At 73.6% G+C, this 54714-nt stretch carries 56 protein-coding genes (2 of these 56 running past the window's edge); 32 read left to right on the top strand and 24 right to left on the bottom strand.

The genetic code is table 11. The features are described from left to right. Nucleotides 1-133, bottom strand: partial view of a class I SAM-dependent methyltransferase gene (locus ACETWP_RS10620; protein ID WP_373972211.1) — the 5' portion only. 533 nt of this gene lie to the left of the window's left edge; only the first 133 of its 666 coding nucleotides appear in the window; its start codon is at nt 131-133; its stop codon lies off the left edge, out of view. Between the two features lie 76 nt (nt 134-209). On the opposite strand from ACETWP_RS10620, the gene ACETWP_RS10615 reads away from it, so the two are divergent. Continuing rightward, on the top strand, nt 210-1700 hold the full coding sequence (locus tag ACETWP_RS10615) for a dihydrolipoyl dehydrogenase family protein (protein WP_373972210.1): 1491 nt from the start codon (nt 210-212) through the stop codon (nt 1698-1700). A gap of 13 nt (nt 1701-1713) precedes the next feature. Here ACETWP_RS10615 and ACETWP_RS10610 read toward each other — a convergent pair whose 3' ends face one another. Next, entirely contained in the window at nt 1714-2358 is a 645-nt protein-coding gene (locus tag ACETWP_RS10610) for a LysE/ArgO family amino acid transporter (RefSeq protein ID WP_373972209.1), read from the bottom strand. Nucleotides 2359-2430: 72 nt separating this feature from the next. On the opposite strand from ACETWP_RS10610, the gene ACETWP_RS10605 reads away from it, so the two are divergent. The 10 genes from ACETWP_RS10605 (at nt 2431) to ACETWP_RS10560 (ending at nt 11455) form a co-directional block, all read left to right on the top strand. Next, nucleotides 2431-3330 (top strand): ArgP/LysG family DNA-binding transcriptional regulator, encoded by a 900-nt coding sequence (locus ACETWP_RS10605; RefSeq protein ID WP_373972208.1) that lies wholly within the window; start codon nt 2431-2433, stop codon nt 3328-3330. A gap of 106 nt (nt 3331-3436) precedes the next feature. Continuing rightward, the gene (locus tag ACETWP_RS10600; RefSeq protein WP_373972207.1) at nt 3437-3766 is read left to right on the top strand and encodes a biopolymer transporter Tol; all 330 of its coding nucleotides are present in this window, start codon (nt 3437-3439) and stop codon (nt 3764-3766) included. Nucleotides 3767-3838: 72 nt separating this feature from the next. Beyond that, nucleotides 3839-4231 (top strand): YidH family protein, encoded by a 393-nt coding sequence (locus tag ACETWP_RS10595; RefSeq protein ID WP_373972206.1) that lies wholly within the window; start codon nt 3839-3841, stop codon nt 4229-4231. Then, nucleotides 4231-4584, top strand: a complete 354-nt coding sequence (locus ACETWP_RS10590) for a DUF202 domain-containing protein (RefSeq protein WP_373972205.1) — start codon at nt 4231-4233, stop codon at nt 4582-4584. Before ACETWP_RS10595 ends, ACETWP_RS10590 begins: the two co-directional genes overlap by 1 nt. A 117-nt stretch (nt 4585-4701) precedes the next feature. Then, the gene (locus tag ACETWP_RS10585; RefSeq protein WP_373972204.1) at nt 4702-5826 is read left to right on the top strand and encodes a SpoIIE family protein phosphatase; all 1125 of its coding nucleotides are present in this window, start codon (nt 4702-4704) and stop codon (nt 5824-5826) included. Further along, complete coding sequence (locus tag ACETWP_RS10580; RefSeq protein ID WP_373972203.1) at nt 5823-7148, top strand: GAF domain-containing sensor histidine kinase; 1326 nt, start codon at nt 5823-5825, stop codon at nt 7146-7148. Before ACETWP_RS10585 ends, ACETWP_RS10580 begins: the two co-directional genes overlap by 4 nt. Further along, on the top strand, nt 7133-9121 hold the full coding sequence (locus tag ACETWP_RS10575) for a glycosyltransferase family 2 protein (protein WP_373972202.1): 1989 nt from the start codon (nt 7133-7135) through the stop codon (nt 9119-9121). The genes ACETWP_RS10580 and ACETWP_RS10575 overlap by 16 nt, the downstream gene beginning before the upstream one ends. After that, nucleotides 9105-9437: an STAS domain-containing protein gene (locus ACETWP_RS10570; protein WP_373972201.1), complete on the top strand. Its 333-nt coding sequence runs from the start codon at nt 9105-9107 to the stop codon at nt 9435-9437. Before ACETWP_RS10575 ends, ACETWP_RS10570 begins: the two co-directional genes overlap by 17 nt. Then, complete coding sequence (locus tag ACETWP_RS10565) at nt 9430-9909, top strand: ATP-binding protein (protein WP_373972200.1); 480 nt, start codon at nt 9430-9432, stop codon at nt 9907-9909. The genes ACETWP_RS10570 and ACETWP_RS10565 overlap by 8 nt, the downstream gene beginning before the upstream one ends. Nucleotides 9910-9934: 25 nt before the next feature. Beyond that, a complete protein-coding gene (locus tag ACETWP_RS10560; protein WP_373972199.1) occupies nt 9935-11455 on the top strand; it encodes a carboxylesterase/lipase family protein in 1521 nt (506 codons plus the stop codon). A gap of 15 nt (nt 11456-11470) precedes the next feature. Here ACETWP_RS10560 and ACETWP_RS10555 read toward each other — a convergent pair whose 3' ends face one another. The 3 genes from ACETWP_RS10555 to ACETWP_RS10545 all read right to left on the bottom strand — a co-directional run bounded on the left by ACETWP_RS10555 (nt 11471) and on the right by ACETWP_RS10545 (nt 13273). Next, on the bottom strand, nt 11471-11818 hold the full coding sequence (locus ACETWP_RS10555; protein WP_373972198.1) for a PRC-barrel domain-containing protein: 348 nt from the start codon (nt 11816-11818) through the stop codon (nt 11471-11473). 106 nt (nt 11819-11924) lie between these two features. Next, nucleotides 11925-13091, bottom strand: a complete 1167-nt coding sequence (locus ACETWP_RS10550; protein ID WP_373972197.1) for an EAL domain-containing protein — start codon at nt 13089-13091, stop codon at nt 11925-11927. A 5-nt stretch (nt 13092-13096) separates the two neighbouring features. Next, nucleotides 13097-13273 (bottom strand): DUF1059 domain-containing protein, encoded by a 177-nt coding sequence (locus ACETWP_RS10545; protein WP_373972196.1) that lies wholly within the window; start codon nt 13271-13273, stop codon nt 13097-13099. A gap of 218 nt (nt 13274-13491) precedes the next feature. Here ACETWP_RS10545 and ACETWP_RS10540 point away from each other — a divergent pair, with 218 nt between their 5' ends. Next, a complete protein-coding gene (locus ACETWP_RS10540) occupies nt 13492-16143 on the top strand; it encodes a S8 family serine peptidase (protein WP_373972195.1) in 2652 nt (883 codons plus the stop codon). Here ACETWP_RS10540 and ACETWP_RS10535 read toward each other — a convergent pair. The 4 genes from ACETWP_RS10535 to ACETWP_RS10520 form a co-directional block, all read right to left on the bottom strand. Continuing rightward, nucleotides 16140-17276, bottom strand: a complete 1137-nt coding sequence (locus tag ACETWP_RS10535; RefSeq protein WP_373972194.1) for an alcohol dehydrogenase catalytic domain-containing protein — start codon at nt 17274-17276, stop codon at nt 16140-16142. The genes ACETWP_RS10540 and ACETWP_RS10535 overlap by 4 nt on opposite strands. A gap of 139 nt (nt 17277-17415) precedes the next feature. Continuing rightward, complete coding sequence (locus tag ACETWP_RS10530) at nt 17416-17676, bottom strand: GlsB/YeaQ/YmgE family stress response membrane protein (RefSeq protein WP_373972193.1); 261 nt, start codon at nt 17674-17676, stop codon at nt 17416-17418. Between the two features lie 168 nt (nt 17677-17844). Continuing rightward, nucleotides 17845-18354: a metallophosphoesterase family protein gene (locus ACETWP_RS10525; protein ID WP_373972192.1), complete on the bottom strand. Its 510-nt coding sequence runs from the start codon at nt 18352-18354 to the stop codon at nt 17845-17847. After that, the gene (locus ACETWP_RS10520) at nt 18351-19130 is read right to left on the bottom strand and encodes a FadR/GntR family transcriptional regulator (protein ID WP_373972191.1); all 780 of its coding nucleotides are present in this window, start codon (nt 19128-19130) and stop codon (nt 18351-18353) included. Before ACETWP_RS10520 ends, ACETWP_RS10525 begins: the two co-directional genes overlap by 4 nt. 313 nt (nt 19131-19443) lie before the next feature. Between ACETWP_RS10520 and eat the strand changes: the two genes are divergently transcribed. The 5 genes from eat (at nt 19444) to ACETWP_RS10495 (ending at nt 25363) form a co-directional block, all read left to right on the top strand. After that, nucleotides 19444-20880: an ethanolamine permease gene (gene eat / locus ACETWP_RS10515; RefSeq protein WP_373972190.1), complete on the top strand. Its 1437-nt coding sequence runs from the start codon at nt 19444-19446 to the stop codon at nt 20878-20880. Nucleotides 20881-20932: 52 nt separating this feature from the next. Then, nucleotides 20933-22306 carry a glutamine synthetase family protein gene (locus ACETWP_RS10510; RefSeq protein ID WP_373972189.1) on the top strand — a complete coding sequence of 458 codons (1374 nt, stop codon included), beginning with the start codon at nt 20933-20935 and terminating at the stop codon, nt 22304-22306. Continuing rightward, complete coding sequence (locus tag ACETWP_RS10505) at nt 22306-23052, top strand: gamma-glutamyl-gamma-aminobutyrate hydrolase family protein (RefSeq protein WP_373972188.1); 747 nt, start codon at nt 22306-22308, stop codon at nt 23050-23052. Before ACETWP_RS10510 ends, ACETWP_RS10505 begins: the two co-directional genes overlap by 1 nt. After that, nucleotides 23049-24425 (top strand): aldehyde dehydrogenase family protein, encoded by a 1377-nt coding sequence (locus ACETWP_RS10500; protein ID WP_373972187.1) that lies wholly within the window; start codon nt 23049-23051, stop codon nt 24423-24425. The genes ACETWP_RS10505 and ACETWP_RS10500 overlap by 4 nt, the downstream gene beginning before the upstream one ends. 95 nt (nt 24426-24520) lie before the next feature. Beyond that, nucleotides 24521-25363, top strand: a complete 843-nt coding sequence (locus tag ACETWP_RS10495; protein WP_373972186.1) for a 3-oxoacyl-ACP reductase — start codon at nt 24521-24523, stop codon at nt 25361-25363. Between the two features lie 8 nt (nt 25364-25371). Here the strand turns inward: ACETWP_RS10495 and ACETWP_RS10490 are convergent, their stop codons facing one another. Further along, complete coding sequence (locus ACETWP_RS10490) at nt 25372-25995, bottom strand: DUF305 domain-containing protein (RefSeq protein WP_373972185.1); 624 nt, start codon at nt 25993-25995, stop codon at nt 25372-25374. Between the two features lie 155 nt (nt 25996-26150). Next, entirely contained in the window at nt 26151-26540 is a 390-nt protein-coding gene (locus tag ACETWP_RS10485) for a hypothetical protein (protein WP_373972184.1), read from the bottom strand. A 99-nt stretch (nt 26541-26639) separates the two neighbouring features. On the opposite strand from ACETWP_RS10485, the gene ACETWP_RS10480 reads away from it, so the two are divergent. Then, on the top strand, nt 26640-27512 hold the full coding sequence (locus tag ACETWP_RS10480) for an SDR family NAD(P)-dependent oxidoreductase (RefSeq protein WP_373972183.1): 873 nt from the start codon (nt 26640-26642) through the stop codon (nt 27510-27512). Between the two features lie 137 nt (nt 27513-27649). Then, a complete protein-coding gene (locus ACETWP_RS10475; RefSeq protein WP_373972182.1) occupies nt 27650-28648 on the top strand; it encodes a zinc-dependent alcohol dehydrogenase family protein in 999 nt (332 codons plus the stop codon). Here ACETWP_RS10475 and ACETWP_RS10470 read toward each other — a convergent pair. Continuing rightward, complete coding sequence (locus ACETWP_RS10470; RefSeq protein ID WP_373972181.1) at nt 28620-29564, bottom strand: LysR family transcriptional regulator; 945 nt, start codon at nt 29562-29564, stop codon at nt 28620-28622. The genes ACETWP_RS10475 and ACETWP_RS10470 overlap by 29 nt on opposite strands. Before the next feature lie 148 nt (nt 29565-29712). On the opposite strand from ACETWP_RS10470, the gene ACETWP_RS10465 reads away from it, so the two are divergent. From ACETWP_RS10465 to ACETWP_RS10430, 8 genes are all read left to right on the top strand, one after another. Then, nucleotides 29713-30930 carry a cytochrome P450 gene (locus tag ACETWP_RS10465; protein WP_373972180.1) on the top strand — a complete coding sequence of 406 codons (1218 nt, stop codon included), beginning with the start codon at nt 29713-29715 and terminating at the stop codon, nt 30928-30930. 70 nt (nt 30931-31000) lie between these two features. Then, complete coding sequence (locus tag ACETWP_RS10460) at nt 31001-31324, top strand: 2Fe-2S iron-sulfur cluster-binding protein (RefSeq protein ID WP_373972179.1); 324 nt, start codon at nt 31001-31003, stop codon at nt 31322-31324. 2 nt (nt 31325-31326) lie between these two features. Beyond that, nucleotides 31327-32589, top strand: a complete 1263-nt coding sequence (locus ACETWP_RS10455) for an NAD(P)/FAD-dependent oxidoreductase (RefSeq protein ID WP_373972178.1) — start codon at nt 31327-31329, stop codon at nt 32587-32589. Nucleotides 32590-32772: 183 nt separating this feature from the next. After that, on the top strand, nt 32773-33180 hold the full coding sequence (locus tag ACETWP_RS10450) for a LexA family protein (RefSeq protein WP_373972250.1): 408 nt from the start codon (nt 32773-32775) through the stop codon (nt 33178-33180). Beyond that, the gene (locus ACETWP_RS10445; RefSeq protein ID WP_373972177.1) at nt 33173-34513 is read left to right on the top strand and encodes a Y-family DNA polymerase; all 1341 of its coding nucleotides are present in this window, start codon (nt 33173-33175) and stop codon (nt 34511-34513) included. Before ACETWP_RS10450 ends, ACETWP_RS10445 begins: the two co-directional genes overlap by 8 nt. 150 nt (nt 34514-34663) lie before the next feature. Beyond that, complete coding sequence (locus ACETWP_RS10440) at nt 34664-34957, top strand: J domain-containing protein (RefSeq protein WP_373972176.1); 294 nt, start codon at nt 34664-34666, stop codon at nt 34955-34957. A 127-nt stretch (nt 34958-35084) separates the two neighbouring features. After that, a complete protein-coding gene (locus ACETWP_RS10435) occupies nt 35085-35987 on the top strand; it encodes an SDR family oxidoreductase (RefSeq protein WP_373972175.1) in 903 nt (300 codons plus the stop codon). Nucleotides 35988-36057: 70 nt separating this feature from the next. Next, nucleotides 36058-36693, top strand: coding sequence for an HNH endonuclease family protein (locus ACETWP_RS10430; RefSeq protein ID WP_373972174.1), 636 nt, complete (start codon nt 36058-36060; stop codon nt 36691-36693). On the opposite strand, the gene ACETWP_RS10425 is transcribed toward ACETWP_RS10430, so the two are convergent. From ACETWP_RS10425 to ACETWP_RS10395, 7 genes are all read right to left on the bottom strand, one after another. After that, nucleotides 36690-37049 carry a hypothetical protein gene (locus ACETWP_RS10425; protein ID WP_373972173.1) on the bottom strand — a complete coding sequence of 120 codons (360 nt, stop codon included), beginning with the start codon at nt 37047-37049 and terminating at the stop codon, nt 36690-36692. The two genes, ACETWP_RS10430 and ACETWP_RS10425, sit on opposite strands and share 4 nt — an antisense overlap. A gap of 177 nt (nt 37050-37226) precedes the next feature. Further along, nucleotides 37227-37967 (bottom strand): esterase/lipase family protein, encoded by a 741-nt coding sequence (locus tag ACETWP_RS10420; RefSeq protein ID WP_373972172.1) that lies wholly within the window; start codon nt 37965-37967, stop codon nt 37227-37229. Next, nucleotides 37964-38713, bottom strand: coding sequence for an alpha/beta fold hydrolase (locus tag ACETWP_RS10415; RefSeq protein ID WP_373972171.1), 750 nt, complete (start codon nt 38711-38713; stop codon nt 37964-37966). Before ACETWP_RS10415 ends, ACETWP_RS10420 begins: the two co-directional genes overlap by 4 nt. Before the next feature lie 116 nt (nt 38714-38829). Then, a complete protein-coding gene (locus ACETWP_RS10410) occupies nt 38830-40290 on the bottom strand; it encodes an aldehyde dehydrogenase family protein (protein ID WP_373972170.1) in 1461 nt (486 codons plus the stop codon). Next, nucleotides 40287-41261: an NADP-dependent oxidoreductase gene (locus ACETWP_RS10405; protein WP_373972249.1), complete on the bottom strand. Its 975-nt coding sequence runs from the start codon at nt 41259-41261 to the stop codon at nt 40287-40289. The genes ACETWP_RS10410 and ACETWP_RS10405 overlap by 4 nt, the downstream gene beginning before the upstream one ends. A gap of 112 nt (nt 41262-41373) precedes the next feature. Next, nucleotides 41374-44703 (bottom strand): S8 family peptidase, encoded by a 3330-nt coding sequence (locus ACETWP_RS10400; RefSeq protein WP_373972169.1) that lies wholly within the window; start codon nt 44701-44703, stop codon nt 41374-41376. A 206-nt stretch (nt 44704-44909) separates the two neighbouring features. After that, complete coding sequence (locus tag ACETWP_RS10395) at nt 44910-45734, bottom strand: PfkB family carbohydrate kinase (RefSeq protein ID WP_373972168.1); 825 nt, start codon at nt 45732-45734, stop codon at nt 44910-44912. Between the two features lie 260 nt (nt 45735-45994). Here ACETWP_RS10395 and ACETWP_RS10390 point away from each other — a divergent pair, with 260 nt between their 5' ends. The 3 genes from ACETWP_RS10390 to ACETWP_RS10380 all read left to right on the top strand — a co-directional run bounded on the left by ACETWP_RS10390 (nt 45995) and on the right by ACETWP_RS10380 (nt 47915). After that, nucleotides 45995-46714 (top strand): queuosine precursor transporter, encoded by a 720-nt coding sequence (locus tag ACETWP_RS10390; RefSeq protein ID WP_373972167.1) that lies wholly within the window; start codon nt 45995-45997, stop codon nt 46712-46714. Between the two features lie 40 nt (nt 46715-46754). Then, nucleotides 46755-47363 carry a DUF4126 domain-containing protein gene (locus tag ACETWP_RS10385; protein ID WP_373972166.1) on the top strand — a complete coding sequence of 203 codons (609 nt, stop codon included), beginning with the start codon at nt 46755-46757 and terminating at the stop codon, nt 47361-47363. A gap of 63 nt (nt 47364-47426) precedes the next feature. Further along, a complete protein-coding gene (locus tag ACETWP_RS10380; protein WP_373972165.1) occupies nt 47427-47915 on the top strand; it encodes a hypothetical protein in 489 nt (162 codons plus the stop codon). Between the two features lie 84 nt (nt 47916-47999). On the opposite strand, the gene tgt is transcribed toward ACETWP_RS10380, so the two are convergent. After that, nucleotides 48000-49319: a tRNA guanosine(34) transglycosylase Tgt gene (gene tgt, locus ACETWP_RS10375; RefSeq protein WP_373972248.1), complete on the bottom strand. Its 1320-nt coding sequence runs from the start codon at nt 49317-49319 to the stop codon at nt 48000-48002. Nucleotides 49320-49469: 150 nt separating this feature from the next. Between tgt and ACETWP_RS10370 the strand changes: the two genes are divergently transcribed. Then, nucleotides 49470-50600: an FUSC family protein gene (locus ACETWP_RS10370; RefSeq protein ID WP_373972164.1), complete on the top strand. Its 1131-nt coding sequence runs from the start codon at nt 49470-49472 to the stop codon at nt 50598-50600. Here ACETWP_RS10370 and ACETWP_RS10365 read toward each other — a convergent pair. After that, on the bottom strand, nt 50597-52105 hold the full coding sequence (locus tag ACETWP_RS10365; protein WP_373972163.1) for a multicopper oxidase family protein: 1509 nt from the start codon (nt 52103-52105) through the stop codon (nt 50597-50599). The two genes, ACETWP_RS10370 and ACETWP_RS10365, sit on opposite strands and share 4 nt — an antisense overlap. Next, on the bottom strand, nt 52102-52386 hold the full coding sequence (locus ACETWP_RS10360; RefSeq protein ID WP_373972247.1) for an SHOCT domain-containing protein: 285 nt from the start codon (nt 52384-52386) through the stop codon (nt 52102-52104). The genes ACETWP_RS10365 and ACETWP_RS10360 overlap by 4 nt, the downstream gene beginning before the upstream one ends. A 252-nt stretch (nt 52387-52638) precedes the next feature. Here ACETWP_RS10360 and ACETWP_RS10355 point away from each other — a divergent pair, with 252 nt between their 5' ends. Beyond that, nucleotides 52639-53646 (top strand): F510_1955 family glycosylhydrolase, encoded by a 1008-nt coding sequence (locus ACETWP_RS10355; protein ID WP_373972162.1) that lies wholly within the window; start codon nt 52639-52641, stop codon nt 53644-53646. An 8-nt stretch (nt 53647-53654) separates the two neighbouring features. On the opposite strand, the gene ACETWP_RS10350 is transcribed toward ACETWP_RS10355, so the two are convergent. Together ACETWP_RS10350 and ACETWP_RS10345 are read right to left on the bottom strand one after the other, a co-directional pair. After that, the gene (locus ACETWP_RS10350) at nt 53655-54506 is read right to left on the bottom strand and encodes a DUF6707 family protein (RefSeq protein WP_373972161.1); all 852 of its coding nucleotides are present in this window, start codon (nt 54504-54506) and stop codon (nt 53655-53657) included. A 3-nt stretch (nt 54507-54509) separates the two neighbouring features. Next, nucleotides 54510-54714: the end of an NUDIX hydrolase family protein gene (locus tag ACETWP_RS10345; protein ID WP_373972160.1), read on the bottom strand. It continues 335 nt past the right edge of the window; the window shows 205 of its 540 coding nt (coding positions 336-540); its start codon lies beyond the right edge, outside the window; it ends in the stop codon at nt 54510-54512.

Genomic DNA, 54714 nt, shown 5'->3' with positions numbered 1-54714 from the left:
CCGCGTCCAGCACGCGGGCGCCGGGTTCCGGCCCCAGGCCCGCGATCCCCGCCAGCCTCCCCGCCCGGTACACCGGGTATTCTCCGGAGAACGCGTCGTAGAACGGCGCCATCGCGTCGTAGGCGTCGCGCACCCCGTGCCTCCCCGCATCACCGGAGGGCAGCGGCGGTCGCCGGTGCCCGACCGCGACTCTAGGGAAGGAGACGGCCATGGGCAAGGACATGATCGACCTGCTGGTGGTCGGCGGGGGGACCGCCGGCATCGTGGGGGCGCAGACGGCGGCCTCCCTGGGGGCGCGCACCCTGCTCGTGGAGCGTGCCCGCACCGGCGGGGACTGCCTGTGGACCGGCTGCGTGCCGTCCAAGACGCTGCTGGCCGCCGCGTCCGACGCCGCGCGCCTCCGGCGCCACACCGGGGCGCCCGTCGACTTCGACCGGGTCCGCGAGCGCGTCCGGTCGGCCATCGCCGCGATCGAACCGGTGGACTCGCCGGCGGCGCTCGAGGCGGCGGGGGTCGGGGTGCTCCTCGGGAACCTGCGCTTCACCGGTCCCGGCCGCGCCGAGGTCGACGGCCGGCCGGTGGCCTTCCGGCAGGCCCTCATCGCCACGGGCGCCGCGCCCGCGGACCCCGGGATCCCCGGCCTGGACCCGGGCCGCACCGTCACGTCCGAGACCGTGTGGGACCTGGCGCGGCTGCCGCGCCGCCTCGCCGTCGTCGGCGGCGGGCCGGTGGCCTGCGAACTCGGCCAGGCCTTTGCCCGGCTGGGGTCCGAGGTCACGCTGATCGTCCGGTCCGGCCTGCTGCCCGCCGAGGACCCCGACGCCGTCGACGTGTTGCGTGAGGCCCTGGTGGCCGACGGTCTCCGGATTCTCGAGCACGCCGTGGTCCGGGCGGCGGAGGTCGAGGGCTCCGGGGACGTCGAGGGCTCCGCGTCGCCCGTGGACGGCGCGGTCCGGCTGCGCCTGGGCGACGGCACGGCTGTCGACGCCGACGTCGTGCTGCTGGCCACCGGGCGCGTGCCGCGCACCGCGGGTCTCGGGCTCGACGCGCTGGGTGTCGGTCTCGACGAGGCGGGACGCGTCGCCACGGACACCCGCCTGCGCACGTCCGTTCCCACGGTGTGGGCCGCCGGAGACGTGACCTCCCGGCCGCGCCACACGCACAGCGCGGGCATCGACGCGAGCCTCGCGGCCTCCAACGCCGTGCTGGGGCTCCGGCGGCGCGTGGACGACGCCATCCCGCGGGTCACGTTCACCTCCCCGGAGATCGCGGCGGTGGGCGCGCGGACGGGTGCCCGCCGCCACGGGTCCCCGGCCGGCCCGGTCAGCGAACGCACGGTGGCCCACACCCACGTGGACCGGGCCATCACCGACGGCGACACGCGGGGCTTCACGCGGCTGGCGCTGGGCCGCGGCGGGCGGATCCTCGGTGGGACGATCGTGGGGGCGAGGGCGGGGGAGTCGCTCGGCGAACTGTGCCTCGCGGTGCGGCACCGCCACACGACCGCCGACGTGTTCCAGGCGATGCATCCGTACCCCACGCATTCGGACGGCGTCTGGAACGCCGCGATCGCCGACGTGCGGGACCGGTTGGCGAAGCCTCCGCTGGCCGCGCTCACCCGCGGTCTCGCCGCGGTGCGGCGGGCCCGGCTGGACCGTACCCGGCGGAAGCCCGTCGGGTTGGATTCCGCCCCGCGCTAGCGCCGCGCCGGACTCAGCCCGGGATCCCGGCGACCAGGCTCGCGGCGAGCGCGAGCATCACCGCGGCGACGACGGCGTCGAGCACGCGCCACGCGACCGGCCGGGCGAAGAGCCCGCGGAGCACGCGGGCGCCGTAGCCGATGGCGACGAACCAGACGACGCTGGCGGCGACCGCGCCGGCGGCGAACCGCCAGCGGCCGCCGTCGCCGTGGGTCGCGGCAACAGAGCCGAGCAGCACCACCGTGTCCAGGTAGACGTGCGGGTTGAGCCACGTCAGCGCCAGACAGGTGAGGACCGCGGCCGCCAGCGGGCCGCGGCCCGCGGAGCGGCCGCCCGGCCCGGCGGCGGAGGCGTCGACCGTCAGCGCGGCCGGACGGAGCGAGCGGCGCAGCGCCAGGGCGGCGTACGCGGCCAGGAACACCGCGCCGCCGATCCGCGCGGCCGTGAGCGCCCACGGTGCCGTCTCCACCAGGGCTCCCATGCCGGCCGTCCCGGCCAGGATCAACGCCGCGTCCGACAGCACGCAGACCGCGACGACCGCCCCCACGTGGCGGCGCTGGATGCCTTGGCGCAGGACGAAGGCGTTCTGCGCGCCGATGGCGGCGATGAGGGACAGGCCGGTGCCGAAGCCGGCCACGGCGGCGGAGAAGAGGGACATGCCTCGACCGTACGGGTCGCCTCCGTATGAAGTACAGATCATTATTTTGGGGTTTCATGAGAATCTTTCAGGATGGACCTCTCCTCCGAGCAGTTGCGCACCCTCGCCGCCGTCGTCGCGACCGGAACGTTCGAGGCGGCCGCCATCGAGCTGCGCCTCACCCCCTCCGCCGTCAGCCAGCGGATCCGGCAGCTGGAGCGGTCCGCGGGCACCGTGCTCCTCCGCCGGACCAAGCCCGCCACGACGACGGAGTCCGGCGACGTCCTCCTGCGCCTGGCCCGGCAGTTCGCGACGTTGTCCGCCGACGCCGAGCGGGAACTCGGCGGGTTGCCGGGCGGGGGAGGGCCGCCCCGGGTGCGGGTCGCCGTCGCGGTCAACGCCGACAGCCTCGCCACGTGGTTCGGCGCCGCGCTGTCGGAAATCGCAGGCGATCCGGGCCTGGAGCTGGAGGTGATGCGCGAGGACGAGGGGCTCTCCGCGGAGCATCTGCGCTCCGGCCGCGCCATGGCGGCGGTGACCACGAGCGCCCATCCGGTGCAGGGGTGCTCCGCCGCGTACCTCGGCACGCTCGAGTACCGGGCCATGGCGGCCCCGGGCTTCGCGGAACGGTGGTTCGGCGTGGCGGCCCGCGGCGGCGCCCACCCGCTCGCCGCCGCCCCGGTGGTCCACTTCGACCGCAGCGATCCCCTGCAGCGGGACGTCGTCCGCCGGTTCGCCGGGCCCGACGCGGACCCGCCGTCGCACCACGTCCCGGACTCCGTGCTGTTCGTGCGGTCGATCGCCCAGGGCCTGGGCTGGGGCATGGTCCCGGCGGCTCAGGACCCGGGCGACGGCTCGCTCGTGGCGCTCGACGCGGCATGGGTGCGTCCGGTGCGTCTCTTCTGGCAGCGCTGGAAGATCGACACCCCGGCCCTGTCCCGCGTCTCGGCCGCGGTCGCGCGCGCGGCCGCCGACGGGTTGTCCCGGGACTAGCGAAAGGCGTCCCCGCCCGCTGCTAGCCTGTGGGCGTGACCGGCGGGCCACCGGCCAGCAGCCCCGCGCGCCGCAGGCACCCGGCGCAAACAAGGAGAACACGGCCATGGGCGGCAAGGACACGGACACGACCACCGACGACGAGCGCTACTTCCTGCACGGCGGGCGGCGTTGGCGGCGGGCGGACCCGAGCCTGCCGGACGACGTCGGTCGGCGCCTGCTCTCCCACCTAGGCCGGGCGCGTGCCGAGGTCGGGAAGCGAAAGCGGGCCGGGGAGGACACGGCGCTCGCGGCGGCTCGCGCACGCGTGCAGCTGGCCAAGACGGGGCTCGGGGAGCGCGGCGACCCGTGGTGGGAGCAGACCGCGCGGGAACGCCGGGACCGGTGGACCTCCGCGCTGGAGGACCTGGATGCGTTGGCCGCGCCGGACGACTGAGGCGCCCCGAGTGTGAGACGCTGTCGTCCGCGGGTCGACGACGCGCCGGAACGAACGTGAGGGAGGCCCACGGTGGCAGTGGAAGACGGAACCGGGGAATCCGGGCGGGGGTGGCTGGCCGCCAGGCTCCTGCCCGGCGGGACGGAGCCGGACGCGCGCTTCACCCTCGCCAACGAGCGGACGTTCCTGGCCTGGATCCGGACGTCGCTGGCCTTCCTGGCCGGCGGGATCGCGCTGGAGGCCTTCGCGAGCGAGCTCTTCGCGGCACCGCTCCGCCAGGGCCTGGCCATCTTCATCATCTCCATCGGCATGCTCGTCAGCCTCGGCGCCGCCTTCCGGTGGCTCGCCGTGGAGGCCAGCATGCGCCACGGCCGGCCCCTCCCGCTGCCGCTGATCGTGCCGCTGCTCGGGCTCGGCGGAGCGCTGGCGGCCGGCACCGTGATCGTGCTGCTGGCGCTGGGCTGATGCGCCGCCGGGCCCGCCGGACGCGCCGCGAGCCGGCGCCCCGCCTCCACGAGGATCCGGGGCTCCAGCCCGAGCGCACCGTCATGGCCTGGGGGCGGACCATGATGTCCCTCTTCGTGGTCAGCGCCGTCTTCGTCCGGTGGCTGCCCTACTACGGCTGGTGGATGGTGGCGCTCATCGCCGTCGCCGGGGCCGCAGCCGCCGGCATCTACGCGACCCAGCGCCGCCGCTACGCCGAGCAGTCCCGGGGCATCGTCCGGGGCCGGATCCGGGCCGACGCGGCGGCCGTCGCCTGGACGGCCACCGCGGTCCTCGCGCTGGGGACGCTCGGGATCACCGTCGTCGCCCGGTGACGCACAAGTCATCACATCGGCAACATGCTCCCCTCCAGCACCGCCGCGTGGTTGGATGGGTCGAGGACGCCGCAGCGGCTCCGGAACCACCGCACCACCACGGAAAGAGCACCGCACATGCCGACGGACCCCTTGCCGCGCATCGCACTGGTCGTCGAGGACGACGACGACATCCGCGGCCTGCTCGTCCAGCTGCTGGGCATGGAGGGCTTCGCCGTCACCGAGGCGAGCACGGGCCTCGCGGGCATCGAGCTCGCCCGCGCCCTCTCGCCGGAGCTGGTGACGCTGGACCTGAACCTGCCGGACCTCGACGGCGTCGAGGTCTGCAGCGAACTGCGCCGCTTCTCCGACGCCTACATCATCATGCTGACGGCCCGCGTCACGGAGACGGACAAGCTCACCGGACTGGAGACCGGCGCGGACGACTACATCAGCAAGCCGTTCAGCCCGCGCGAACTCCGGGCCCGGATCGCCGCGCTGTTCCGGCGGCCGCGCCGCGCCCCCGCGGCCGCGCGCACCGACGAGGACGAGCTCAAGCGGGCCGAGGAGGTCCAGCGCAGCCTCCTGCCGCGCGCCGCGGTCCACCTGCCCGGCTACGACGTCGGCGGTGCCTTCCAGCCCTGCCGCAACGTGGGCGGGGACTTCTACGACTGGTACCCCACGGGCGACCGGCTCAACCTGACCGTCGCCGACGCCATGGGCAAGGGGATGGGTGCCGCGCTCGTCGCGGCCACGGCCCGGGCCACCCTGCGCTCCTGCTCCGGCATCGAGTCGCTCGGCCAGGCCTTCGCCTCCGCCGGCCGCATCCTTGCCTCGGACCTCGAGGCCTCCGGAAGCTTCGTCACCATGTTCCACGCGCGCCTGGACCCGCTGCGCCACACGCTCGGCTACGTCGACGCCGGGCACGGGCTGGCCCTGCACGTCTCCGCCGACGGCACGTACCGCCGCCTTCCGGGGGGCGGCCCGCCCGTCGGCGCGTGGGGCGGCGGGGGCTGGAGCGCCGATGAGATCGCCGTCGCCCCCGGCGACCGCCTCGCGATCGTCAGCGACGGGCTGCTGGACGCGTTCGCCACGCTCGGTGAGGCGCTGGACGCCGCGGCCCGCGTGGTGGCCGCGGCCGGCAACGCCCAGGACGCGGCGGACGCCCTGGTGGAGCTCGGCCGCGCGGGCGCGGTCGAGGACGACGTGACGGCCGTCGTCGTCCGGCGCCTTCCGGCCCTTCGGCTGGAGGCGGCGGCGTGAGCGCCCGCGACGAGGCGCTGCGCCAGGAGGTCCTTGCGGCCTACGGCCTGCCCCACGGGTCCGCCGGTTCCGCGGGGGCAACCGGGGCAGGCGACCGGGCCGGAGCCGACGCGACGTCGGACGTGGGGTCGCTGGAGCAGCTGCGCTCGTTGACCGCGACGGCGGCCGCGGCCTGCGGGACACCGATCGCCGTGCTGAACATCATCACGGTCGACGAGCAGCACCAGGTCGCCGCCCACGGCGTCGACGCCTCGGTCTGTTCCCGCGAGGACTCGATGTGCGCCCACGTGTTCCGGGCGCCGGACGCCACGGTGGTCCCCGACGCGTCGGCCGACGCCCGTTTCGCGGCGAATCCGCACGTGACCGGCGAGCTCGCCGCGATCCGCTTCTACGCCTCCGTGCCGCTCCTCGCGCCCGGGGGCGTGGCGCTCGGCTCCCTGTGCGTGTTCTCCGAGGAGACCGGCGCGCTCGACGCCGCCCAGCGGCGGGTGCTGGAGGGCATCGCCGAGCACGTCGTGGACGTCCTGGACCTGCAGCTGCGCACCCGGCAGCTGGAGACGGCGCTCCAGGAGATCCGCACCAGCAATGGCCGGCTCGCCGAATTCGCCGGGCGGGTCAGCCACGACCTGCGCACGGCGCTGACCTCGGTGCTGGGCTACGTGGAGCTCGGCGAGGATGCGTCCGCCGCCGGGGACGCCGCGGCGCCGGGCTACCTCCGGATCGCCGGCGCCTCGGGGCGGCGGATGCTGCGGATGATCGACGACGTGTTGGACTACTCCACGGTCGGCGGCGCCCTGCGGAACAGCGAGGTCCGGCTCTCGCGGCTCGTCGGCGAGGTCAGCGAGGACCTGGCGGCGCTGCTCGCCACCTCCGGTGCGATCGTGGAGTGCGCGGACGCGGCCGTCCCGGGCGACGCCGGCCAGCTGCGCGCGCTGCTCCAGAACCTGGTCTGCAACGCGGTGGCCTACCGCGTCCCCGGCACCGTTCCGGTGGTCGCGGTCTCTGGCGGCACGACGGCGACCCACGCGTTCCTCGAGGTCGCGGACAACGGCCCGGGCATCCCCCCGGCGGACCGCGGCCGCGTCGTCGAGCCGCTGGTGCGGCTGGGTCGGGCCGGCGACCCGCCGGGCACCGGACTGGGGCTGGCGACGTGCGCGCGCATCGCCGCGGCCCACGGCGGCGCCCTGGAAATCGGGGACGCCCCCGATGGAGGCGCGACCGTGACGGTGCGCTGGCCGCTGCCCGATCCGTCCGCGACCGATGCACCGGGAGCGGGTGGGGCACGGTCCGGCCGCCGGGGGGTCCCGTGCGTGGCTTCCTGACCCGACTGCTGGTGGTGCTCACCGTCATCCTGGGCACCAATTACGTGGCCTGGCGCTGGCTGGAGTCGCTGAACTGGTCCGCCTGGTGGATCGCGGTGCCGCTGGTGCTCGCCGAAACGTACAGCCTGATCGACGTCGGCCTGTTCGGGCTCACGGTGTGGAAGCTGCGGAGCCGCGGCGAACCGCCCGCGCCGGCGCCGGGCGCCACCGTGGACGTCTTCGTCACCACCTACAACGAGCCGCTGGACCTGGTCATGGAGACCGCCCTGGCTGCGCAGCGGATCCGCCACCCGCACACCACGTGGATCCTGGACGACGGCGCCCGCCCGGAGCTGCGCGAGCGCGCCGCCGAGCACGGGCTCGGCTACCTGACGCGCAGCGAGGACTGGAAGGACATGCCCCGGCACGCCAAGGCCGGCAACCTCAACAACGCGCTCATGGTCACCGAGGGCGAGTTCCTGCTGATCCTGGACGCGGACCAGATCCCGTCGCCGGACATCCTCGACCGGACGCTGGGCTACTTCAACGAACGCCGCGTGGCGCTGGTGCAGACCCCCCAGCACTTCGTCAACGTCCCCGCCGACGACCCGCTCGGCAGCCAGGCCCCGCTGTTCTACGGGCCCATCCAGCAGGGCAAGGACGGCTGGAACGCCGCGTTCTTCTGCGGCTCCAACGCCGTGCTGCGCCGCGAGGCCCTCATGCAGCTGGGCCTGCGGGGCTACGTGCGCGAGCTGGAGCGCTCGGTCGGGCAGGCGCTCAAGGCCTCCGGGAAGGTGCTCCGCAAGGCGCGGCGCTCGCCGCAGGCCCAGGACCCCGCGGTCGCGCAGGCGCTGGACTCGGTCGAGCGCGCCACGGCGCAGGCCCGGGCGGACATCGACGGCGGTGCGTCGCTCGACGAGGTCACCTACCGCGTGCGGCGCCACGTCGACGCCGCCGTCCGGCGGCTCGTCGGGGCCGACCTGTCGGCGCTGGGCGCGGATCTGGCGGAGATCGCGGAGCTGGAGCGGCTCACCGGGCTCGCGGGCGGGCCGGCGGACGCGGCGGCAGACGCGCGGGTCCTGCCCGGGGACATCGACGAGATCGTCGGCCTCATGTCCGCCCGCGACTGGTCCCCGCTGGCCGCGCTGGAGTCCGTGCAGGCGCTCCTGGACGCCCTTTCCGTCGAGCGGACCGGGGAGGCGCAGCCCATCATGCCGCTGGCGACCATCTCCGTCACCGAGGACATGGCCACCGCCATGCGCCTGCACTCGATGGGGTGGCGCAGCGTCTACCACCACGAGGTGCTCGCCGTCGGCCTGGCCCCGGAGGACCTCCAGACCATGCTCACGCAGCGGCTGCGTTGGGCGCAGGGCACCGTCCAGGTGCTGCTCCGGGAGAACCCGTTGGGCGTGACGGGCCTCAAGTGGGGCCAGCGGCTCATGTACTTCGCCACCATGTGGAGCTACCTGAGCGGTTTCGCGGCGGTCGTCTACCTGGCCGCGCCGGTGGTGTACCTGACGCTCGGGATCCTGCCGGTGGACAGCCTCAGCGCCGAGTTCTTCATCCGCTTCATCCCGTTCATGGTGGTCAACCAGCTGCTGTTCCTGGTCGTGGCGCGCGGCGTGCCCACCTGGCGGGGGCAGCAATACAACCTGGCGCTGTTCCCGACCTGGATCAGGGCCTGCACGACGGCGGCGCGCAACGTCTGGTTCGGCCGCCCGCTGGGCTTCGCGGTCACGCCGAAGGAGCGCCAGGACGGCGGCCCGGCGTGGAGCCTGATCCGGCCGCAGCTGACGGCCATGGTGCTGCTGGCCGTGGCCCTGGTCCTCGGCGCGGTGCGCCTGGCCGTCGGACTCAACGAGCCGATCGGGACACTGGTCAACGTCGCCTGGGTCGCCTACGACCTGATGGTGCTCGGAGTGCTTGTCAAAGCGGTCCGCTACGGCGGATACGTCCCCGAAGAGAGGAACACGGAACATGCAGTTCAACGTTGAGGCCGCGGAGGGCTACACGGAGGTGGCGGGCACCGGGCGGCTGAACATGGTCGCGGCCCCGCGCCTGCGCGAGGTCGTCGCGGACACCGTCGCGGCCGGTAACACGCGCATCGTCGTGAACCTGGCCGACACGGAGTTCATGGACTCCTCCGGGCTGGGCGCCCTGATCGGCTGCCTGAAGCTGGCCCGGCAGGCCGGGGGCGACCTGCGCATCGCCTGCGTGCCCGCGCAGGTGCTGATGGTGCTCCAGCTGACGGGCATGGACCGGGTGCTCACGCCGCACCCGTCGGTGGCGGGGGCGTTCTCCGGTGACTGACGTCCTGGCGAGCAGCGCGGTGCGCCTGCCGGCGACCCCCGAGGCGGTCGACGCCGTCCACGGGCAGCTCGAGAGGCTGTGGGAGGTGGCGGACTTCGTGCCCGCGCTGGACCGCATGGCGTTCGAGACCGCCGTCGTCGAGGCCGCCTCCAACGCGGTGCGGCACGCGGTCGCCGCGTCCGGGGCCGTGCTGGAGATCGGGGTGGAGGCCACCGTGACGCGCCGGAGCCTCGAGGCGCGGATCTGCGAGTACGGCGCCGTTGTCCCGGACCTGGACCCGGCCGCGCTGGCGGGAGGCGACCCGGGGCGGGACCCCGCGCACGGCGCGGGAGAGCCGGACACCGGGGAAAACGCCCCCGAGTCGGGCCGCGGGCTGGCGCTGATCCGCGCGCTCGTGACCACGCTGCGGTTCGAGCGCCGGGACGGGACCAACATCTGGACGCTGAGCCGGGACTCGCCCGCGTCCGGGTGAGGCCGGGGTGTGCCATGATCGACGCATGAGCATACCCGCGGCGCCCGGCGACGACCTGACCGTCCCGACGGGCGCCGGGCCCGTGCGCGGCATCGTCGCGAACGGCGTGCGCACCTGGCGCGGGATCCCCTATGCCGCGGCCCCGGTCGGGCCGCTGCGCTTCCGCGCGCCCCGGCCGCCGCGGCCGTGGACCCGCGTACGGGCGGCCGACCGGTTCGGCGACGCGCCGCCGCAGGTGGTCCGCTCGCGGAACCTTGGCGCGGGGCGCCACCCCGTCAGCGAGGACTGCCTGACCGTCAACGTGAGCGCGCCCGCGGATCCGCCGGACGAACCGCTGCCCGTCGTCGTCTGCATCTACGGCGGGGCGTTCCTCATCGGCTCCTCGGCCGGCCCGGTCTATGGCGGCGAGCACCTCGTCGCGGCCGGGGACGTCGTCTACGTGTCGCTGAACTACCGCGTGGGCGCGCTCGGCTTCCTGGACCTGACGCGCTACGCGGACGCCGCCCACCCGTTCGAGTCCAACCTCGGACTCCGCGACCAGGTCGCGGCGCTGGAGTGGGTCCGGGACAACATCGCCGCGTTCGGCGGGGATCCCGGCAACGTGACGCTGCTGGGCCAGTCGGCGGGCGGGACGTCCGTGCTGACCCTGATGGCCGTGCCCGCGGCGAAGGGGCTGTTCCACCGCGGCTTCGCCCTCAGCCCCGCCCCGGCGTCGGTCTACGCGAAGGAGCGCCACGACGCGTGGGCGCGGTCGTTCGTGCGCGCCCTCGGCGTCGAGGAACGCGACGCCGCGGCCGCGCTGACGACGCTGCCGTGGCGGGACCTGGTCGCGGCGATGGACCGGCTCTCCCCGTTCCTGGGCCGCGCGGCGGACCGCGACCCGATGCCGTCCTCCCCGGTGGTCGACGGCGACTTCCTCCCGATGCACGTCATCGACGCGTTCGACACCGGGGCGGCGCAACCCCTCCCGCTGGTGCTGGGCACGGCGAGCCGCGAGGCCGCGCTCTTCCGCTACCTCAACGCCCTGCCCACGACGCCGGCCCGCATCACGGCGGCCATCGGGCGGTCCGAGCCCGCGGCGCTCGAGCGGATCCTCGCGGCCTACCCCCGGTTCCCGCGGCGCGACGCCGTGATCGACATGGTGGGCGACGGCATCTTCTGGCACCCCACCGTGCAGGTCACCGAGGCGCACTCGCGCCACGCACCCGTCTGGTCCTACCGCTACGACTTCGAGACGCCCCTGCTGAGGCTCGCGGGGCTCGGGGCGACGCACGGCACGGACGTGCCGGCGATCTTCGGGGCGTTGGACCGGGATTCGGGGCGCTTGTTCACGATGCTCGGGGCACGCGAGGACGCCGCGGCGCTCAGCGCCCGCTACCAGGGCGCGCTGTTGGCGTTCGCCCGCGACGGCGACCCCGGCGCGGACTGGCCCCGGTACGACGAGCTGACGCGCCGCGTGCGCATCTTCGACGGGGAGGATCGGATCGAGTCCGATCCGCGCCGCGGGCTGCGGCTGGCCTGGGGGGACTACCGCGGGTACCTGTAGCCGTCCGGGCGCCGCTCAGAGCCCGTAGTGCTCGAGCAGCCGCGCCTCGTCCTCGGGGCTCAGCTGCGTGCGGTGGTCGACGTCGGGGGCGTGCTTGATGTCGTCGAAGGCGAAGGAGACGTGCAGGTCCTGCGCGTACTCGCCCTCGCCGAGCCGGGCGCCGTGCAGGGGCACAACGTGCTCCCGCGTCCCGAACAGGCCGAGCGGGATGGAGACCCACTGCGGGTGGCCGGCGCCGTCGACGTAGACCTGTCCGACCTTGCCGAGCCGGCGGTCGGCAGCGTCCCACGCCGTGGCGTCCTGCAGGGCGTGCAGCTCGATCAGGTCGGGGACATCCCGGGGGTCGCCGCTGTTCTCGTCCATGTGGTCTCCGTCCGTGGGTCCGCGTCTGTCCGTTCCACTCTTCCCCGGGACGCGGCCGGCCGCAAGACCCCGCGTCGCGCGGGACGGGAGGCCCGCGCGCGCGGGCCTACCGTCGCCCGCCCGCGTCGGCCGCGCCGGCGTCGGCCGCGAGGGCATGGATCATGCGTTCGAGACGCGCGATCCCGACGAACCGCCCCGCGTTGTCCGTGACCAGCAGGGGCTCAAACCGGCTCGGGGCGTCCCGGGTCATGGACCGGGCCAGGGCCTCCGCCAGCGGCGTGGACAGGTTGGCGCGCAGGCCGGGTTCGACGACGCCGAGCCGCGACGCGCCGGCCCCGAGGGCGGCGAGCGGGCGGTGGTGCTCCCCGAGCAGGACCACGCAGCGCAGCGAGGGGTCTTCCCGGAAGGCCTCGGCGGCCGCGGAGACGCTGCCCGCGGTCGCGACGATCTCGAGGACGTCCCGGACCGTGCGGTGGCGATCCGGGACGCGCCGCGAGAGGAGGCGCGCGGCGACGTCGGGGTCGATCCCGGCCCATGGCGGGGCCGGCCGGGCCAGGCAGTACCCCTGGACCAGGGGGACCCCGAGGGCGGCGAGGGTGTCGAGTTCCTCGACGCGTTCCACGCCCTCGGCCAGCAGCCACGCGTCCACGCGGCTGGCGAAGGTCCCCAGCATCTCGATCAGGGCCCGCTTTGCCTCGTCGTGGTCGACGTCGCGCACCAGGGCGCGGTCGATCTTGATCATGGAAGGGCGCAGGGCCAGCAGGTGCCGGAGCCCGGCGTACCCCGCCCCGGCGTCGTCCACCGCGATGAGCGCGCCCGCGCCGCGCAGCTGCGCCAGGTCAGGTTCCAGCGCCACGTAGGACTCGATGGGTGCCTGCTCCGTCAGTTCCACGACCAGCCCGCCGAGCGCCCCGGCGTCGCGCCACACCGCGCGGATCTCGTCCGTCGGGAGCAGGTCCGGGGAGACGTTCAGCGTGAGGAAGCAGTTGGCGGGCAGCGTGGACCGGGCGGCGAGCGCCGTGCGCAGCACCACGGACTCGAGCTCCGCGGCGCGGCCCGCGGCGCGCGCCGCGGCGAACCACCGCTCGGGATTCGGCTCCGGGAAACCGGGAAAACGCGCCAGCGCCTCGTAGCCGACGACGATGCCGCGCGCCGTGTCGACGATCGGCTGGTAGACGCTGGCGACGCCCTCCCCGCGGCACGCGGCCGCGAGCATGCCCTCCCAGTCCGGGCCGGCGGCGCCCGCGGGGAGGGCCGGGGACGCCAGGGGCACGGCGGTCAGCCCACCGCGACGATCGCGGAGCGGACGGACCGGACGAGGTCGGGCGACACCTCGGTCAGGCCGTGGGCGGACGCGGCGTGCGCGGCCACCTCGAACAGGACCTCGTCCTCGGTGCTGCACACCCAGCGGGCCTCGCAGCCGGGAACGACGTCTCCGCAGGCGAACGATTTCATGGAACCTCCCAGAAGTTTCGGATGGAATGGAGACACTCTAGATCGGCCCCCGGCCGTGCCCGCGGATGCCGCGCCGAACAGCCTTCGGCGCGCCGCGCGGCCGCCCTATCCAACGCGACCCCGCCCTGACTAGGATGTCGAGGGGGGGTACGTGGATACATCCCACTGATTGCGCGCCGGACCGACGGTCCGGACACGCCGTTCGCAGGATGCCGACCATGAACCCCAGCCCGCGCCTCTCCGCAGCCGTCGCCTCCCTGACCCTCGCCGCCGTGCTGGCGGTGCCCTGGGCGGTGCCCCTCGCGGCCCCGGCCGCGGCCGACCGGCCCCAGGCCGCGGCCCGCAACGACGCCCCCGCCGCCGCCCGCAACGACGCCCCCGCCGCCTTCCGCAACGACGCCCGGGACGCCCGGCCGGCCGTGGAGCGGCGCGGTCCGTCGGCGGGGGACCCCACGCCGGAGCCGGCCACGGACCGGTTCATCGTCAAGTTCAGGGACCGCGCCGTCCTGGGCCCCGCCGGGCGCCAGACCGCCTACGGGCGCACCGCGCGGGAGCTCGGCGTCTCCGTCCGGGAGCTGCGCTCCACCGCGACCGGCGCGCGGGTGGTCGGCACGGGCCGTCCGCTGGATGCCGCCGCCGCCGGGGCGTTCGCCGCGGAACTCGAGGCGAACCCCGCCGTCGAATACGCCGAACCGGACCGGATGCTGCGCCACGCCGCCGCGGCGCCGAACGACGAGTACTACGCCCTGCAGTGGGGCCTGTTCGACGAGCTTTCCGGTCTCCAGGTCCCCGAGGCCTGGGCGAACGCGGCCGCGGGGACCCCCGCCGGGGACCCGGCGCGCGGCCGGGGCGTGGTGGTGGCCGTGGTCGACACCGGGATCACCGCGCACAGCGACCTCGACGCCAACGTCCTGCCCGGCTACGACATGGTCTCCGACGCCGCCATCGCCCGCGACGGCGGCGCCCGGGACTCCGACGCCCGCGACGAGGGGGACTGGTACCGGACACACGAGTGCGGCTACGGCATTCCGGCGCAGGCCTCCTCGTGGCACGGGACGCACGTCGCCGGGATCATCGCCGCGCGCGCGGGCAACGGCACCGGCGTCGCGGGCGTCGCGCCGAATGCGAAGATCCTGCCGGTCCGCGCGCTCGGCGCCTGCGGCGGCTACGCGTCGGACATCGCGGACTCCATCGTCTGGGCCGCGGGCGGCACCGTGCCCGGGGCTCCGGCGAACCCGACCCCGGCGCGCGTCGTCAACCTCTCGCTCGGCGGCGACGGCGCGTGCGACGCCACCACGCAGGCGGCGATCGACACGGCGGTGGGCGCGGGCGCCGCCGTCGTGGTCGCGGCGGGCAACGAGGACCGGGACGCCAAGGGGTCCACCCCGGCCAACTGCCGGGGCGTGATCGCCGTGGCCGCCAGCGGCCGCGAGGGCGCCCGGGCCGGGTACTCCAACTACGGGGCGGCGGTCGACGTCACGGCCCCCGGCGGCGACTTCGCCACGGGCGACTACAGCGGCATCGCGTCCACCATGAACCTCGGCTCCGCGCGGCCGGGCCCGGAGGGCTACTCCTTCGGGGAGGGCACCTCGATGGCCGCGCCGTTCGTCGCTGGGGCGGCCGCGCTGCTCTTCGCCGCGGAGCCCGCGCTGACCCCGGCGCAGGTCGAGGCGCGGCTCAAGCTCACGGCCCGCCCGCTGTCCGCCCCGTGCGCGCCGGGATGCGGCGCCGGACTCGTCGACGCCGGCGCCGCCCTGCGCCACGGCACCGGGACCGGCGCCCCGCCCCCGCGCGGCACGCAGCCGCTGTCGCCCGGGAGCCCGGTGATCCGCGGGACGGTGGCCGTGGGCCGGACCGTGACGGCGGACTCGGGGGACTGGCGCCCCGCCGCGCAGCAGGGCTTCTCCTACCAGTGGTACCGCGACGACGCAGAGATCCCCGGGGCGGCGTCGGCCGCCTACCGGCCCGTGCCCGCCGACGCCGGCACGTCCCTCTCCGTCACCGTGGCCGGTGCGCGGACGGGCTACCTCCCCTCGTCCAGCGCCTCCCGCCCCGCCTTGGTGGCGGCGGGGACGCTGTCCGCGCCGCGGCCCGCCCTCGCCGGCGTGCAGCGGGTCGGGCACACGCTGACAGCGAACCCCGGGACGTGGACGGCCGGGACAGCGCTGCGCTACCAGTGGTACCGCGGCGCGACGGCCATCCGCGGGGCGACGGCGCGGACCCACAAGACCACCGGACTCGACGCCGGCCGCTGGATGTCCGTCCGGGTGACCGGCACCAAGACGGGCTACGCGACGCGCTGGGTGCGGTCCGCGCCGACCGCGGCGCTCGCGCGCGGCGTGCTGCGCGGCCCGGCGCCGACGGTCGCCGGCACCGCGAAGGTCGGGTACCGCCTCACGGCGAACCCCGGGACCTGGACGGCCGGGACGACGCTGCGCTACCAGTGGTACCGCGGCTCGACGGCGCTGCCCGGGGCGACGGCGCGGACCCACCCTGTCTCCGGGTACGACGCCGGCAAGAGCCTCGCCGTGCGGGTAACCGGAACCAAGACGGGGTACGCGACGCTCGCGCGGCGGTCCGCGGCGACGCCGACCGTCTCGCGGGGGACCCTGGCCGCCTCGGTGCCGACCGTCGCGGGGATCCCGCGCGTGGGCCACCGGCTCACCGCCGACCACGGTGCCTGGACGCCCGGGACCACGCTGCGGTACCAGTGGTACCGCTCCGGGCGGGCGATCGGCGGGGCCACGGCGAAGACCTACCGGCTGGTGTCCGCCGACCGCCGCGACGCCCTCCGGGTGCGCGTCACCGGGACGCGGACCGGCTACGCCACGGCGTGGAGGTACTCGCCGCCCACGGCGGCGGTCCGCTAGGAGCCGGGGCCGGCGCCGAAGAGGACGACCTGGCGGACGGCGCGCCCGTCCGCGAGCTCGTCCAGGGCGCGGTTGAGGTCCCCCAGGGCGATGGTCGAGGACGTCAGCTTCTCCACGGGCAGGCGCCCCTCGCGCCACATGCGCGCATAGACCGGGATGTCGCGGTCGGGCACCGCGGAGCCCAGATAGGACCCGACGATCGTGCGGGCCTCCGCGGTGAGCCCCAGCGGCTCGATCGAGGACATCGCCCCGGGCGCGGGCAGCCCCACGGTGACGGTGGTCCCGCCGGGCGCCGTCGCGGCCACGGCGGTCTCGAACGCGCGCGGATGCCCCGCCGCCTCCACGACGACGTCGGCCTTCAGGCCCAGCGACGCGACCTCCCCGGGCGTGTGCGCGGCGCTGGCGCCGAGTTCCCGGGCCCTCTCCAGCTTGTCCGGGTTCGCGTCGACGCCGACCACCGTCCCGCCGCCCGTCCAGCCCGCGGTCACGGACAGCGCCGTCAGCAGCGCCGCCATGCCGACGCCGCCGAGCCCGACGACCATGATGGACTGCCCCTCGCGCGGGCGCCCGGCGTTGAGGACGGCCCCGCCGCCGGTCAGCACGGCGCATCCGAGCAGCGCGGCGACCTGCGCGGGGACGTCGGCGTCGACCGGGACCACCGACCTGCGGTTCAGCACGGCGTGCGTGGCGAAGGCCGAGACCCCCAGGTGGTGGTTCACGGGGCGGCCGTTCGCGCTCAGCCGCCGGTGGCCGCCGAGCAGCGCGCCGGCGCCGTTGGCCTCGCTGCCGGGCGCGCAGGGGAGCTTGCCGTCGGTGCGGCAGGCGGCGCAGTCCCCGCAGCGTGGGAGGAACACCGTCACGACGCGCTGCCCGGGCGCCAGGTCACCGACGCCGGGACCGACGGCCTCCACGATGCCCGCGGCCTCGTGGCCCAGCAGCATCGGGAGCGGCCGGGGGCGGTTCCCGTCCACGACGGAGAGGTCCGAGTGGCAGAGGCCGGCGGCCTCGACCCGGATCAGCACCTCGCCCGGCCCGGGACCGTCCAGCTCGAGGTCGACGATCCGCAGCGGCCGCGAGTCCGCGTAGGGGCGCGATGCGCCGGATTCCGTGAGGAGCGCGCCCGTGATCTTCATGCCTGCGACGCTAGCGCCCCGCCCCGCGAGTCTCAACCGGATTGGCGCCGGGCACGGAAAACGCCGGCGGTCGTGCCCCCGTTCGGGACCGGCCACCGGCGTTGTCTTTTCCGCGCGCCCAGCCTAGGGGCGCGAAGCGCTACTTGCGGTTCTTGGTGATGAAGCCCCAGATGACGAGGGCCAGAATGGAACCGGCGATGGCGACGAGCCAGGTCTGGATCGACCAGAACTCTTCCAGGCCGATGCCGAAGATCGCGGAGCCGATGAAGCCGCCGAGCACGGCGCCGATGACACCCAGAACGAGGGTGGCGATCCAGCCGCCGCCCTGGCGGCCCGGCAAAATGGCCTTGGCGATGGCGCCCGCGATGAGGCCAAGAACGATCCAACCAATGATTCCCATGGTGCTGTTTCCTCTCAATAATCCCCAACGATGCGAACTCCCCCACGCGGTAAAAGACGTGAAGGAGATTACTTACGATGTAAGCACATTTTTCGGGTATCGGCGAATTCCGGCTCCGGGGTGGTGCGGCGCGAAGTGCCGCGTCGGACCGGCGGGGAAGCCCGTCGGCTAGGCGCGCGTCGGGAGCGGGACCAGCTCCACGTCGCGCAGCCGGCCGGCGTCGGCGACGGCCGTCAGGTAGGTGCACACGGGCTGGCGCCTGCGGTCGGTGGGGGAGCCGGGGTTGAGGAGCCGCAGGCCGGCGTCGCCGGTGGTGTCCCATGGGATGTGGCTGTGCCCGAAGACCAGCACGTCGGCGTCGGGGAAATCCTCCTGGCAGCGCTTGCCGCGGCCCGCCGCCGCGCCGGTCTCGTGGATCATGGCGAAGCGGATCCCCTCGATCTCCGTCCGCGCGACCTCCGGCAGCCGCGCCCGCAGTTCGGGGCCGTCGTTGTTGCCGTAGACCCCGATCAGCCGCGCGGAACGGCGTTCGAGCTCGTCGAGCAGGGCCGCGTCGACCCAGTCCCCGGCGTGGAAGACGACGTCGGCGGCCTCGATGGCGTCCCAGAGCTCGGGCCGCAGCCCGCGGGCGCGCTTCGGGACGTGGGTGTCGGCCAGGAACAGCAGGCGGGTGCTCATCCCGGCATCCTCTCACGGCCCGCGGGGCCCGCCGCGTCCGCCAGGAACCCGCGCAGCAGCGCGGCCGTCCCGTCCAGGTGCTCGGACATCAGCACCCGGGCCCGCTCGGGCTCGCCGCCCAGGATCGCCCGCACGATCGCCTCGTGCTGGGCGTCCGAATGGCTGATGTTCATCGCGAGGAACGGAATCCGGTCCAGCAGGTCGCTGGTCGCGGCGCGGGCCTCGGCGACGGCGGAGACCAGCGAGGGGGAATCGGTCAGCTCGGCGATCGCCACGTGCAGGCGGGCGTCGAGCGGCCGGTACTGGGAAGGGTCGGCGGTCGCCACGGCCCGGAGGGAGGCCAGCAGCGCCGTGCGCTGGGCCGCCGCCAGCGGGGCGGCGGCGGCCAGCGCGGCGGCGGCCGGTTCGACGACGGCGCGGAACGTCAGGACGTCCTCCACCCGGGCGACGTCCGCGGCCTCGAGCGCGGCGCCGCCGCTCGGCAGGCCGTCGCAGACGAAGGCCCCGCCGTAGCGGCCGCGCTGGATCCTGATGTAGCCGGCCTTCTGCAGCTCGGCGAGCGCCTCGCGCAGCGTGGCCCGCGAGACGCCGAGCAGCTCCGCGAGCTCGCGCTCGGCCGGGAGGCGCTCGGCCGGGGTGAAGACGCCGAGCTTGATCCCGCGGAGCAGGTGCTCCACGGTCTCCTCGAAGGCGTTGCCCCGGTGCGCGGAGCCGAGGAGCCGGTAGCGCGGGTCGTCCGCAGTCTTCGGTCCCGCGGAAGCGCGTTGCTCGCTCATGGTTCCAGCATGCCACGCCGCGCGTCCATTGGTCTGCCACAGGACCATGTGGCCGCCGCGGGTCCCGGCCGGGGCCGGGAACCGGCGCGGCGTCGCGTGGGGCGGCGCGCGAGGCGGGACGTCGGGCTCGCCTGTCCCGCGGCGACCGTCCGGGCATCGACGGCCGGCCGGCGGTTTTCCTCCCGGACAAGCCTTGACGCGTGTTGGTGATCCGGTTCACACTGTACGCAGTCTCAATGGACTAAAAACGATCCATTGGAATCCCCACCCCCGCACCATCTCCCGCACCACCCCTTCGATCAGCGAGGCGGACATGGCACGCAAATCCCACATCGACTACAGCGCGGTGGACAAGGACTACCTCAAGCACCGCAAGCTCCAGAGCGGGGCGGCGGGCTGGATCCTGCTCGCCGGGCTGGGCGTCGCCTACGTGATCTCGGGCGACTTCTCCGGATGGAACCTCGGGCTCGCGGTCGGGGGATGGGGGGGACTGCTGATCGCGTTCGTGCTGATGGGGATCATGTACACGTGCATGGTCTTCGGCCTCGCCGAGATGTCCTCGACGCTGCCGACGGCGGGCGCGGGCTACGGGTTCGCGCGCCGCGCCCTGGGCCCGTTGGGCGGGTTCGCCACCGGCATGGCGGTCCTCATCGAGTACGCCGTGGCGCCCGCCGCGATCGCGACGTTCATCGGCGGCTACATCGAGGCGCTGGGACTCTTCGGGCTGACGAACTCCTGGCCCGTCTACCTGGCCACCTACGTCGTGTTCATCGGCATCCACCTGTGGGGCGTCGGCGAGGCGCTGAAGATCATGTTCGGCATCACGGCGATCGCCGTCGTCGCGCTCGCCATCACGGTCGTCGGACTCGCGCCGCACTTCGACGCGGCCAAGCTCTTCGACATCGTCCCCGACGGTTCGGCCGGCTCCAGCGCGTTCCTGCCCTTCGGCATCCCCGGCGTGCTGGCGGCCCTGGTGTTCGGCATCTGGTTCTTCCTTGCGGTCGAGGGCGTGCCGCTGGCCGCGGAGGAGACCGAGGACCCCAAGCGGGACATGCCCCGCGGCATCATCGTCGCCATGATGATCCTGCTGGTCTTCGGCGCACTGATGCTGATCCTGGTCCCCGGCACGGCCGGCGCCGCCGCCATGGGCGAATCCGACTCGCCGCTGCCCGAGGCCCTGCGCGCCGTGCACGGCGAGGGCTCGCTGATCGCGGACATCGTCAACTACGCCGGACTCGCCGGCCTGGTGGCGAGCTTCTTCTCGATCGTCTACGCGTACTCCCGCCAGCTCTTCGCGCTGTCCCGCGCGGGCTACCTGCCGCGGTTTCTCTCGGTGACGTCCTCCCGGCACACCCCCTGGGTGGCGCTGGTGGTGCCCGGAACCCTGGGCTTCATCCTTGCCGCGGCCACCGGCAACGGCGGCCTGCTGATCAACATCGCCGTCTTCGGCGCCACGCTCTCCTACGTCCTGCTGAACCTCAGCCACATCATGCTGCGCATCAAGGAGCCGAACCTGGAGCGCGGCTACCGCACCCCCGGCGGCGTCGTCACGACCGGCATCGCGCTGGTGCTGGCCGTCGTCGCACTGGTCGCCACGTTCGTCCTGGACCACGTGGCCGCCGGCATCACGGCCGCGGTGTTCCTTGTCGCGATCGCGTACTTCTGGTTCTACAGCCGCCACCACCTCGTGGCCAGCGCCCCCGAGGAGGAGTTCGCCCTGCTGGAGGACTCGGAGCGGACCCTGAAGTAGGCCCCGCGCGCACCCCGCAACCGCCACGAACCACCACGGAAAGAAGACACCCATGACTTCCCATCCCCGCAGCGACCGCATGCTCGGCGTCGAGCAGCTGAGGTCCGGCATCCGCTCCGGCGAGATCGACAGCATCATCCTGGCCTTCACCGACATGCAGGGGCGCCTGCAGGGCAAGGTGATCCACGGGGGGTTCTTCCTGGACTCCGTGCTGGACCACGGCACGGAGGCCTGCAACTACCTGCTCGCCGTCGACACCGAGATGAACACCGTGGAGGGCTACGCGCTCTCCAGCTGGGACACCGGCTACGGGGACATGGTGTTCGACCTCGACCTGGACACCATCCGGCGGGTGCCGTACCTCGAGAAGACGGTCATGATCCAGTCGGACCTGAACTACACCTCCGGCGGCCGCGTCCCCATGTCCCCGCGCAGCCTGCTGCGCGCGCAGCAGGAGAAGGCGGGGCGCAGCGGGCTGCGCGCGCTCGCCGGCACCGAGCTGGAGTTCATGGTCTACAACACGAGCTACGAGGACGCCCAGCGCGGGCACTACCTGGACCTCACGCCGGCCAACCTCTACAACGTGGACTACTCGGTGCTGGGCTCGATGCGCGTCGAGCCCCTGCTGCGCGACATCCGCAACACCATGTACGAGGCCGGGATGATCGTCGAGTCCGCCAAGGGCGAGTGCAACTTCGGCCAGCACGAGATCGCGTTCAAGTACGACGACGTCATCACCACGGCGGACAACCACACCTTCTACAAGCTCTCCGCCAAGCAGATGGCCTCCCAGCGGGGCCAGTCCGTCACGTTCATGGCCAAGCCGAACCAGCGCGAGGGCTCCTCCTGCCACATCCACATGTCGCTGCGCGGGCTCGACGGCTCACTGGTGTTCTGGGACAAGGACAAGGGGGAGCGCACGGCCGCGTACGACCACTTCATCGCCGGCGTGCTGGCGACCATGCGCGAGTTCACGCTCTTCTACGCGCCGAACATCAACTCGTACAAGCGGTTCGCGAAGGGGTCGTTCGCGCCCACGGCGGTCGCCTGGGGCCTGGACAACCGCAGCTGCTCCGTGCGGCTGGTCGGCGAGGGGCCGTCGGCGCGCATGGAGAACCGCCTGCCGGGAGCTGACGCCAATCCGTACCTCGCGCTCGCGGCGATGCTCGCCGGCGGGCTCTACGGCATCGAGAACCGGCTGGAGCTGCCGCCGATCATGGAGGGCAACGCGTACGACTCGGACGCCGAGCACGTCCCGCACACCATGGCGGAGGCGCGCGAGCTGTTCACGAACTCGGCGATCGCCCGCGAGGTCTTCGGGGACGAGGTCGTCGAGCACTACACGCGCTACGCCGACGTCGAGATCGAGCAGTACGACGCCGCGGTGACCGACTGGGAAGTGCGCCGCGGATTCGAGCGCCACTGATGCCGGCGCAGGCGCGGGCCGCGTACCGGCCCCGGATCGGGTTGACCACCTACTGGCAGGACGCGGCCTGGGGCGTGTGGAACAACAAGGCCGCGATCGTCCCCGGGAAGTACATGACCGGCGTCGTCGCGGCGGGCGGCACGCCGCTGCTGCTGCCGCCGGTGGGGACCGACCCGTCGGTGGTGGACGTGCTGGACGGTCTGATCGTCATCGGCGGCGTGGACGTGGACCCGGCCGGCTACGGGGCGGAGCCCCACCGGCTCACCCGGGCCCAGCCCGAGCGCGACGACCACGACATCGCGCTGACGCGGGCCGCCCTGGAGGCGGGTGTGCCCCTGTTCGCGATCTGCCGGGGCGCGCAGGTGCTCAACGTGGCGCTGGGCGGCTCGCTGCACCAGCACGTGCCGGACATCCTCCCCGAGGCGCGGTACCAGCCCTCGCCGGGCGAATACGGGACCGTGGATTTCACGACCGTCGCCGGCAGCCTCGCGGCGGACCTGCTGGGTCCCGCGGCGACCGCGCCCTGCTACCACCACCAGTCGATCGACCGGCTGGCCGACGGGCTGCGCGTCACCGCGCGCGCCGCGGACGGCACCATCGAGGCCGTCGAGCCCACCGCCGCTCCCGGCTGGGTGCTCGGCGTGCAGTTCCACCCGGAGGAGAACCCGGGCGACGCCCGGCTGTTCCACGGCTTCATCGAGGCCGCCCTGAACCACCACACCAACCGCGAGGTGACCCACGCATGAGCACCCACACCGTCCTGAATCCCGCGACCGGGGAGGCCATCCGCGAGGTCGGCATGGCCGGCGTCGCCGAGGCCGACCGCGCGATCGAGGCCGCCGCGGCCGCGTTCGGCCGCTGGCGGGCGGTCGCCCCCGCCGACCGCGCGCTGCTGCTGCGCCGCTTCGCGGCCGCCGTCGACGCGGACCTGGAGAACCTGGCCGCGCTGGAGGTCGCGAACGCGGGGCACACCATCGGCAACGCGCGCTGGGAGGCCGGCAACGTCCGCGACGTCCTGACCTACTACTCGGCGGCCCCCGAGCGGCATCTGGGGCAACAGATTCCGGTGGCGGGCGGGCTCAACGTGACCGTGCACGAGCCGCTCGGCGTCGTCGGGGTGATCGTTCCCTGGAACTTCCCGATGCCGATCGCCGCCTGGGGCTTCGCCCCCGCGCTCGCCGCGGGGAACACCGTGGTCCTCAAGCCCGCGGAACTCACCCCCCTGACCGCGATCCGGCTCGGTGAGCTGGCGCGCGAGGCCGGCCTGCCCGACGGCGTCTTCACCGTCGTCCCCGGCAAGGGCTCGGTGGTGGGGGAGCGCTTCGTGACCCACCCGGCGGTCCGGAAGGTCGTGTTCACGGGCTCCACCGGCGTCGGCAAGCGGATCATGGCCGGCTGTGCGGACCAGGTCAAGCGGCTTACCCTCGAACTCGGCGGCAAGAGCGCCAACATCGTGTTCGCCGACGCGGACCTGGAGCGGGCCGCCGCGAGCGCGCCCGGCGGCGTCTTCGACAACGCCGGCCAGGACTGCTGCGCGCGGTCGCGCATCCTCGTCGAGCGCGGCGCGTACGACCGGTTCATGGAACTGCTCGAACCCGCCGTCGCCGCCGTCACCGTCGGCGACCCGTCCGACGAGGCCACGGACATGGGTCCGCTCATCTCCGCGGGCCAGCGGGAGCGCGTCGCCGCGTTCGTGGACGAAGCGGCGGGCGGGACGGGCGCCGGCGTCGCCTTCCAAGGCACGGCGCCGACGGGCCGAGGCAACTGGTTCCCGCCCACCGTCCTCACGCCGACGGATCCGCGGGCCCGCGTGCTGCGCGAGGAGATCTTCGGCCCGGTGGTGTGCGTGGTCCCGTTCGACGACGAGGCGGACGCCGTCCGCATCGCCAACGACTCCGACTTCGGACTCTCCGGGTCCATCTGGACCCGCGACATCGGGCGCGCGCTGCGCGTCTCGCACGGCGTCGAGGCCGGCAACCTGTCCGTGAACTCCCATTCCTCGGTGCGCTACTCCACGCCGTTCGGCGGTTTCAAGCAGTCCGGGCTGGGCCGCGAGCTCGGGCCGGACGCGCTGCACGCGTTCAGCGAGGTGAAGAACGTGTTCATCTCCGCCGACTAGCCCGACTAGCCCGAATAGCCCGGCCGGCCACGAGTGGCCCCGACCGGTCCGCCCCGCACCGCCCCACGCCCCAGCCTGCCCCGAAGGAGAACCCCATGAGCCACGAGACCGCGGGAAGCCCGCACGACACCGACGCCGCGGCCGCCCCGGCGCCCTACAACGGCCTCGTCACCAACCGCCTTGCCGGACGGAGCGCCGTCATCACGGGCGGCGCGTCGGGAATCGGCCTCGCCACCGCCCGCCGCCTGGCCCACGAGGGCGCGCGGGTCGTCATCGCCGACATCTGCCCGGCAGAGGCCGGCCAGCGGGCCGCCGAGTCGGTCGGCGGCATGTTCGTCCGCACGGACGTCACCAACGAGGAGGACGTCAGGAACGTCTTCGCCGCGACCAAGGCGGAGTACGGCGCCGTCGACATCGCCTTCAACAACGCCGGCATCTCCCCGGCCGACGACGCGTCCATCCTCGAAACCGGAATCGACGCGTGGCGGAGGGTGCAGGAGGTGAACCTGACCAGCGTCTACTATTGCTGCAAGCACGTCATCCCGTACATGCAGGAGCAGGGCAGGGGCTCGATCATCAACACGGCGTCGTTCGTGGCCCTGATGGGCGCCGCCACGTCGCAGATCTCCTACTCCGCCTCCAAGGGCGGCGTGCTCTCGATGAGCCGGGAGCTCGGCGTCGAGTTCGCGCGGCAGGGCATCCGCGTCAACGCGCTGTGCCCGGGGCCGGTGAACACCCCGCTCCTGCGGGAACTCTTCGCCAAGGACCCGGAGCGCGCCGCGCGCCGCCTCGTGCATGTCCCGCTGGGTCGCTTCGCCGAGCCGGACGAGCTCGCCGCGGCGGTGGCGTTCCTGGCCTCCGACGATTCGTCCTTCATCACCGCCAGCCAGTTCCTGGTCGACGGCGGCATCGCCGGCGCCTACGTGACCCCGCTGTAGGGGTGCTCCTAGGGGTTGACGAGGAGCTCGCGCATCTCGGTGATCTCGGCCTCCTGGGCGGCGACGATGTCCCGGGCCAGTGCGACGGCGTCGGCGTCCCGGCCCCGCTCGATCTCGGTGCGGGCCATCTCGACGGCGCCGTCGTGGTGCGCCACCATCTGCGTGAGGAAGAGGGCCACGGCTTCCGGACCCTCCGCCTCGGCCAGCGCGGCCAGGTCCGCCTCCGTCATCATGCCGGCCATGCCGTGCCCATCGCCGGCCTCCGTCGGCTCGCCCCACGCCCGGAGCCACGCCGTCATCCTCGCGATCTCGGGGGACTGGGCCGCCTTGATCCTCTCGGCCAACTCGACGACGGGCGCGTCGATGTCCGATTTCGCGAGCAGGATGTCGCTCATCTCGACGGCCTGCTCGTGGTGCGGGATCATCATCTGCGCGAACATGGCGTCCGCCGCGTTGTGGGTCGCGGCCTCGGCGGCGGGGCCGGAGGCGGCCGCCGAGGCCGCGGGCGGGGCGGGGGTCGTCGCGTGGCCGGCGTGGTCGTCGGTCGGGGATGCGGAGTCCGCGGCCGAGCAGCCGGACAGGGCGGCGCCGACGGCGAGCGCGGCGGCGAGGGCGAGGGGAAGCTTCTTCATGGGTCCTGTTCTGCCTGTTCCGGGGGCCCGCCCGGCGCCGGCGACGTCGGAGGGGTCCGCGGTGGGGGTGGGTTCGTGGGTGTGCGGCGCGGCGACGGGTCGCCACGCGTGCCGCCAGCATACCCCAAGGGGGTATGGGAAGGCGGGGAGGGGAGCTACAGCGCGGCGGCCGCGAGGCCCAGCGCCTGACACGCGAGGAACAGCGCGGCCAGGGCCCAGCCGGTGGTGCGCAGCGCCCGGGAACCGTCCTGCGGCGCGTGGGTCTGCCAGCGCCGGGGATTGGCCTCGCGGTAGTACACGGTCTCCGGCGGCCGTCCGTCCGCGGGCGCGCCGTGCAGGACGTGGCTCACCACCGACCCGTCCGGCGTCCTCCAGACGATGCATTCCTGGTTCTCGAGAAGTTGCGTGTGGCAGGGCGCGGAGACCCAGTGCCCGTGGCGCGCACGGACCACCGCGGCCGCCACGAAGAACACGACGGAACCGACGAGCCCGACCCAGCCGACCAGGTCGAGGACGGGGCCCAAGGAGGCGGCGAGATCATGCACACCCCCGAGTCTAGGCTGGCCGACGGGATGGCCGATGCCCGGGGGTATCGTGGCGGTGCGGACCCGCGTCCGGCCCGCGCCCCGAACCGAAGGATCTCGATGACCCGCACCGCACCCGCCCCGAGCGTCCACAGCACGCCGGCCGGCGACACCCAGCCGGCCGGCGACGTCGACCCGTCCACCGCCGCGCAGGCAACCGTGGATCCCGCGGCGTCCGAGGGGGACCGGATCGTCCTGGTCACCGGGGCCGCGCGCGGGATCGGGCGGGCCGTGGCGGAGGCCTTCGCCGCGGCCGGCGACACGGTGGCCGTGCACTACGGAACGCGGCGGGCGGAGGCGGAGTCCACCGTGGCCGCGCTGCCGGGGGAGGGGCACCTCGCGGTCGGCGGCGACCTTTCCGATCCCGGGCGCGTGCGGGACCTCGTCGACGAGGTCGTCCGCCGTGCCGGCCGCATCGACGTCCTGGTCAACAACGCGGCGGCGCGGATGTCCCCGCACGCCGTCGCCGACACCGGCTACGAAGAATGGCAGGCCACCTGGCGCTCGACCCTCGACGTGAACCTGGTCGGGGCCGCGAACCTTTCCTACTGCTTCGCCCGGCACCTGATGGGGCGCCGAACCGGGGGCCGGATCGTCAACGTCGGGTCCCGCGGCGCCTTCCGGGGAGAGCCGGACCACCCGGCCTACGGCGCGAGCAAGGCGGCGCTGCACGCACTGGGCCAGTCGCTCGCCGTGTCGCTGGCTCCGCACGGGATCGCGGTCGCCTCCGTCGCGCCGGGATTCGTGGAGACCGAGCGCAACGAGGACCGGCTGAACGGACCCGAGGGCGGGGCGCTCCGCGCGCAGAGTCCCTGGGGGCGCGTGGCCGGGGCCGCGGAGGTCGCCGAGGCCGTGCGGTTCCTCGCCTCGCCCCGGGCCGTCTGGGCCAGCGGCTCCGTCCTGGATCTCAACGGCGCGTCGTACCTGCGGTAGAGGGCGCAACCGCGCGCCGGGGCGCCTGGCGCGCGAGGCCACTTCCCGGCCGCCCCCCGGCATGTCACACTGGTGGCGCCAGGCGGGACCCGCGCCGGCGTCGGCCGGGCGGCCCGTGCGAGACGGCGGGAGCACGCATGCGCGCATGGTGGGTGGAACGTCCGGGACCGATCGACGGCGGGCCCCTGCGCTTCGGCGAGCGCCCGGATCCCCGTCCCGGCGCCGGAGAGGTCCTCGTGGCCGTCCGCGCCTGCGGGGTCTGCCGCACCGACCTCCACCTCGCCGAGGGCGACCTGCCGCCGCGCCGCCCGCGCACGGTCCCGGGGCACGAGGTGGTGGGCGACGTCGTCGAACTGGGGGAGGGGTGCCGCCGGTTCCGCGCCGGCGAGCGCATCGGGATCCCCTGGCTGCGCCGGACCTGCGGGGCCTGCCGGTTCTGCGCGCGCGGCGCCGAGAACCTCTGCGTCGCGCCGCGCTTCACGGGCTGGGACGACGACGGCGGGTACGCCGAGCTCGCGGTCGTCGACGAGGACTACGCCTACCCGGTGCCCGCATCCATCCCGGACCGCCAGGCCGCGCCGCTCCTCTGCGCGGGGATCATCGGCTACCGCGCCCTGCGCCGCTCCGAGCTGCCGCGCGGCGGGCGCCTCGGCATCTACGGCTTCGGCGGGTCGGCGCATCTGGCCGCCCAGGTGGCGCTGCACGAGGGCGCCGAGGTGTACGTGATGACCCGCTCGGCGGAGGCCCGCCGCCTGGCGCTCGACCTCGGCGCGAGCTACGCCGGACGCGCCGCGGAGGAGCCCCCGGTGAAGCTGGACGCCGCCATCCTCTTCGCCCCGGCCGGAACCCTGGTCCCGCCCGCGCTGCGGGCGCTGGACCGGGGAGGGACGCTGGCGGTCGCCGGCATCCACCTCAGCGACATCCCCGCCCTGAACTACGCCAACGAGCTTTTCCAGGAGCGCCGCCTGGTGAGCGTCACCGCGAACACGCGGGCGGACGGCAACGAGTTCCTGGACCTCGCCGCCCGGATTCCGCTGCGTCCCACGACCGTCGGCTACCCGCTCGCGGAGGCCGACCGCGCGCTGCGGGACCTCGCGGGCGACCGCATCACGGGAGCCGCGGTGTTGGAACCCTGACGGGACCCGGCCCCGCCGGCGGCGCGTAGAGCCCGGACGCGACGTCGAGCATGGCGGACGCGGCCTGCGACGGGCGGACCGCGTCCGGCCACACGATGGCGACCGGAACCGGGCGCACGGCCGGCCGGATCGGCCGGACCGCCAGCGCCCGGCCCTCGTAGCTCTGGTCGCCCGCGGGCCGCTGGACCAGGATGGAATACCCCATGCCGCGGCCCACCAGCGAGCGCGTGACCTCGTAGTCCGTGGTGCGGAAGCGGATGCGGGGCTGCAGGCCCGCCGCGGAGAACATCGCCAGCGTGTTCTCGCGGCTGGGATCGACGTCGAGCAGGACCATCGGCTCGTCGACGAGTTCCGTGAGGTCGATGGCCGCGCGCGACGCCAGTGGATGCCCGGCGGCGAGGACGACGGCCGGGACGGCGTCGTAGAGCCGCCGGCTGCCGAGCCCCGGGGGCAGCGAGAGGTCGTAGGCGACGGCGAGGTCGAGGCGTCCCGCGAGCAGGCGCTCCTGGACCTCGCGCTGCGGGCCGTCGAAGAAGTCCAGCTGCACCGCTGGATGCCGCTGTGCGAAGGCGGCGATCAAACCCGCCAGGACCGTGGGCGCGAGCGTCAGGTAGCAGCCCAGCATCAGGGATCCGCGCAGCTCGGCGCCCGCGTTCGCCGCGTGCAGCTCGAGGTCCCCGGCGCCGTGGAGCAGGCCGCGCGCCTGCGCGAGCACGTAGGAACCGGACGGCGTCAGGGTGACTCCGTGGGCCTTGCGCCGGATGGTCAGCTGCGTCCCGAGCGCCCGCTCCAGCCCGTTCAGGGCGCCCGCGATGGCGGACTCCGACACGTGCAGGGCCTCGGCCGCGGCCGCAATGCTGCCGCGCTCGGCCACGGCGACGAAGCACTCCAGTTGCCGGAGCGTGGAGCGCGCCATCTGAACCTCGCTGAATCCGTGGATATTGGTCTGAAAATTGCACTTTACCGGGGATATGCCGCCCGTCACACTGGAGAAGCGGCTGAGGCGGTGCCACCGGCAGTGTCGGCCGCGGAGCCAGAGACAGAAACAGCGGCGGGAGACCGACATGAACGAACCCCAGACAGCCACCGGCACGGGGCGGACCGCGGCACCCGCCGAACCCCCCGTCGCCGACTGGGTGACCATCGAGGACCTGCGGCGCGATCCCTTTCCCCTCTACCGCAGGATGCGCGAGGAGGCGCCCGTCCACTGGGTTCCGGCGGTGAACCGGTACATGGTCACGAGCTACGCCGCCTGCCACGAGATCGAGCAGGACGCCGAGACGTACTCCGCCGACGAGACCGGCTCGCTGATGAAACGCTCGATGGGGCATTCGATGCTGCGCAAGGACGATCCGGAGCACAAGGTCGAGCGCGACTCCTACGGGTCCACGCTGCGTCCGGGGACCGTGAAGAAGCACTGGAACGCGGTCTTCGCCCGGAACAACGAGACCTTCCTTGCCGGGCTCAAGGCCCGGGGGCCGGGCGCCGACTTCGTCTGGGACTACGCCGCCCCGTACGCGGCGGAGAACCTGCGCCTGATCTGCGGGTTCCACAACGCCACGCAGCAGGACCTCCAGCGCTGGAGCCAGGACATGATCGACGGCACGGGGAACTACGCCGACGACCCGGACGTGTGGGCCAGGAGCGAGGTGGCCTCGGCCGAGGTCGACGCGGCGATCGACGAGATGCTGCCCCGGTTGCGCGGCGAGCCGGACGCGTCGCTGCTGTCCGGGCTGGCGTCGATGCCGATCCCGCTGGAGGCCATCCGCGCCAACCTGAAGATGACGATCGGCGGCGGGCTCAACGAGCCCCGCGACGTGCTCGGCACCACCGTCTGGGCGCTGCTGTCCCACCCGGACCAGCTCGCCGCGGTGCTGTCCGACCCCGCGCTCCACCTGACGGCCTTCGAGGAATCCGTCCGCTGGGTCGCGCCCATCGGCATGTACCCGCGGGAGAGCACCCGGGAGAGCGTGCTCGAGGGAGTGCGGCTGCCCGCCGGGGCGCGCGTCGGCGTCGTGCTCGGCGCGGCCAACCGCGACCCCGCGGTGTTCGGGGACCCGGAGTCGTACGACATCTTCCGGCCCCGCAAGCCGCATCTGGGATTCGGCGGCGGAAGCCACTTCTGCGCCGGCGCCTGGGTGGCCCGCTCGTCGGTGGCCGGGATCGCGATGCCGCGGGTCTTCGAGGAGCTTCCCGGACTCCGGCTGGATCCCGAACGTCCGGCCGTCGACGAGGGCTGGGTCTTCCGCGGCATGACCCGCATGCCGGTGCTCTGGAACTAGGCCGGGAACGCACCCGCCGCCGCACGCTTTCACACCGTCCCTTGATACCCCACCACCCCGAGGAGCAGCCATGCCCACCATCACCTTCACGCAGCCGGACGGCCGGGCCGACGTCGTCACCGCAGTCGAGGGGACGTCCCTGATGCGCGCCGCCGTCACGAACGGGGTCGACGGCATCGTCGGCGAGTGCGGCGGGCAGGCCATGTGCGCCACGTGCCACGTCTATGTGCGCCCGGAGTTCGCGGCGGCGCTCCCCGAGATCGGCGACGACGAGGAGGAGATGCTGGACTGCACCAGCGCCGAGCGCACGGCGAGGAGCCGCCTGGGCTGCCAGGTCGCCGTCGGCGCGGGACTCGACGGCGTCGTCGTCGACGTGCCCGAGGGGCAGGTCTAGCCGTGGGCGGCGCGGCGGGGGCCGGGGCGGACGCCGGGGTCGTGGTGGTCGGCGGCGGCCAGGCCGGGACGCAGGTCGCGGACTCGCTGCGCGCCGCGGGCTACGCCGGACCCGTCACCCTCGTCGCGGAGGAGGCCGGCACGCCGTACCAGCGCCCACCGCTGTCGAAGGACCACCTGCGGCCGGGGCCGGAACCGGAGCCGTTGCCGCTGCGGGGGCCCGCGTTCTTCACGGACCGGCGCATCGCCCTGCGCGCCGGCGTGCGCGCCGAGGCGATCGACCGGGGCCGCCGCGCGCTCCGGCTCGCCGACGGGACGGAGCTGGCCTACGGGCACCTGGTCCTCGCGACGGGGGCCGCGAACCGTTCGCTGCGCTGCCCGGGGGCGGAGCTGCCCGGCATCCACGGCCTGCGGACCCTGCCCGACGCCGGGGCGTTGCGCCGGGGGCTGGACGCGGCGCGCGAGGTCGTCGTCGTCGGGGCCGGGTTCATCGGCCTGGAGGTGGCGGCGGCCGCGCGCGCCCGCGGCGCCGCGGTGACGGTCCTCGAGTTCGCCCCGCGTCCCATGGCGCGCGCCCTGACCCCGGTGACGGGGGAGTGGTTCGCCGCCGCCCACGGACGCCTCGGCGTCGAGCTGCGGCTGAACGAGGGCATCGCCTCCTTCGATGCCGGCCCGGACGGGAGGGTCGCCGCCGCCGTCTCCACGGCGGGCCGGCGCTACCCCGCCGACCTGGTCGTCGTGGGCGTCGGCGTGGATCCGGACACGGCGCTGGCGTCCGCCGCGGGGCTCGCCGTGGACAACGGAATCGTCGTGGACGCGGCGCTGCGGACCGCCGACCCGCGCATCCTCGCGGTCGGAGACTGCGCCAACTTTCCCAGCGCCCACGCCGGGGGCCGGGTGCGGCTCGAATCCGTGCAGAACGCCACGGACCAGGGCCGCCGCGCCGCGCTCACGATCCTCGGGGAGGCCGGGGCATACGACGACGTCCCGTGGTTCTGGAGCGTGCAGGGGCCCCACCGGCTGCAGATCGCCGGGCTGTCCGCGGCGTCGGACCGCACCGTCGTCGTCGGCGACCCGGCGTCCGGCCGGTTCTCCGTGCTGTGCTATCGGGACGGGCTGCTGGCCGCCGTCGAATCGGTCAACCGGCCGTCCGACCACGCGGCCGCGCGGCGGATCGTCGGTGCGGCCGCCCCGGACCCCGAGGAGGCCCTCGCGCCCGGATTCGACCTCAAGACCTACGCGCGCGCCGCCGCCCCGGCCGGATAGCGGCGCCGGTCGGATGGCGGCGCCGGCCGGACAGCGGCCCGCTCCCATCCGGGGATCCGGGCGGTCGGAGGACCTTGGTCGGGAACGCCCGCGTCCGCTCGTGCCGCGGATGCCGCCGGGACGCGCGCGGTGCTAGTCTGGTGCTTCGAATCTTTGTTCTAAGGCGGTGGTGGGGTGTTCGGCATCGATCCCGCGCCGCGGAGCGCCCCGGAACCGGACGGCGGTGGCGCGCCGGCCGAGGCGAGTGGCTTCCCCTCGCCGGCCCGCGACTACTTCAACGGCGGCATCGACCTGAACCGGCACCTCATCCGCGACCGCACGTGCACCTTCATCATGCGCGTCGCCGGGAACGCGATGGCGGCCGCCGGCATCGCGGACGGCGACGAGCTGATCGTCGACCGGTCGCTCGTCCCGCGCGACGGCAGCGTCGTCGTCGCCGTGCTGGACGGCGAGCTGGTGGTTCGGCGGCTGCGGTTGGGCGGGCGCGGCGCGTCCCTCGAGACGGACGACGGAGCGCGCCCCACCGAGCTGACCGAGCTGGCCGACCTGACCGTCTGGGGCGTCGCGACCCGGTGCCTGCACCGTGTCTGACGCCGGCGCCGCGGACGCGCCGGGGCCGGTCCCGCCCGGCGCGCCGATCGCGCTGGTGGACGTCAACAACTTCTACGTCTCCTGCGAGCGGGTGTTCGATCCCTCGCTGGAGGGGCGCGCCGTCGTCGTCCTGTCCAACAACGACGGCTGCGTCGTCGCCCGCTCGGCCGAGGCCAAGGCGCTGGGCATCACGACCGGGACCCCGTGGTTCCAGGTGGCGCCCTCGGCCGACCGCTGGGGGCTGGTGGCGCGCTCGAGCAACTACGAGCTCTACGGGGACCTGTCCGCGCGCGTCATGGAGGTCATCGGCCGGTTCGGCGCCTGGCAGGAGGTGTACTCGATCGACGAGTCGTTCCTGGGGCTGGCGCCGGGGGAGTTCCGCCGCGCCGAGGCGCGGGTCGTGGAGGTCGCCGCGACCATCCGCGAGGCGGTGGCCCGGCACGTGGGGGTGCCGGTGTGCGTGGGGGTCGCGCCCACCAAGACCCTGGCGAAGTTCGCCAACCACATCGCGAAGCGGAACGCGGGCATGCGCGGCGTCTGCTCGCTCGGCTCGATGCCCGACGCCGAGGTCCGCCGCATCCAGTCGCGGGTCCCGGTGACAGGTCTCTGGGGCGTGGGCGCGCGGACGGGGGCCCGGCTGAACGCGCTGGGCATCGAATCGATCGCGGACCTGCGGGCCGCGGATCCGCTGGCCATCCGCAAGCGCTTCTCCGTGGTCCTGCAGCGCACGGTCCTGGAGCTCAACGGGGTGCCGTGCATCCCGCAGGCCGACGAGCGGGCGGACAAGCAGCAGATCGTCTTCTCCCGCAGTTTCTCCGCCCCCGTGACCCGGGCCGAGGAGATGGACCAGGTGATGGCCGTCTACGCACAGCGCGGCGCCGCCCGGCTCGCCGCCCAGGGCCAGCGCGCCTCGGTCCTGACCGTCACGGCCGGCACCAGCCGATTCTCCGGCGGGGCGGCGTCGTTCCCGTCGGCGAGCGTCCCGTTGCCGGAACCGACCAACGACCCGATCCGCCTGACGAAGGCGGCGGTCGCCGCCATGCGCGGGCGCCTGGAGCCCGGGGCCGCCTACCTGCGCGCCGGGGTGATGTTCTCCGGGCTCTCGCGGGACGTGGCGGGGGGCGGGCAGGAGTTGCTGGACGTCTTCGCCACGGGGGACGGGGACCGGAACGTCGGGGACCTGCTGGGGAACGTGCGCGCGAAGTTCGGCGAGGCGGCCATCGGTCTCGGCCAGGGCGGATTGGCGGCGCCGGCGTCGTGGTCCATGAAGCGGGAATTCTCGTCGCCGAAGTACACGACCGAGTGGGCGGAACTGCCCGTCGTGCGGGCCTAACCGACGACTTTTTCCCCACCGGCATCAGCCGCCGCAGGGGCCCCGAAACAATCGACGCGGGTGGCCCCCATCGCTATCCACGGGCCGCCGCCGAGCCTATGGTGGACCCGTTGGGGACAACAAACGAGGCAAACTCTTGGGGAGTCGGCTATGGATCACTACGAGGTGATTGGTGTTGCGCGCACCGCGTCGATCACGGACATCAATGCCGGGGCGCGGGACGCACTCTGGGCCGGGAAGGTCGATCAGACCAGGACGCGGCAGATCCTCAACGCGTGGTTCACGCTCCGGGATCCGCAGCGCCGCCGGGCCTACGACCAGCAGCTGATCGTCGAGGCGCCCGGCCTTCCGACGGTGACCGGCCCGCAGCCGACGGTCCCGGTGGGGACGGCCCCCGCCCCCACGCTGCGCGGAACGCATCGCCAGCCGCGGCACCGCGCCTGACCCTTCCGGCGGCACGTGCCGGGTTCCGCGGTGCCGGACGCCGGTCGGCGCGCCGCGCGGCTGACAAACCCCGCCGTGCCTCCTAGGCTGGGGCGCTACCGCACGAACCCGACGGAAGGATCCCCACGTGGCCGAGTCAGACGTGTCCAAGAACGCCCGAGACCTCGCGGACAGCGGGGGCGGCATGGCCCCCCAGCAGCAGGAGCATCCGGGCGCCACCGCCCTGATGGAGCCGGCGCCGGACCACGGGGAGCAATCTTGGGTGGGACGCGGCCGGCTCGAGGGAATGCGCGCGCTGATCACCGGGGGCGACTCGGGGATCGGGCGGGCCGTGGCGATCGCCTACGCGCGCGAGGGCGCCGACGTGGCCATCAACTACCTGCCGGCCGAGGAGGACGATGCCCGGGACACCGCGGCATGGATCGAGAAGGCTGGCCGGCGGGCCGTCCTGGTCCCGGGGGACCTGCGCGACGAGGCGACGTGCGGGGAGATCGTGGAGCGGGCCGTCGCGGAACTCGGGGGCCTGAACATCCTGGTCAACAACGCCGGCTACCACTGGGCCCGCGGCGAGAAGGGGCTCCGCGGACTGACCACCGAGGCGCTGGACCAGGCGATGCGCACCAACATCTACGGCATGCTGTGGCTGACCCGCGCGGCCCTCCCGCATCTGGGCCGCGGGGACAGCATCATCAACACGACGTCGTTGCAGGCCTATGATCCCTCGGTCACCATGATCGACTACGCGGCGACGAAGGCGGCGCTGAACAACATCACCGCCAACCTCGCCGCGGAGCTCGGTCCGGATGGCATCCGCGTGAACGCCGTCGCGCCCGGACCCGTGTGGACCCCGCTGCAGCCGGCCACGAAGGAGCCCGAGGCCGTGGCCGAGATGGGTCGCGACACCCCCCTGGGCCGCATCGGCCAGCCGGCCGAACTCGCCGGGGCGTACGTGTTCCTCGCCTGCCCCGCGGAGGCCAGTTTCGTTAGCGGCACCGTCCTCGGGGTGACCGGGGGCATGCCGGTCTTCTAGGGTCGAGGTCAAGGGCCGTGCCCCGCGGACCGGCCACGAGCGCGACCGGTTCGGCCAGGCCTGGCTCGACATGGACCGCAGCGGCTGCGACACCCACAACGACATGCACCGGACCCAGCTGACCGACGTCGTCTTCGCCAACAGCGTGCCGTGCAAGGTGGCGTCCGGGACCCTCACGGACCCGTATGCGGCCACTCTCATCCGTTTCGTCCGCGGGCAGCAGACCAACTCGCTTGTGCAGATCGACCACGTCGTCGCGCCGTCGGACGCCTGGCGGAAGGGTGCGCAGCGCCTCACGGCGGGGGAGCGCGCCGCCTTCGCGAACGACCCCCTGAACCTGCAGGCCACGGACGGCGCGACCAACGCGCGCAAGGGCGCCGGGGACGCCGCCACGTGGATGCCGCCGAACAAGTCCCACGGGTGCTCCTACGTGGCGCGGCAGATCGCGGTCAAGGCCAAGTACCGGCTGTGGGTTGCACGGGCCGGGCACGGGGCCATGTCCCGCGTGCCGGCTGCGTGCCCCGGCCAGCGCGTTCCCGCTGCGGCCGCGGCCGCCGTCGTGCCCGCCCGCGGGACGGTCCCAGCGCCGAAGCCGGCCATACCGAAACCCGCGGCGCCGAGGACCGTCGTCAGCTACGAGGACTGCGCAGAGGCCCGGGCCGCGACCGGCGGCGCCGGTCCTGCGTTCCGTGCGATCCGGACCTAGAGGATGCCGGCGAGGTTCGCGAACACGAGGATGGCCAGCACGGCGACGGCGCAGCCCGCCGTCGCGCCCCAGAGCGCTCGGCTCCGACGCAGGAACGCCGCCCCGCCGAGCACCGGCGCGAGCGCCATGCCCGCGAGCAGCGCGGCCGCCGTCGCCCCGAGCACCGGCTGGGGCCGGGCGCACTCGATGAAGCACCCCGTGAATCCCACGTGGGCCGTGAGCAGCGCGAAGAACGCGGGCGACGCCAGCGCGGCCCAGCCGCCGAACACGATGAGCAGGCCCCACCACGCCCGGCTCCGCAGGGCGCGGTCGAGGGCGGAACCGTCAAGGGCGGAACCGGCGGGATCGGGCTGCATGGCGCCAGCCTGCCACGACCGCGGGACCCGCGGAAGGGCGGGCCGCGCCCCATCGTCGTCGACACCGTAACCCCTGTGATGGAAGTGATTTCAGTGCATTGGAGGGGTGGATGAGGTTGGAATTGCGGCGTCGCCGCGGGTTGCGCGACGCAACATGACGCGCCGCCGGGCCGCGCGTCAGGGACGCGGGGGTAGGGACTCCTCGACCGCGGCCAGCAGGCGGTGGTCCGCGATCGGCCGGAAGTGGCCCATGGTGTCCAGCTGCACGTTCGTGGCCCCCTCCAGGTGGCTGCCGCCGGGGATGTGCGGGTCGAAGAGGCTGTAGATGGACACGATGCTGCGGTTGATCTCGAGGTTCTCGGCCAGCCGGATCAGCCCGGCGTGGCGCGGGGAGAACTCCTGGATGCTGCGCAGGGGCGCGAAGCGGGCGTAGACGGATCCGGAGAACGGGGTGTTGATGGCCACCATGGAGCGCACGCGGTGCCCCTCGTCGGTCGCGCTCATGACGGTCTTCCCGATGAGCCCGCCCTTGCTGTGGGCGACGATCACGACGTCCCGCAGGTCGTTCTCCCGCAGATGCGCCGCGACGACGGCGGCCATCGCCTCGATGGTGCCGCTGTTGTACCCCAGCCCGTGGACGACGTGCACGGGGTGTCCCAGCGCGTGCAGCCGCTTGGCCACGGGGTGCAGGAACTGCCAGGTCTCGTAGATGCCGGGGATCAGCAGCACCGGCGCGGCCGCGGGGTCCGTGTCCTCGAGGAAACGCCGGTTCGACGCCGGGAAGAGCAGCGCGTGCGCCTGCCAGAAGCCGACGTACACGTAGTCCAGCCACCAGGCGAAACCGCGGCGGGCCAGATCCCCCAGCCGGCGCAGCGGGCGCGGCGGGCGTGGGATCCGCCGGGGCGGACGCGGCGTCATGCCCGGGCCGTCAGCTCGAGACACAGGTCGGCGACCCTCTCCGCCGAATGGAACATCATGACGTGGGCCTCCCCGGGCACCTCCGCCACCACGGTTCCGGGCCGGCGGGACGCGAGGTCCTCCACCCAGCGGCGGGGGACGATCGGGTCGTGCTCGCCGCGCACGATCAGCACCGGTGCCTCCACGTCGCCGATGCCCTCCTCGATGTGGTTCTCCAGCATCGCCGGAACGGACCGCGCGTACCAGAGCGGGCCGCAGCGGAGGAGGTAGTCGCTGAAGATGATGGCGTTGACGCGCGGCGTCTCGCGCAGGGTGTCCAGACCCAGGCGGAGGGCCTGCCGCCAGACCTTGCGCTCGCCGGGCACGTTGGTGGGGGCGAGGACGACGACGCCGCCCACCTTCCGGTCCCGACGTCCCATCTCGACGGCGACCTGCGAGCCCATGGAATGGCCGACCAGGATCGGCCGCTCGACGCCCAGCCGGTCGAGGGTGGCCCATACGGCGTCGGCGTGGTCCTCGATCGAGGGCCCGCGCCGCGGTTTCGGGGACCGCCCGTGGCCGGGCAGGTCGACGCTGTGGACGCGCGCGTGCCGCGACAGGGCGTCGGCCAGGGGTCGGAAGTAGCGCCGGGACACCCCGATGCCGTGGATCAGGACGAACGTGTGGCGCCCGGCGCCGGAACTGCGGACGTGCACCGTCGAGTCCTCGTGGACGACCGTGCGGGACTGCGGGGTGGCTGGCGTCACCGGTGTCTCCTTACTGCAGGCCTTAAAGCCTAACGGTCCCGCGGCCTGGCCCGGCGCGGGGCGGGCCCGACGCGGCGGTTCCCGCGCCGTTCCCGTTCCGGGGACGGGGACAGTGGCTAGAACGGGTACGGCGCGATCTCCGGGCGCACGGTCAGCCACTGGACCTCCGTGAACGCGTCCATGTTGGCCCGGTGGCCCCCGATGCGTCCGCCGTTGCCGGAGTCCTTCACGCCGCCGAACGGGGAGTTCGGCTCGTCGGACACGGTCTGCTCGTTGATGTGGACCTTGCCGGAGTCCACCCGGTCGGCGATCCGCATCGCCAGCCCGACGTCGCCGAGGATGGCCAGCGACAGGCCATACCGGCTGTCGTTGGCCATGTCCACCGCCTCGTCGATGGTGGAGAACTTCCGCACGGGCGCGACCGGCCCGAAGATCTCCTCGCTCCAGGCCGCGTGCGAGTCGTCGAGGTCCACGAGCACCGTCGGGGCGTAGAAGAGGCCGTCGCCGCGCGTCCCTCCCGCGGCGACGCGTGCGCCGCCCGAGACGGCGGCCCGGACCATGCCGTCGACCTTGTCCAGCTGGCCCTGGTCGATGATCGGTCCCAGCGCCACCGTGCCGGACGCCGGGTCGCCGACGGGCAGGTGTTCCGCCTTCTCCGCCAGGGCAGCGACGTACTCGTCGTAGATGTCCTCGTGCACCAGGTGCCTGCCGGTCGCCATGCAGATCTGGCCCTGGTGCATGAACGATCCGAACGCGGCCGCGCTGGCGGCCTTGGCGACGTCGGCCCCCGGCAGCACGATCATGGCGCTGTTCCCCCCGAGCTCGAGGTGGGCCCGCTTGAGCAGGCGGCCGGCGGTCTCGCCGATCCTGCGGCCCGCCTCCGTGGAACCCGTGAACGCGATGACCCGCACCTCGGGGGCCTCGACGACGGCGGCCCCGACATCCGCGCCGCCCGGCAGCAGGGACAACACCCCCGCCGGAAGCCCGGCCTCCTCGAAGACGCGCACGATGGCCACGCCCGCGCAGACGGTCGTCCGCGGATCCGGCTTCAGCAGCACGGCGTTGCCGAGCGCCAGCGCCGGCGCGACCGCGCGGATCGCGAGGATGAGCGGGAAGTTGAACGGCGCGATGACGGACACGACGCCGGCCGGGCGGCGCCGCGCGAAGGACCAGCGGTCCTCGTTGGTGGTCAGGACGTCGCCGGCGGGCAGGCTCGGCAGGGCGGAGGCCTCGTAGCACTCGTTCGCGGCGGTGTGCAGCTCCAGGCCCGCCTTCGGCGGGATGCCGCCGGACTCGCGGACGATCCAACGCGAGATCTCCTCGGCGTGCTCCTCCCAGAGCGCCCCGGCGCGGCGCAGGACGGCCGCCCGCGCCTCCGGCTTGGCCGCCGCCCAGTCCCGCTGTGCCGCCGACGCGGACGCCGCCGCCTCCGCGACGTCCTCGCGGGAGGCGACGCCGTACGTGCCGAGGATCCCGCCGGTCGCCGGCTCGACCGACGCGGCCGTCCCGCCGCGCCCGTCCCGCCAGCCGTTGACGAAGATCTTGCCGGACCAGGACGCGGGATCGAGGATGCTCATGCGTTCTCCTTCGTGGAGTGGGTGGGGTCGTGGGTCGTGAAGGGGGTGAGGACGATCTTGCCGCCGCCGTGTCCGGCCATGCCGGAGCGGAACGCGTCCGCGGTCCGCTCCAGCGGATACGTCGCCGTGACGTCGACGGACAGCCGGCCGGCGTCGGCGAGCGCCGTCAGGCGGTCCAGCTCGCGGGCGTCGGGCCGGACCCAGATGTAGTGGCCGCCGTGGTCGGCGACCGAGGCGTCGGCGATGGACACGTGGCGTCCGCCGGGGCGGAGGACGGCCAGCGTCTCCTCCAGCACGCCGCCCGCGTAGTCGGCCACGGCGTCGATGCCCAGCGGCGCCAGCGCGCGGACCCGCTCGGTGAGGCCCTCGCCGTACTCGACGGGCTCGGCACCGAGCTCCCGGAGCCGCGCGTGGCTGCCCGGGGACGCGGTCGCGATGACGCGGGCGCCGCGGTCGACGGCCAGTTGGGTGGCCGCGCGGCCCACGCCCCCGGCGCCGTTGTGGATCAGCAGCGTCTCGGTGGGTCCGAGGTCGAGCCCGCCCAGGCCGAGTGCGTCCAGGCTCCGCAGGGCGGTCAGCCCCGCCAGCGGCAGCCCGCCCGCCTCCTCCCACGTCAGCGCCGCGGGTTTCCGCGCGACGATGCCCGAGGGCAGGGCCACGTACTCGGCGAAGGTGCCGTGCCCGACCGTGTGCAGGCGGCCGTAGGAGTACACCTCGTCGCCGGGGACGAACTCGGGGGTGTCGAAGCCGACGGCCTCGACCACGCCCGCGACGTCCCACCCGGGCACCACGGGGAAGTGGGCCTGCATGATTCCGTCGAGGGCGCCGGACATGATCTTCCAGTCCACGGGGTTCACGCCGGCCGCCAGGACCCGGATGAGGACCGAGGCCGGGGGGACCTTGGGGCGGGGAACCTCGGAGACCTCCAGGGCCTCCGGACCGCCGAAACGCGAATAGGTGATGGCCTTCATGGTCTCCTCCTGCGTGTCGTGCGGCATCCGGGCTTCCCCCGCGTGCGACGGCGGCGCCCGTCCGGACCGTGCGGACCGGGCGGGCGCCGCCGTCGTGCGGTGCGTGCGGCGGTCAGCGTTTCCTGTTCACCGTAACGACCTCGGCCTTGTCCCCGCCACCCTTTCCGGAGAGCTTGCCGGTTTCGTTGTGGTAGTGCAGGAACAGCGCCTTGGTCTTGTCCTTCGCCTTCGCGTCGGCGGCGCCGTCGCCCAGATGGGCGGTCAGCTTCAGGCCCGGCAGGTCCACGAACGCGGTCCCGGTTCCCAGGCCCTCGAACCGGAGGTCCGGGGCGAGCACGTTGTAGTCGATCCATGTCGTGGAGTCGACCGGCACCGTGTTGCCCTCGGTGTCCGAGTTGTACGTGCTCCACGTGACCACGCGGTACTTGACGTCGCCGCTATGCGCCGCGCCGAGCTTCAGCGCGGCCACCGAGACCGGAAGCGACACGACGTTGGTGTCGAAGGCGTTCGTGTCCACGTTCCCCTCCAACCCATTGGTCGGCCACAGGTCGACCTGCTCGCCGGTGCGGAGGTTGAAGGTCGCGGAGAGGTTCGCGTCGATGTCGGGCATCTGCGCGGAGAACGTGAGGAAGTCGGCCACGCCGTCGCCGTTCGTGTCGATCTCCACGTTGATTTCCGTGCCGCCCGTCAGATGCGCCCAGTTGCCCCAAGTGCTGACCCCAAAGTTCAGGGTGCCCTCCGCGGCGCCCTCGGTGGCGGCGTCCGAGCTGGCGCCCACATGCTGCAGGTCCATCTCCCGTGCGCCGGGAACCTCGTCGATGGCCGGGCCCAACCGCGGGCTGGACGCGCCGAGTTCGAAGGCGGACACGAGCGAAAGGAAGCGCTCGTCGCCGGTGCCCAGCTGGACGCCCTCGCCGCGCAGGGTCACCGTGGCCGTGTCGGAACCCTTCCGGGCCTCGATCTTGCCGACGCTCATGTCGGCGGCGGGCTTCGGGGCCGCGTGCACGGGCACCCGCAGGGTCGGCAGCCCCTTCGACGTGAGCTGGACGCGTCCGGAGACGTCGGTCAGCCACTGGCGGGGGATGCCGCCCTGGGCGCGGTCCATCGTGGGATCCATCGTCTTGGCGACGCGGGACGTGTCGATGGTCAGGGTAACCTCGACCTCCTTGGACCGTCCCGGCTTGACTGTGACGGACCGGGTGTCGAGCGTGTACGCGGCGCCGGGGATCTCGGTCGCGGGGACGTAGGCGACCTGGTAGGTGCGCGTCCTGTCCGAGGTGTTCCGCACGGTGATCGACTTGGACTCGCGGTACTTCTTTTGGTCCAGCTCGATCACCCCGAACGCGAGCGTCGTCAGTTCCTCGTCGTCGGTCGCGTAGGCGTAGGCCGGGGTCTCGAGCGCCGCCGTGGCGATCACGCGCCCGGAGCCGACCCGGTTGGGACCGTACGCCGCGCCGTTCGCGGCCAGCACGTCGGCGGCGGCGGTGTTCATCACGATGCTCTTGATCTGGTACGGCGTGTAGTCGCCGGAGGCCGCAACCAGCGCCGCGACGCCGGCGGTGTGGGGCGTCGCCATCGACGTGCCGGTCATCGTGGCCGGTCCGTCGCCCGTGCCGACGCCGGCGGAACCGATCGCCGTTCCCGGCGCGGCGACGTCGGGCTTGACGATGCCCTCGGAGCCGTGGACTCCGCGGGAGGAGCTGGGGTTCAGCGTGTCCAGGGCCCCCGAGTCGCCGGAGGCGGAACCGATCAGTTCCTGGTCCAGCCGGATCTCCAGGGTGCCGGCCTCGGCGGCGGGGCGCAGGGAGTCGGAGTACGTCCGGTTCAGCTGCACGCCCGGGATGGCCGCGTTGCCGGCGATGCCCGCGTCGAAGACCAGGTTGGGCGAATCGAGCACAACGCCCGCACCGCCCGCGGCCGCCACGTTGTTGAAGCGGGCGCCGGAGCCGCAGGGGAACGCGCCGTCTTCCTCCCACTGCAGCCAGACCCACTTGCCGTCGAAGTCCGTGCCCGCGGGGAACGCCGAGCAGCCGAACTTGTTCGCCTCGGCGGCCTTGAGGACCGTGCCCGTGAGCTGTGCCTCCGTCGCGGAGCCGTAGTCGAAGCTGACGGAATACTGCCCGCTCGCGGAACCCGCGGTCGGCGCGAGGACCTCGACGCCGTCGAGCGTCACCTTCGAGCCGACGCTGTTGGCGACGGTGAGGGAGGACCGGGCGTTGCCGGGGGCACCGCCGACGTCCGTGACGTCGCCGGCGTTGCCGGAGGCGATCACGGAGAGGATGCCCTGTTCCGCGAGGGAATCGACAATGGCCGTCTCCGGGTCGTCCACGGGGGAGTGGTCGGAGCCGAGCGACATGTTCACGATCTGGGCGCGGTCGTCGAACTTTCCGTCGTTGTTGGGGTCCAGGACGTAGTCCAGCGCCTGCCCGACGACGGAGGAGGACCCCTCGCAGCCGAAGACGCGGATGCCGACGACCTGCGCCTCGGGCGCGGTGCCCGGGCCGATCCGCATCTCGGAGACCTGTCGCTCCGTCAGCGACGAGTAGTCGCCGTCGAAGGTGCTGCCGTCGCCGTTGACGCCGTAGCCGGCGGCCGATCCCGCCACGTGGGTGCCGTGGCCCGCGGTGGCGCAGTCCAGGGGGTTCGGATCGGGTTTGGGGACCGGTTGGTAGGAGGGCGCGCTGGGATCGGCGTTGTAGTCGTCGCCGACGAGGTCCCAGCCGCCGATGAACTTGTCGGGGTCCCGCAGGCCGGAGTCCGCGGAGGGCAGCGCCGCGGAGGCCTGGGCCTTCTTGTACGCCTCCAGCGTGCCGGGCCCGCCGAAGTCGGCGTGCGTGTAGTCGACGCCGGTGTCCAGCACCGCGATGGTTACGCCTTCGCCGGTTTCGCCCAGGTTCATCCAGGACTCGAGTGCTTTGGTGTCGATCACCGCCCCCTTGTTGTCCGGGGTCTTGGGCACGATCGCGGTGATCTTGACGACGTCCGTGCGGGCCGCCAGGGCGCGCAGCTCGTCCGCGTCCCCGCGCAGCGCGACGCCGGGGATCGTGTTCGTCGTCGTGTAGATGATCCTCGACTGCGACGCGGTGGCGGCGGAGCGGCCCTTGGCCTTGATGCCCTCCCGGATCTGCTTGACCTTGGCCTGCGCGGCCACCGGTTCGGCCTTGCCGTCGCGGACCGCGGCCGGCTGCGTCTGCTCGAAGGCGCCTGCGCCGGCGAACTGCACGAAGACGGACACCTCTCCCCGGGCGGACGACAGCGGCCCGGAGACCTTGAGGTTCTTAATTGCTGAACCCCCGAGAGCCTGCGACTGGCTGCCGGGGGTGTCGTTCACGTCTCCGAGCGGCGTCGCCGCCGCGGGGAGTGCCATGGTGGCGACCAGGGCCAGGCCCGATGCCGCCGCCACGACGGCCCGGGCAAGCCGGGGTCGATGCGAGTTGTTCATGATGCTCCTTGTGACCGGATGAGGCGGTACTGAGGAGGCGTGTCCTGCGGATCCCAAAACCGCACCCCAGGCTTTCAGGGTAGGTGACCTCCCTCACCTGTCAAGCCATTCCTTTACGCTTTTCGTTAATCGGGAGTCATGAAAGCAAAGGCGGGCGCTGCGAGGCGGGCCCGGGACGGCGGGCGCGTTCGCACAAGCGTGTGAACCTAGCGCGGTCCGCCCTGCCAGACGGCGTCGAACGGCGCGGCGGACGCCACGCGGTTCCTGATGCCCGCGGTGACGAAATCCTTCGCGGCCCGCGCCGCCTCGAGCGGGGTGGCGCCCTTGGCGAGTTCCGCGGCGACGGCGGCCGCCAGCGAGCAACCGGCGCCGCTGACGGCCACCTCGCCGACCTTGGGCGCGCTCAGCAGTTCCGTCGTTTGGCCGTCGTAGAACACGTCCACGGCCTCCGGGCCCTCGATGCGGACACCGCCCTTGGCGAGGACGACGGCGCCGCTCGCGGCGTGGATCAGGCGCGCGGCCTCGGTGAGGTCCTCGATGGAGGTGATCGACATGCCGGAGAGCGACTCCGCCTCGAAGTGGTTGGGGGTGACGAACGTGGCGAGGGGCAGGAGCGCCGCCTTGAGCGCCTGGTCGGTGTCCAGCGCGTGGCCGGGCTCCTGGCCCTTGCAGATCAGCACGGGATCCAGCACCACGTGCTTCCACTGCTGGGCCTGCAGCGCCGCGGCGACGGTGTCGATGGTGGCCGGGCTTCCCATCATGCCGAGCTTGACCGTGTCCAGGCTTCCGGCGTAGCAGGTCTGGATGGCCTCGAGCTGGTCCGCGATGACCTGCGCCTCCACGGGGACGAAGCGGTGGTTCCAGTTGTCCTGGGGGTCGAAGGAGACGATGCAGGTCAGCGCCGTGATGCCGTAGACCCCCAGCTCCTGGAACGTCTTCAGGTCCGCCTGCGCTCCGGCTCCCCCGGTGGCCTCGGAACCGGCGATGGTGAGCGTGATGGCGGGCGCGGTGGCGTAGTCGGTGGAAGTCATGGCATCCATGGTAGGCCTCCGCGGCGGTCGGGCGGATCCTGTGCCGACGCCGGTCCGCGCGTTCCGCGGCGGGGCGATGCGCACTCCGGGGACGGCGGGCGCGCGGGGCCGCGGGCCTTCGTGGGAGAATCGAGGGTCAAGTGCTAATACAGCGGGCGACACGCGCGTGTCCACGGAGCGATCCCGGGCGCCGTGCGGGCTGCGGGAGAACCACGCGGCCGGTCGTCTGGCGAACCACTTCCTAGATTGGGAATTCCACCATGGCAGCGAGCCCCGCTTCCCCCTCATCCGTCTCTCCGGCCCCGGGCCGCGTCCGCGCGGCCTTCGCCGCGGCGGGCAGCCCCTACTTCTCCACCGTGCTGGCCCTCATGGCCGTCGTCGTGGTCCTGTCCAACATCGGCGCCTCCAAGGGCGTGACCTTCGGCCCGCTCGTCACCGACGGCGGCTTCTTCCTGTTCCCGCTGGCGTACGTCCTCGGCGACGTCGTCTCGGAGGTCTACGGCTTCAAGGCCGCCCGCCGCGCGATCATCACCACGTTCGCGCTGTCGGTGTTCTCGGCCTTCTGCTTCTGGGTGCTCATCTCGCTACCCGCCGCTGAGTGGTACGACGGCCAGGAGGCGCTCGTGCGGACCCTGGGCCCGGTGTGGCAGATCGTGGCCGCGTCGCTGCTCGGCTTCGCCGTCGGGCAGACCCTGAACTCCTGGGTGCTGGTCAAGATGAAGGAGCGCTTCGGGGAAAAGCGCCTGGTGATCCGCCTGATGGGCTCCACCGGGGTCGGCGAGTTCGCGGACACGCTCATCTTCTGCTCCATCGCCGCCTCCGTCATCGGCATCACCGATCCGGGCAACTTCATCAACTACGTCCTGGTCGGCTTCCTGTACAAGACCGCCGTCGAATTCCTGCTGGTGCCCGTGACCACCGCGGTCATCGCGTGGCTCAAGCGCCGGGAGCCCACCTACGGGGTGCCCGGCTCGCCGTAGCGAACCGCCCCGCGGGGGACGGGGAGCCTACGCTGTGCGTATGGAGTTTCTCACCGCCGCGGGGCTGAGCTCGGCCGCAGGGCTCAACGCCTACATCCCCATGCTCGTGCTCGGGCTGCTGGACCGTTTCACCGGTCTCGTGAGCCTGCCGGCGGGCTGGGAGTGGCTGTCGCACGACTGGATGCTCATGCTTCTCGGCGTGCTCCTCGTGCTGGAGATCCTCGCGGACAAGGTGCCCGTGGTCGACAGCATCAACGATGTGGCGCAGACGCTCGTCCGTCCCGCGGCAGGCGGCATCGTGTTCGCGTCGGGGCTCGGCTCCGAGACGGTGACGGTGTCCGATCCCGAGACCTTTTTCGCGGGGGACCAATGGGTTCCCGTCGCGCTCGGGGTCGGCATCGCCCTGGTCGTGCATCTCGTGAAGATGACGGCCCGGCCCCTGTTCAACGCCGCGACCGTGGGGACGGCGGCGCCCGTCGTCAGCACCGCCGAGGACGGGGCCGCGCTCGGGCTTTCGGCCGCCGCGGTCCTTCTCCCCATCCTGGTGCTGGTGATGCTTGCCGCGATCGCGGTCTTCGTGTTCTGGCTGGCCCGCAGGTTCCGTCGGCCGCGTTCCCCCGGCGCCCCGTGGGAGCCTTCCGCAACGTAGGGCGGAAGAACCCCGGACCGGATTCGGGTGCGAGTCGCCGACGCTTGCCTTTAGGGTGGGGACATGTCGGATGCAACCACAGACGGTCCGGACGCGGCGCATCGGCGCCCCTCCGGAATCAGCGACGAAACGGTGGAGGCGCTGGGCAAGTTGTCCGAGGCGCTGGAGGTGGTCGAAGACGCGCGGGGCAGCCTGTACGCCTTCCACCGGCTGACGGGCATGGCGGACTTGGCGCTCGGCGAGGCCGTCGACCTGCTGCGCGAGGCCGGCCATGGTGCGCTGGCAGAGAGAATCACCGAGGAACTCGTGGGCCGCAATGTGGTTGAGGGCCGTTGGACCTTCCAGATTGTCGAGGACTACGACGACAACTACTACGCGACCTTCAAGTCGTTGGAGCGCGACGCGCGCGACGAGCTCGCCGAGGGGAAGCGCCATCTCTTCGAGGCCGAGATGAAAGAGGATCGGCGGACACGCGGGCGGCGCCACCACGAAGCGCTCCCGCCGCGGCGCGACGCGCCCCCGGCGGGCGACCGCGAGCCCCGCCGCGGCTGACCGCAAGGCCCACCGCAGCCGACCGCGAGCGCCACGGCGGCGCGGCTCGGTCTCCCGCAACAGCCCCGCGCACCGGTGCGCCGGCTACCGGCCCTGCGGGTCCGGCGCGCCGGCGTAGTAGTCGGCCAGCGTGCGCGCCTTGAGCTCCCGGAAGGTGCCGTCGCCGATGGCCTCGCGGCAGTCGTCGACCAGCCGGACGACGAACCGCTCGTTGTGGATGGAGATCAGCGTGTGGCTGAGGAGCTCCTTCGCCTTGAACAGGTGGTGGATGTACGCGCGCGTGTAGTGTGCGCAGGTGTAGCAGTCGCAGTCCTCCTGAAGCGGTGTGAAGTCCGTCTTGTAGCGCTGGCCCGACAGGTTGAAGCGGCCGTGGCGGGTGTAGAACGCCGAGTTGCGGGCCACGCGGGTGGGCGAGACGCAGTCGAAGGTGTCCGCGCCGTTCTCGATGGCCGTGAAGACGTCGTCCGGCTCGGAGATGCCCAGCAGGTGCCGCGGCTTGTCCTCCGGCAGCACCTCCGAGCACCAGCCCACGATGGTGCCCAGATTCTCCTTCTCCAGGGCGCCCCCGATCCCGAATCCGTCGAAGGCCATGGCGCCGAGGTCCGCGCACGCCTTGCGGCGCAGGTCCTCGAACTGGGCGCCCTGGATGACCCCGAACAGCGCCTGGTAGGGCTTGCCGCCGCGCTCGTCCGTGAGCCGGAAGTGCTCGGCGACGCACCGTTCCGCCCACAGCCGCGTGCGCTCCAGCGATTCCTCCTGGTAGCCGCGCGAGTTGTGGAGCGTGGTCAGCTCGTCGAAGGCGAACATGATGTCCGCGCCGATGCGGTGCTGCACGCCCATGGAGATCTCCGGCGAGAACCGATGCATGTCGCCGTTGAGGTGCGATTTGAACCAGACGCCGTCGTCGTCGACGTTCGCCAGGCGCTCCTTGCCCGGCGCCACCGCGTCGTCGCCGCCCTGCGCGCCGGCCCCGGTCATGTCGATGACCTTCTTGAACCCCGACCCCAGGCTCATCACCTGGAAGCCGCCGGAGTCGGTGAACGTCGGGCCGTCCCAGTTCATGAACGCGCCGAGGCCACCCGCCGCGTCGAGCACCTCGGCGCCGGGCTGCAGATAGAGGTGGTAGGCGTTGGCCAGCACGGCCTGCGCGCCGAGCTCCCGGACGGACTCGGGCAGCACCGCCTTGACGGTGGCCTTGGTGCCGACCGCGATGAACGCGGGGGTGCGGATCTCGCCGTGCGGGGTGCTGATGACGCCGGTGCGGCCCAGACCCGGAGTGCCGTCCGGGTTCGTGAGCCGGGACTCGACGCGGAAGGAGAAGTCGGCCTGCCGCGGGTGCCGCTCGGCGTTCCGCGCCGCGGGCGCGGCGGTCGGGGCGGGCGAGGCCGCGGGGGTCGGGGGCACGACGGCGGAGGGCGCGTCGGAGGGCTGGGAGACGTCGGTGGTTGGCACCCCACCAGTCTGCCCTATCCACGGGTTGTCTCGTCCGTCACCATCGGCCGGAACGGGGCCCCGCGGGGCGTCCGGCGACCGGTCCGGGCCTAGGATCGAGGGATGCCCCGCGACGATTCCCCCCGTTCCTCCCGGGGGACCGGCGGGCGTCGGTCCCTGCGGTTCACGGCCCTGTTCGCCCTGGCGCCGGGCGAGCGCGACCACCGCGTCGCGTTCCGCGCGGCCCTCGGCGTCTTCCTGCCGCTGGTGGCGCTCATCGCGATCGATCGGCTGGACCTCGCCGTCTTCGCGATCTTCGGCGCCTTCACCGGGGTCTACGGCCGGGTGGAGGGGCACCGCAACCGCCTGGAGGCGCAACTGCGCGCGGGCGCCCTGTTCTGGGTGGTCATCCTCGGCGCCTGGCTCAGCTCCGCCCGACTCGTGGACCACGCGTCGGGCTGGGGACCCTGGGCCGTGGTGGGGCTGACCACCGCCGTCGCCTGGAGCTGTTCGCTGGCGACCGCGTACCTGCGCATCCGGCCCGCCGGGTCGCTGTTCCACATCTTCGCGTTCGCCGCCATCGCGTCGCAACCGCGGCTGCCCCCGCTGGGCGAGGCGATGTCGGCCACCTCGGCCACGATGCTGCTCGCCGTGGCGATCGGGCTCGCGAGTTGGTTGCCTCCCCGAAGCCGGACGCCCTGGCGGCGCGTGCGGACGCCGGCGGCTCCGACGGACCACCGGGCCGTGTGGCTGGACTCGGTCGGATACCTGCTCGGTGCCGGCATCGCCGGAACGGTGGCGACCCTCCTGTCGCCGGCGTGGTCCACGGAGCACACCTACTGGGCGATGGTCGCCGCGGTCGTGCCGCTGGTGGGGCGGACCACGCGGCACCGGGTGGTCCGGGGCGTGCACCGCATCCTGGGAACGATCGCCGGGCTGGCCGTCATGGCGGTCATCGTCCTGGCCGCGCCGAGCCCCTGGGTGGCGGCGCTCGTCATCGGGCTCATGCAGTTCGGCGCGGAGATGCTCATCACCCGCAACTACTTCTGGGCGCAGGTCTTCGTGACGCCGCTGGCACTGGTGGGCACCTCGCTGGCGGCCGGCTTCGGCCCGGGCCTGCTGCGCGACCGCATGCTGGAGACTCTTGTGGGCGCCGCCGTCGGGGTGTGCGTGGTGCTGGCGGGGTCCGCCTGGGGCGGGCGCGCCGGGAAGCCGGGAGCGCCCGCCGCGGGAAACCCCGCGGGGCCCGGCTAGCGGACCTCGACGACGCCCATCATGCCGAGGTCCTCGTGATCCAGGATGTGGCAGTGGAACACGGTGCGCCCGGCGATGCCGTCGAAGGCCACGAGGACGGTCGCCTCGCCGTTCGCGGGGACAACGACGACGTCGCGCCAGTCGGGCACGTCGACCGCCGCCGTCCCGTCGTGGACGACCTGCATCGGCCAGACGTGCAGGTGGAACGGGTGGTGCAGTGGGGACGTGTTCACGATCCTCCATTCCTCGACCGTGCCGGCCTCCACGGTGATGTCGGTCCGGTCGGCGTCGTAGCTCCGCCCGTTGATGGTGGGGGACATGCCGCCGGGCCCCATGCCGCGGCCCATGCCCATGGCGAAGACGACGTCGCGCCGGGCCGCCACCGTGCGGCCGCGCAGGTCCCGGGGTGTGGGGTTGGTGGGCGCGGGGACGTTGGGGAGGGGCCCGTCGCCGGCGCCGGAGCCCCCGGAGGGGACGAGCCGCAGGAGATCGACCGGTTCGGCCGGTTCGGTGTCCATCATCCCGCCCCGACCCGGCCCGCGGCCCATCATGGCACCCATGTCGCCGCGGTCGTAGGCCAGCGAGCGCAAGGTGGCCGCGCCGTCCCCGACCGCGACCAGCAGATCGGCGCGGTTGCCGGGCGCGAGCACCAGGTCCCCGGCGTCCCGGGGCGAGGCCAGGCGATGACCGTCGCGCGCGGTCAGGAGCGCGGTGGCGCCCTCGAGGTCCAGGCGAAGGAAGCGGGTCGGGCAGGCGTTGACGAGGCGCCACACCTCGCGGTCGCCGGGGGCCGCGTCCAGCCGGGGGAACGTCCGGCCGCCGACCAGCACGGTGGCGCCCATCCGGCCCATCATGCGCTCCGGCATCGTGACGCCCTGGAGATGTCCCGCGGTGTCGAGGGTCAGGTCGGACACGAGCAGCACGCGCTCCCGGGTCGCCGGCACCGGGTCGGTGTCCTCGACGACGATCGCGCCGTAGAGACCCGCCCAGAGCTGGTCCGCGACCATGCCGTGGTGGTGGGGGTGGTACCAGAACGTGCCCGACGGGTGGTCCGGTGGCAAGTCGATCTCGTAGTCGAAGGTCCCGCCCGGGGACACCTCGAGGAAGGGGTTGTCGCCGTTGCCCGCGGGGGAGGCGTACAGCCCGTGCGTGTGGAGGTTGGTCGGATCATCCAGGCCGTTGGCCAGGCGCACGCGTAGCCGGTCTCCGGGCCTCAGGCGCAGGGTCGGGCCGGGGACGGTGCCGTTGTAGGCGAGGACGTCCGCGTCGCGGCCGCCGATCGACAGCCGCGCGGGGGCCGCCTCCAGGCGGACCTCGAGGACCCCGTCGCTGCTGGAGACGGAGGGGGACGCCGTCCAGGCGCCGCCGGCGCCCGGGGCACCGTCGTCCGGTCCGCCGGGAGAACGGATGCGTGCGGACCACAGGAGGCCGGCGGCGCCCGTGGCCGTGGCCGCGGCGCCCGTGGCCCCCAGGGCGATGGCCTGGCGTCGTGTCAGCGGGTTCATGGCCGGTCGTGGCGAAGGGCCTCGAGTCGTTCCCGGTACTCCGCGGTGCTGATGTCGCCGCGGGCGTACCGCTCGTCGAGGATGAGCCGGGCCGAGCCTTCGCCGGGCCCGGTTCCGGAGGTTCCGGACCCCGCCCCGGTCCCGGACGCGGGCGGCGCTCCCCGCGATCCCGCGAGCCGCACGAGCAGGACCACCAACAGGACGATCCCGACGATCAGCAGGATCCACGAGACCCACATCCAGCCCATCATGCCCGACCAGCCCGAGCCTGGACCGTACATCACGGCCGTCCGCCCCGACCCGCGACGGAGGGCTCCGACCCACTGGCATTCTGCATGGCGTTTCCTTTCGCCGGGGAACGGCCGGAGCGAGACGACGCGGGCGACGGTGCTCCGCGGCGGTCCTCACGCCCCGTCACTCCAGTGTGCTCCCCGCCGTCGGAGTTGGGTAGACGGGGAAGCGCCGGTCCCGTGCGGCCGGCCGGTCCCCGCCCGGGCCGCGCGGATCCCCGGGCCATCGGGCACAATGGGGCCATGAACCAGCCCGTGCCCCGCCTCCTGCGTGCCGCCGTCGTCCTGTGTGCGGCGGCCGCCGCGATCGCCGCGTGCAGCGCGTCGCCGGCTCCGACCGCGCCGACGCCGGAGGCCGAAGCCCCGCCGAACGGCATGCCGTCCGCGCCCCCGGCGATGTCGGCACCCGCCGCCTCTCCGCAGGCCGGGGGGAGCCCCGCGGCCGCCCCGGACGTGGGCGGGGAAGGGGAAGGGGAAGGGGAAGGGGACGTGCCGGTGGGGGTCGCGGTGGATCCGGCGTCGATCTCCCACGTGCACGCCATCGCCCAGGGCGGTCCGGGCGGCGCCGTGCTCCTGGCCACGCACGAGGGGCTCGCGCGCATCGAGGACGGCCGGCTGATCGCCTGGGGACCGCCGATCGACCTCATGGGATTCGCCGTCGCCCCGGACGGTTCGTACCTCGCCTCCGGCCACCCGGGCGCGGGGGTCGACCTGCCGGAACCGGCGGGCCTGATCCGCTCCACCGACCAGGGCAGGACCTGGACGGTCGCCTCCCGCGGCGGGGAGTCGGACTTCCACGCGCTCGGCGCCGGGACGGGCACGATCGCCGGCTTCGACGGCGCGCTCCGCGTGTCCGCGGACGGCCGGTCCTGGGACACCGTGGACATCCCCTCCCCGCCGCGGAGCCTCGCCGTCGCTCCGGAGGGCGGCGCGCTGCTCGCCGCCACGGAACGCGGGCTGCACCTTTCGGAGGACGGCGGCGCGACGTGGGACGAGCTCGCTCCGCCGGAGGACCTGGTCCTGGCCGACTGGGCCGACGAGAGGACGATCGTGGGTGCGACGGCCGCCGGACGGCTGGCGACGAGCCGCGACGCCGGCGCAAGCTGGTCGCTGCACGGCGAGGAGCTCGGCCCGGTGGCCGCGCTGTCCGCGGAGGTGTCCGCGGACGGCACGGTGGAGACCGTGCTCGTCGCCGGAGGCGGCGTCGTGCGGATCACCGGCGCCGAGGGAGCCGTCGAGCCGCTGCTTTGACCCCGCGGTCAGCCGCGCAGCAACGTGAGCTCGTGCCGGATCATCCGGCCCAGCTCGTCGTGGTCGAGCGTCCGCGAGCCCCCGTGGGCGCGCAGGTGGAACAGGGCCACGAGACGCTGGGTGCGCCAGTCGCGTTCCAGGGTGTCGTCCCGCGCGGCCGCCGCCCGGTGGATCTCGCGGTCGAAGAGGTTCGGCTCGTCCATCTGCCGCTGTCGCACCGCGGCCGTGAGCTTGGACTTCAGCGGGTCGTCCTCGACGTGGTCGGTCGCCCGCAGGGCGTCGGAGTAGCGCCGCGCCGCCTCCTCGTCGCCGTCCTCCTCGGCCAGGTACGCGGCCATGGCGAGCGCGCCCTGGATGCTCTTCCAGCGGCCGAAGTTCCCGTCGAACGGCAGCTCGGTCAGGATCCCGAGGGCGCGCCAGGCGTTCACGCGGTCGTCGAGCTCCACCAGCAGCAGCTGCGCGAGGTCGCGGACGTCCTCCAGCGCCGACCCCGACTTCGCGTTGAAGCCGCGGCTGAGCCGGGCGACCGGGGCAAGGACCCGCTGGTCCCACGGGTACTCCCGCGCGATCCCGATGAGGATCGCCTCGGGGGATCCCTCCTCGACGGGGATGACCGCGAGCTCGTCCAGGGTCGCCTCCGGGGGCGGCTCGCTGGTGTGGACGCGGATCAGGGACCCGCAGGCGATGGTCGCGGTCTGCCCGCTCTCCAGCGTCGCCTCGATGTACGCGGGCGTGCCGAAGCTGTCCTGGACGGTGCGCAGTTTGGTCACCGGCAGGCTGGGGGCGCCGGAGCGCGTGATGAAGCGGTTGCCGATCGCGACCTTTTCGGCGCGGACGGACCGGATGTAGCTCTGTTCCATGGGCTACCGGCACCAGCCGACGTGCGCGAGGGCCTGGCGGATGAGATTGCCGCGCCCGCCGGCGAACTCGTCCTGGACGCCCGGGCTCAGCGCGTCCTCGGGACTCAGCCACGTGAGCTCCAGGGCGTCCTGGCGCGGGCTGCACTCCCCGCGGACGGGGATGATGTAGGCCAGCGCGACGGCGTGCTGGCGGTCGTCGGTCAGCCCG

The sequence above is a fragment of the Arthrobacter halodurans genome, assembly GCF_041877255.1.
GTDB classification, from domain to species: domain Bacteria; phylum Actinomycetota; class Actinomycetes; order Actinomycetales; family Micrococcaceae; genus Arthrobacter_N; species Arthrobacter_N halodurans.
Note: the sequence above shows the minus strand (reverse complement) of the source record. Positions and strands in the feature narration are given on the sequence as shown.

What these genes read in the sequence shown, in the direction of transcription:
- ACETWP_RS10460 (WP_373972179.1), top strand. Translation starts at nt 31,001, where the DNA reads ATGCCCACCATCACCTTCACGCAGCCGGACGGCCGGGCCGACGTCGTC.
- ACETWP_RS10610 (WP_373972209.1), bottom strand. Translation starts at nt 2,358, where the DNA reads ATGTCCCTCTTCTCCGCCGCCGTGGCCGGCTTCGGCACCGGCCTGTCC.
- ACETWP_RS10385 (WP_373972166.1), top strand. Translation starts at nt 46,755, where the DNA reads ATGGAGTTTCTCACCGCCGCGGGGCTGAGCTCGGCCGCAGGGCTCAAC.
- ACETWP_RS10440 (WP_373972176.1), top strand. Translation starts at nt 34,664, where the DNA reads ATGGATCACTACGAGGTGATTGGTGTTGCGCGCACCGCGTCGATCACG.
- ACETWP_RS10600 (WP_373972207.1), top strand. Translation starts at nt 3,437, where the DNA reads ATGGGCGGCAAGGACACGGACACGACCACCGACGACGAGCGCTACTTC.
- ACETWP_RS10590 (WP_373972205.1), top strand. Translation starts at nt 4,231, where the DNA reads ATGCGCCGCCGGGCCCGCCGGACGCGCCGCGAGCCGGCGCCCCGCCTC.
- ACETWP_RS10420 (WP_373972172.1), bottom strand. Translation starts at nt 37,967, where the DNA reads ATGACGCCGCGTCCGCCCCGGCGGATCCCACGCCCGCCGCGCCCGCTG.
- ACETWP_RS10570 (WP_373972201.1), top strand. Translation starts at nt 9,105, where the DNA reads ATGCAGTTCAACGTTGAGGCCGCGGAGGGCTACACGGAGGTGGCGGGC.
- ACETWP_RS10525 (WP_373972192.1), bottom strand. Translation starts at nt 18,354, where the DNA reads ATGAGCACCCGCCTGCTGTTCCTGGCCGACACCCACGTCCCGAAGCGC.
- ACETWP_RS10510 (WP_373972189.1), top strand. Translation starts at nt 20,933, where the DNA reads ATGACTTCCCATCCCCGCAGCGACCGCATGCTCGGCGTCGAGCAGCTG.
- ACETWP_RS10530 (WP_373972193.1), bottom strand. Translation starts at nt 17,676, where the DNA reads ATGGGAATCATTGGTTGGATCGTTCTTGGCCTCATCGCGGGCGCCATC.
- ACETWP_RS10470 (WP_373972181.1), bottom strand. Translation starts at nt 29,564, where the DNA reads ATGGCGCGCTCCACGCTCCGGCAACTGGAGTGCTTCGTCGCCGTGGCC.
- ACETWP_RS10605 (WP_373972208.1), top strand. Translation starts at nt 2,431, where the DNA reads ATGGACCTCTCCTCCGAGCAGTTGCGCACCCTCGCCGCCGTCGTCGCG.
- ACETWP_RS10370 (WP_373972164.1), top strand. Translation starts at nt 49,470, where the DNA reads ATGCCCCGCGACGATTCCCCCCGTTCCTCCCGGGGGACCGGCGGGCGT.
- ACETWP_RS10465 (WP_373972180.1), top strand. Translation starts at nt 29,713, where the DNA reads ATGAACGAACCCCAGACAGCCACCGGCACGGGGCGGACCGCGGCACCC.
- ACETWP_RS10560 (WP_373972199.1), top strand. Translation starts at nt 9,935, where the DNA reads ATGAGCATACCCGCGGCGCCCGGCGACGACCTGACCGTCCCGACGGGC.
- ACETWP_RS10520 (WP_373972191.1), bottom strand. Translation starts at nt 19,130, where the DNA reads ATGAGCGAGCAACGCGCTTCCGCGGGACCGAAGACTGCGGACGACCCG.
- ACETWP_RS10390 (WP_373972167.1), top strand. Translation starts at nt 45,995, where the DNA reads ATGGCAGCGAGCCCCGCTTCCCCCTCATCCGTCTCTCCGGCCCCGGGC.
- ACETWP_RS10615 (WP_373972210.1), top strand. Translation starts at nt 210, where the DNA reads ATGGGCAAGGACATGATCGACCTGCTGGTGGTCGGCGGGGGGACCGCC.
- ACETWP_RS10555 (WP_373972198.1), bottom strand. Translation starts at nt 11,818, where the DNA reads ATGGACGAGAACAGCGGCGACCCCCGGGATGTCCCCGACCTGATCGAG.
- ACETWP_RS10365 (WP_373972163.1), bottom strand. Translation starts at nt 52,105, where the DNA reads ATGAACCCGCTGACACGACGCCAGGCCATCGCCCTGGGGGCCACGGGC.
- ACETWP_RS10540 (WP_373972195.1), top strand. Translation starts at nt 13,492, where the DNA reads ATGAACCCCAGCCCGCGCCTCTCCGCAGCCGTCGCCTCCCTGACCCTC.
- ACETWP_RS10505 (WP_373972188.1), top strand. Translation starts at nt 22,306, where the DNA reads ATGCCGGCGCAGGCGCGGGCCGCGTACCGGCCCCGGATCGGGTTGACC.
- ACETWP_RS10360 (WP_373972247.1), bottom strand. Translation starts at nt 52,386, where the DNA reads ATGTACGGTCCAGGCTCGGGCTGGTCGGGCATGATGGGCTGGATGTGG.
- ACETWP_RS10545 (WP_373972196.1), bottom strand. Translation starts at nt 13,273, where the DNA reads ATGAAATCGTTCGCCTGCGGAGACGTCGTTCCCGGCTGCGAGGCCCGC.
- eat (WP_373972190.1), top strand. Translation starts at nt 19,444, where the DNA reads ATGGCACGCAAATCCCACATCGACTACAGCGCGGTGGACAAGGACTAC.
- ACETWP_RS10430 (WP_373972174.1), top strand. Translation starts at nt 36,058, where the DNA reads ATGGACCGCAGCGGCTGCGACACCCACAACGACATGCACCGGACCCAG.
- ACETWP_RS10495 (WP_373972186.1), top strand. Translation starts at nt 24,521, where the DNA reads ATGAGCCACGAGACCGCGGGAAGCCCGCACGACACCGACGCCGCGGCC.
- ACETWP_RS10425 (WP_373972173.1), bottom strand. Translation starts at nt 37,049, where the DNA reads ATGCAGCCCGATCCCGCCGGTTCCGCCCTTGACGGTTCCGCCCTCGAC.
- ACETWP_RS10355 (WP_373972162.1), top strand. Translation starts at nt 52,639, where the DNA reads ATGAACCAGCCCGTGCCCCGCCTCCTGCGTGCCGCCGTCGTCCTGTGT.
- ACETWP_RS10395 (WP_373972168.1), bottom strand. Translation starts at nt 45,734, where the DNA reads ATGACTTCCACCGACTACGCCACCGCGCCCGCCATCACGCTCACCATC.
- ACETWP_RS10490 (WP_373972185.1), bottom strand. Translation starts at nt 25,995, where the DNA reads ATGAAGAAGCTTCCCCTCGCCCTCGCCGCCGCGCTCGCCGTCGGCGCC.
- ACETWP_RS10405 (WP_373972249.1), bottom strand. Translation starts at nt 41,261, where the DNA reads ATGAAGGCCATCACCTATTCGCGTTTCGGCGGTCCGGAGGCCCTGGAG.
- ACETWP_RS10475 (WP_373972182.1), top strand. Translation starts at nt 27,650, where the DNA reads ATGCGCGCATGGTGGGTGGAACGTCCGGGACCGATCGACGGCGGGCCC.
- ACETWP_RS10410 (WP_373972170.1), bottom strand. Translation starts at nt 40,290, where the DNA reads ATGAGCATCCTCGATCCCGCGTCCTGGTCCGGCAAGATCTTCGTCAAC.
- ACETWP_RS10500 (WP_373972187.1), top strand. Translation starts at nt 23,049, where the DNA reads ATGAGCACCCACACCGTCCTGAATCCCGCGACCGGGGAGGCCATCCGC.
- ACETWP_RS10380 (WP_373972165.1), top strand. Translation starts at nt 47,427, where the DNA reads ATGTCGGATGCAACCACAGACGGTCCGGACGCGGCGCATCGGCGCCCC.
- ACETWP_RS10400 (WP_373972169.1), bottom strand. Translation starts at nt 44,703, where the DNA reads ATGAACAACTCGCATCGACCCCGGCTTGCCCGGGCCGTCGTGGCGGCG.
- ACETWP_RS10350 (WP_373972161.1), bottom strand. Translation starts at nt 54,506, where the DNA reads ATGGAACAGAGCTACATCCGGTCCGTCCGCGCCGAAAAGGTCGCGATC.
- ACETWP_RS10480 (WP_373972183.1), top strand. Translation starts at nt 26,640, where the DNA reads ATGACCCGCACCGCACCCGCCCCGAGCGTCCACAGCACGCCGGCCGGC.
- ACETWP_RS10585 (WP_373972204.1), top strand. Translation starts at nt 4,702, where the DNA reads ATGCCGACGGACCCCTTGCCGCGCATCGCACTGGTCGTCGAGGACGAC.
- ACETWP_RS10535 (WP_373972194.1), bottom strand. Translation starts at nt 17,276, where the DNA reads ATGAAGATCACGGGCGCGCTCCTCACGGAATCCGGCGCATCGCGCCCC.